The organism is Pontivivens nitratireducens (assembly GCF_014235845.1).
GTDB lineage: Bacteria > Pseudomonadota > Alphaproteobacteria > Rhodobacterales > Rhodobacteraceae > Pontivivens > Pontivivens nitratireducens.
Genome location: NZ_JACJUQ010000016.1, coordinates 1 through 49,190, shown reverse-complemented (window position 1 = coordinate 49,190; position 49,190 = coordinate 1). Strand labels below are relative to the sequence as shown.

41 protein-coding genes and 1 tRNA gene are annotated in these 49,190 nt (G+C 63.1%); 20 read left to right on the top strand and 22 right to left on the bottom strand.

Annotated elements, in window-relative coordinates; translation table 11 throughout:
* Nucleotides 1–71: 71 nt before the first annotated feature.
* The 4 genes from H1S03_RS14735 to H1S03_RS14720 all read right to left on the bottom strand — a co-directional run bounded on the left by H1S03_RS14735 (nt 72) and on the right by H1S03_RS14720 (nt 7,589).
* Nucleotides 72–1,163 (bottom strand): sensor histidine kinase, encoded by a 1,092-nt coding sequence (locus tag H1S03_RS14735; protein ID WP_185805074.1) that lies wholly within the window; start codon nt 1,161–1,163, stop codon nt 72–74.
* Nucleotides 1,164–1,394: 231 nt separating this feature from the next.
* A complete protein-coding gene (locus tag H1S03_RS14730; RefSeq protein WP_185805073.1) occupies nt 1,395–5,024 on the bottom strand; it encodes a vitamin B12-dependent ribonucleotide reductase in 3,630 nt (1,209 codons plus the stop codon).
* A 532-nt stretch (nt 5,025–5,556) separates the two neighbouring features.
* Entirely contained in the window at nt 5,557–6,546 is a 990-nt protein-coding gene (locus H1S03_RS14725) for an aldose epimerase family protein (protein WP_185805072.1), read from the bottom strand.
* A 32-nt stretch (nt 6,547–6,578) separates the two neighbouring features.
* The gene (locus tag H1S03_RS14720) at nt 6,579–7,589 is read right to left on the bottom strand and encodes an Ldh family oxidoreductase (RefSeq protein ID WP_185805071.1); all 1,011 of its coding nucleotides are present in this window, start codon (nt 7,587–7,589) and stop codon (nt 6,579–6,581) included.
* 186 nt (nt 7,590–7,775) lie between these two features.
* On the opposite strand from H1S03_RS14720, the gene H1S03_RS14715 reads away from it, so the two are divergent.
* The 3 genes from H1S03_RS14715 to H1S03_RS14705 all read left to right on the top strand — a co-directional run bounded on the left by H1S03_RS14715 (nt 7,776) and on the right by H1S03_RS14705 (nt 11,815).
* Nucleotides 7,776–8,927, top strand: a complete 1,152-nt coding sequence (locus H1S03_RS14715; protein ID WP_185805070.1) for a trans-sulfuration enzyme family protein — start codon at nt 7,776–7,778, stop codon at nt 8,925–8,927.
* Nucleotides 8,924–10,102 (top strand): cytochrome P450, encoded by a 1,179-nt coding sequence (locus tag H1S03_RS14710; protein ID WP_347339236.1) that lies wholly within the window; start codon nt 8,924–8,926, stop codon nt 10,100–10,102. The genes H1S03_RS14715 and H1S03_RS14710 overlap by 4 nt, the downstream gene beginning before the upstream one ends.
* Before the next feature lie 69 nt (nt 10,103–10,171).
* Nucleotides 10,172–11,815: an ABC transporter substrate-binding protein gene (locus H1S03_RS14705; RefSeq protein WP_185805069.1), complete on the top strand. Its 1,644-nt coding sequence runs from the start codon at nt 10,172–10,174 to the stop codon at nt 11,813–11,815.
* Nucleotides 11,816–11,822: 7 nt separating this feature from the next.
* On the opposite strand, the gene H1S03_RS14700 is transcribed toward H1S03_RS14705, so the two are convergent.
* Nucleotides 11,823–12,551 carry an RlmE family RNA methyltransferase gene (locus H1S03_RS14700; RefSeq protein WP_185805068.1) on the bottom strand — a complete coding sequence of 243 codons (729 nt, stop codon included), beginning with the start codon at nt 12,549–12,551 and terminating at the stop codon, nt 11,823–11,825.
* Complete coding sequence (locus tag H1S03_RS14695; RefSeq protein WP_185805067.1) at nt 12,551–13,687, bottom strand: Ppx/GppA phosphatase family protein; 1,137 nt, start codon at nt 13,685–13,687, stop codon at nt 12,551–12,553. The genes H1S03_RS14700 and H1S03_RS14695 overlap by 1 nt, the downstream gene beginning before the upstream one ends.
* Before the next feature lie 131 nt (nt 13,688–13,818).
* On the opposite strand from H1S03_RS14695, the gene H1S03_RS14690 reads away from it, so the two are divergent.
* On the top strand, nt 13,819–15,495 hold the full coding sequence (locus H1S03_RS14690; protein ID WP_185805066.1) for a mechanosensitive ion channel family protein: 1,677 nt from the start codon (nt 13,819–13,821) through the stop codon (nt 15,493–15,495).
* 70 nt (nt 15,496–15,565) lie between these two features.
* Here H1S03_RS14690 and metF read toward each other — a convergent pair whose 3' ends face one another.
* Nucleotides 15,566–16,441 (bottom strand): methylenetetrahydrofolate reductase [NAD(P)H], encoded by an 876-nt coding sequence (metF, locus tag H1S03_RS14685; protein ID WP_185805076.1) that lies wholly within the window; start codon nt 16,439–16,441, stop codon nt 15,566–15,568.
* 203 nt (nt 16,442–16,644) lie between these two features.
* On the opposite strand from metF, the gene H1S03_RS14680 reads away from it, so the two are divergent.
* The 3 genes from H1S03_RS14680 to H1S03_RS14670 are packed head-to-tail and all read left to right on the top strand — an operon-like array spanning nt 16,645 to nt 18,862.
* On the top strand, nt 16,645–16,941 hold the full coding sequence (locus tag H1S03_RS14680) for a virulence factor (RefSeq protein WP_166194138.1): 297 nt from the start codon (nt 16,645–16,647) through the stop codon (nt 16,939–16,941).
* A 24-nt stretch (nt 16,942–16,965) separates the two neighbouring features.
* On the top strand, nt 16,966–17,886 hold the full coding sequence (locus H1S03_RS14675) for a methylenetetrahydrofolate reductase (RefSeq protein ID WP_185805065.1): 921 nt from the start codon (nt 16,966–16,968) through the stop codon (nt 17,884–17,886).
* 19 nt (nt 17,887–17,905) lie between these two features.
* Nucleotides 17,906–18,862 (top strand): methyltetrahydrofolate cobalamin methyltransferase, encoded by a 957-nt coding sequence (locus tag H1S03_RS14670; RefSeq protein WP_185805064.1) that lies wholly within the window; start codon nt 17,906–17,908, stop codon nt 18,860–18,862.
* 3 nt (nt 18,863–18,865) lie between these two features.
* On the opposite strand, the gene H1S03_RS14665 is transcribed toward H1S03_RS14670, so the two are convergent.
* Both H1S03_RS14665 and H1S03_RS14660 read right to left on the bottom strand, forming a co-directional pair.
* Nucleotides 18,866–19,759, bottom strand: a complete 894-nt coding sequence (locus H1S03_RS14665; RefSeq protein WP_185805063.1) for a transglutaminase-like domain-containing protein — start codon at nt 19,757–19,759, stop codon at nt 18,866–18,868.
* A gap of 151 nt (nt 19,760–19,910) precedes the next feature.
* Nucleotides 19,911–21,284, bottom strand: coding sequence for an NAD-dependent succinate-semialdehyde dehydrogenase (locus tag H1S03_RS14660; RefSeq protein WP_185805062.1), 1,374 nt, complete (start codon nt 21,282–21,284; stop codon nt 19,911–19,913).
* Nucleotides 21,285–21,493: 209 nt separating this feature from the next.
* On the opposite strand from H1S03_RS14660, the gene H1S03_RS14655 reads away from it, so the two are divergent.
* On the top strand, nt 21,494–23,521 hold the full coding sequence (locus H1S03_RS14655; protein ID WP_185805061.1) for an ASKHA domain-containing protein: 2,028 nt from the start codon (nt 21,494–21,496) through the stop codon (nt 23,519–23,521).
* Between the two features lie 83 nt (nt 23,522–23,604).
* On the opposite strand, the gene H1S03_RS14650 is transcribed toward H1S03_RS14655, so the two are convergent.
* The 8 genes from H1S03_RS14650 to H1S03_RS14615 form a co-directional block, all read right to left on the bottom strand.
* Nucleotides 23,605–24,252, bottom strand: coding sequence for a thermonuclease family protein (locus H1S03_RS14650; RefSeq protein ID WP_185805075.1), 648 nt, complete (start codon nt 24,250–24,252; stop codon nt 23,605–23,607).
* A 224-nt stretch (nt 24,253–24,476) separates the two neighbouring features.
* On the bottom strand, nt 24,477–25,637 hold the full coding sequence (locus H1S03_RS14645) for an ABC transporter substrate-binding protein (RefSeq protein WP_185805060.1): 1,161 nt from the start codon (nt 25,635–25,637) through the stop codon (nt 24,477–24,479).
* Nucleotides 25,638–25,684: 47 nt separating this feature from the next.
* Complete coding sequence (locus tag H1S03_RS14640) at nt 25,685–27,487, bottom strand: AMP-binding protein (protein WP_185805059.1); 1,803 nt, start codon at nt 27,485–27,487, stop codon at nt 25,685–25,687.
* The gene (locus H1S03_RS14635) at nt 27,484–27,654 is read right to left on the bottom strand and encodes a hypothetical protein (RefSeq protein ID WP_166191705.1); all 171 of its coding nucleotides are present in this window, start codon (nt 27,652–27,654) and stop codon (nt 27,484–27,486) included. Before H1S03_RS14635 ends, H1S03_RS14640 begins: the two co-directional genes overlap by 4 nt.
* Nucleotides 27,645–28,430, bottom strand: coding sequence for an ABC transporter ATP-binding protein (locus H1S03_RS14630; protein ID WP_185805058.1), 786 nt, complete (start codon nt 28,428–28,430; stop codon nt 27,645–27,647). Before H1S03_RS14630 ends, H1S03_RS14635 begins: the two co-directional genes overlap by 10 nt.
* Nucleotides 28,427–29,191 carry an ABC transporter ATP-binding protein gene (locus tag H1S03_RS14625; protein ID WP_166191710.1) on the bottom strand — a complete coding sequence of 255 codons (765 nt, stop codon included), beginning with the start codon at nt 29,189–29,191 and terminating at the stop codon, nt 28,427–28,429. The genes H1S03_RS14630 and H1S03_RS14625 overlap by 4 nt, the downstream gene beginning before the upstream one ends.
* Nucleotides 29,188–30,285: a branched-chain amino acid ABC transporter permease gene (locus tag H1S03_RS14620; RefSeq protein WP_185805057.1), complete on the bottom strand. Its 1,098-nt coding sequence runs from the start codon at nt 30,283–30,285 to the stop codon at nt 29,188–29,190. The genes H1S03_RS14625 and H1S03_RS14620 overlap by 4 nt, the downstream gene beginning before the upstream one ends.
* A 3-nt stretch (nt 30,286–30,288) precedes the next feature.
* Complete coding sequence (locus H1S03_RS14615; protein ID WP_166191716.1) at nt 30,289–31,167, bottom strand: branched-chain amino acid ABC transporter permease; 879 nt, start codon at nt 31,165–31,167, stop codon at nt 30,289–30,291.
* Nucleotides 31,168–31,500: 333 nt separating this feature from the next.
* Here H1S03_RS14615 and edd point away from each other — a divergent pair, with 333 nt between their 5' ends.
* From edd to H1S03_RS14600, 3 genes are all read left to right on the top strand, one after another.
* The gene (gene edd / locus H1S03_RS14610; protein ID WP_185805056.1) at nt 31,501–33,324 is read left to right on the top strand and encodes a phosphogluconate dehydratase; all 1,824 of its coding nucleotides are present in this window, start codon (nt 31,501–31,503) and stop codon (nt 33,322–33,324) included.
* A gap of 64 nt (nt 33,325–33,388) precedes the next feature.
* Nucleotides 33,389–34,024 carry a bifunctional 4-hydroxy-2-oxoglutarate aldolase/2-dehydro-3-deoxy-phosphogluconate aldolase gene (gene eda, locus H1S03_RS14605; RefSeq protein ID WP_185805055.1) on the top strand — a complete coding sequence of 212 codons (636 nt, stop codon included), beginning with the start codon at nt 33,389–33,391 and terminating at the stop codon, nt 34,022–34,024.
* Between the two features lie 88 nt (nt 34,025–34,112).
* Entirely contained in the window at nt 34,113–34,586 is a 474-nt protein-coding gene (locus tag H1S03_RS14600) for a hypothetical protein (protein ID WP_185805054.1), read from the top strand.
* A gap of 151 nt (nt 34,587–34,737) precedes the next feature.
* Here the strand turns inward: H1S03_RS14600 and H1S03_RS14595 are convergent.
* Nucleotides 34,738–34,814: transfer RNA gene (locus H1S03_RS14595), tRNA-Ile, on the bottom strand.
* 107 nt (nt 34,815–34,921) lie between these two features.
* Here H1S03_RS14595 and H1S03_RS14590 point away from each other — a divergent pair.
* The 5 genes from H1S03_RS14590 (at nt 34,922) to H1S03_RS14570 (ending at nt 39,217) form a co-directional block, all read left to right on the top strand.
* Entirely contained in the window at nt 34,922–35,347 is a 426-nt protein-coding gene (locus tag H1S03_RS14590; protein WP_185805053.1) for an ABZJ_00895 family protein, read from the top strand.
* Between the two features lie 57 nt (nt 35,348–35,404).
* Nucleotides 35,405–36,433, top strand: a complete 1,029-nt coding sequence (purM, locus tag H1S03_RS14585) for a phosphoribosylformylglycinamidine cyclo-ligase (protein WP_185805052.1) — start codon at nt 35,405–35,407, stop codon at nt 36,431–36,433.
* A complete protein-coding gene (gene purN / locus H1S03_RS14580; protein WP_185805051.1) occupies nt 36,430–37,026 on the top strand; it encodes a phosphoribosylglycinamide formyltransferase in 597 nt (198 codons plus the stop codon). Before purM ends, purN begins: the two co-directional genes overlap by 4 nt.
* Before the next feature lie 103 nt (nt 37,027–37,129).
* The gene (gene gap, locus H1S03_RS14575) at nt 37,130–38,125 is read left to right on the top strand and encodes a type I glyceraldehyde-3-phosphate dehydrogenase (protein ID WP_166191738.1); all 996 of its coding nucleotides are present in this window, start codon (nt 37,130–37,132) and stop codon (nt 38,123–38,125) included.
* Nucleotides 38,126–38,482: 357 nt separating this feature from the next.
* On the top strand, nt 38,483–39,217 hold the full coding sequence (locus tag H1S03_RS14570; RefSeq protein ID WP_185805050.1) for a helix-turn-helix transcriptional regulator: 735 nt from the start codon (nt 38,483–38,485) through the stop codon (nt 39,215–39,217).
* A gap of 196 nt (nt 39,218–39,413) precedes the next feature.
* Here the strand turns inward: H1S03_RS14570 and H1S03_RS14565 are convergent, their stop codons facing one another.
* The gene (locus H1S03_RS14565) at nt 39,414–40,517 is read right to left on the bottom strand and encodes an NAD(P)/FAD-dependent oxidoreductase (RefSeq protein WP_185805049.1); all 1,104 of its coding nucleotides are present in this window, start codon (nt 40,515–40,517) and stop codon (nt 39,414–39,416) included.
* A gap of 45 nt (nt 40,518–40,562) precedes the next feature.
* Here H1S03_RS14565 and mnmC2 point away from each other — a divergent pair, with 45 nt between their 5' ends.
* Entirely contained in the window at nt 40,563–41,255 is a 693-nt protein-coding gene (mnmC2, locus tag H1S03_RS14560; RefSeq protein WP_185805048.1) for a tRNA (5-methylaminomethyl-2-thiouridine)(34)-methyltransferase MnmC2, read from the top strand.
* Nucleotides 41,256–41,296: 41 nt separating this feature from the next.
* On the top strand, nt 41,297–41,761 hold the full coding sequence (locus H1S03_RS14555) for a hypothetical protein (protein ID WP_185805047.1): 465 nt from the start codon (nt 41,297–41,299) through the stop codon (nt 41,759–41,761).
* 26 nt (nt 41,762–41,787) lie between these two features.
* Here the strand turns inward: H1S03_RS14555 and fdhF are convergent, their stop codons facing one another.
* From fdhF to H1S03_RS14540, 3 genes are all read right to left on the bottom strand, one after another.
* Nucleotides 41,788–44,547: a formate dehydrogenase subunit alpha gene (gene fdhF, locus H1S03_RS14550; RefSeq protein ID WP_185805046.1), complete on the bottom strand. Its 2,760-nt coding sequence runs from the start codon at nt 44,545–44,547 to the stop codon at nt 41,788–41,790.
* Nucleotides 44,548–44,724: 177 nt separating this feature from the next.
* On the bottom strand, nt 44,725–45,333 hold the full coding sequence (locus H1S03_RS14545; RefSeq protein ID WP_185805045.1) for a glutathione S-transferase: 609 nt from the start codon (nt 45,331–45,333) through the stop codon (nt 44,725–44,727).
* Nucleotides 45,334–45,449: 116 nt separating this feature from the next.
* Nucleotides 45,450–46,118, bottom strand: coding sequence for a TetR/AcrR family transcriptional regulator (locus H1S03_RS14540; protein ID WP_185805044.1), 669 nt, complete (start codon nt 46,116–46,118; stop codon nt 45,450–45,452).
* Between the two features lie 124 nt (nt 46,119–46,242).
* Here H1S03_RS14540 and H1S03_RS14535 point away from each other — a divergent pair, with 124 nt between their 5' ends.
* Both H1S03_RS14535 and H1S03_RS14530 read left to right on the top strand, forming a co-directional pair.
* Nucleotides 46,243–46,692, top strand: coding sequence for a (2Fe-2S)-binding protein (locus H1S03_RS14535; RefSeq protein WP_185805043.1), 450 nt, complete (start codon nt 46,243–46,245; stop codon nt 46,690–46,692).
* Nucleotides 46,693–46,694: 2 nt separating this feature from the next.
* Nucleotides 46,695–48,986, top strand: a complete 2,292-nt coding sequence (locus H1S03_RS14530; protein WP_185805042.1) for a xanthine dehydrogenase family protein molybdopterin-binding subunit — start codon at nt 46,695–46,697, stop codon at nt 48,984–48,986.
* Nucleotides 48,987–49,190 lie beyond the last annotated feature (204 nt).

Genomic DNA, 49,190 nt, shown 5'->3' with positions numbered 1-49,190 from the left:
ACAACCTCCTCTGTCGGAGATACTGAATCACGCGACGAACGAATGGGGAAGCCTGATTATGGGGACAGGCCCTAGGCGGTGACTCTTGCCGCGATCGCATCCTGAGATTTCAGCGAATGCACCGGGATCGTGAGGATCAATTGCAATCCGTCCGGGTGGAACAGACGCGTCAGTTCCGCGTCCAGCGTTTGGGCGGCCTGTGCCAGCAGGATCGTGCCATAGCCATCCAGACCGGATTTCGTATGCAGACGCGGTGCGCGCGATGGCATGGTTTCGCACCAGGTCAGAACCGCGTCGCCATTCGCCTGGCATTGCAACGATACGCTCAACCTTGCGCCCTCATCGCTCAACCCGCCGTACTTCGTGGCGTTTGTTGTCAGCTCGTATAGCAGCATCGCCAGGCTCGCCCCCGCCTGGGCGGAGACCGTGACCCGCGACTGCAACGAAAGCTCGGGGTGCAGCGACTCCCATGGGGCCAGGGCGGTCCGGATCAGATCCGCGATGACAACATCGCCGCGATCCGCTGCCCCGGTGCCTGATACACCCAGCGAATGAGCCTTACCGAGCGCCCGGATCTGTCCGCGCAGCGTTTCCTTCATTTCCTCAGGGGTTTCGCAACGCCGGGCCGCCATGCCGGTCAGTGCGGACACCATCGCGAAGGCGTTCTTGACCCGATGTTCCATCTCCATCGCGAGGGCCTTCAGCGCCTGCTCTTGTTCTTTGCGTTCGGTCACATCCCAGTTCACGCCCAACATGCGCAGTGCGCCCCCCGTTGGATCCCGCTCTACGATCCGGCCGCGCCCGCCGACCCAGCGGATCTCTCCCCCATTTTTGATGACGCGCCATTCCATGTGATAATCCACACGCTCCTCGATGGCGCGATCGACCTCAATTTCGATGGCAGGCACGTCGTCGGGATGGATGCAAGCGAAGAAATCCTCGACGCTGTAGCTCTTGTGCCCGGGGGGGAGGCCGAAATCATCTGCAAGACGCGCGTCGCAATAAACCAGACCTGCCGGAATATCCCATTCGAAGCTTCCCATGTCGCCGCCGATCAGGGCCAGTTGCGCCCTGATCGCGTCCGATGCAGGACCGCTATACGTGGCGACGTCATGCTGACCGCTTTCCGCCGGGCTGTTCGCATGTCGCCACTCATTGGTCATCGTATCCTCCACTCGGTATTCATACGTACCGGGTGGGGATGATTTCTTTCAACCCATTGAATATACGGCATTTTAGAGATTCGGGAAGTAATCTGTCGTTAACCAGAAAAATGGGGCGCCCAAGGGCACCCCAGTCTCGCTGTTCAGGCTCTTTGCGGTTATTGACTGCCCGGTTTCTCACCCGCGGCCTGACGCGCGGAGGGCGGGACCATGGCCCCGCCCCCTGTTCGATCAGCTACAGCCGGACGTGCCGCCGCAGGTGTTGCACTTCATGCAGGTGCCGTTGCGCACCAGGGTGAAGTTGCCGCACTCGCCGCACGGATCGCCCTCGTAGCCCTGCATCTTCGCCTTGGTCCGCGCATCCATCGCCATTCCGGCCGTGGTGGAGGCCTGCGCCTGCTGAACCGGGGTCACGGCCAGATCGGTCAGACCGCCCGACAGCACGGTCAGGTCATGCGGCAGACGTTTGCGCAGATAGCCGGTCGAGGAGATCTGGCGGATCATGTCCATGGAATGCTGGGTTGCTTCCTCATCGGGGGTGCGGACGTTGCTCGCCCCTTCCTCGACCCCGCGGCCCAGATCGGACATCACCTCGCCCTCGGGCTTGACATGCGCCAGATCGGTCCGGTCCAGATAGGAGACGGCCAGTTCGCGGAAGATGTAATCCAGGATCGAGGTCGCATTCTTGATGCTGTCATTGCCCTGAACCATGCCCGCAGGTTCGAACCGGGTGAAGGTGAACGCCTCGACGTATTCCTCCAGCGGCACACCGTATTGCAGGCCGACGCTGATTGCGATGGCGAAGTTGTTCATCATCGCGCGGAAGGCGGCGCCCTCCTTGTGCATGTCGATGAAGATCTCGCCCAGCTTGCCGTCCTGGTATTCGCCGGTGCGCAAGTAGACCTTGTGACCGCCGACGATGGCCTTCTGGGTGTAGCCCTTGCGCCGTTCGGGCAGCTTGCTGCGGCCCTTCGCGACTTCGCGGTAGATGACCTTCTCGACCAGTTTTTCGGCCAGGATGGTCGCCTTCTCGCCCGCCGGGGCCTCGATCAAGGCCTCCTCCAGTTCGTCGTCATCCTCGTCGATCAATGCGGCGGACAGCGGCTGCGACAGTTTCGAGCCGTCACGGTAGAGCGCGTTCGCCTTGACGCCCAGCGAGTGGGACAGATCGTAAGCGGCCAAGCAGTCCTCGATGGTTGCATCGTTGGGCATGTTGATCGTCTTGGAGATCGCGCCCGAGATGAAGCTCTGCGCCGCCGCCATCATGTGGATGTGGCTGTCCACGCTCAGATAGCGCTTGCCGATCTTGCCGCAGGGGTTGGCGCAGTCGAAGATCGCGTAGTGCTCCTCACGCAGATGCGGCGCGCCCTCCAGCGTCATGGTGCCGCAAACGTGGTTGTTCGCCGCCTCGATCTGACCCTTGCTGAAGCCCAGATGCCGCAGCAGGTCGAAGGTGGGGTCGTTCAGCTTCGCCTCGGGGATGCCCAGCGTACCGGTGCAGAAATCCACGCCCAGCGTCCACTGGTTGAACACGAACCGGATGTCGAAGGCGGTGGCCAGCGCGGCCTCGACCTTGGCGATTTCCGCCTCACCGAAACCGTGCCCGATCAGCGCCGTGTGGTTGATCGCCGGCGCATTGCCGATGGAGCCGTGGCCCACCGCGTAGCTGACGATCTCCTCGATCTGGGCGGAGCCGTAGCCCTGCTTGGCCAATGCCGCCGGAACCGACTGGTTGATGATCTTGAAGTAGCCGCCACCGGCCAGCTTCTTGAACTTCACCAGCGCGAAGTCAGGCTCGATGCCCGTGGTATCGCAATCCATGACCAGACCGATGGTGCCGGTCGGCGCGATCACGCTGACCTGCGCATTGCGGTAGCCGGATTTCTCACCCTCGGCCAGCGCCTCGTCCCAGGCGGCGTGCGCCATGTTGATCAGGCGGCCATCGGGGCAGTTTGCGTGGTCCAGGGGCACGGGTGCGACGGCCAGACCCTCGTAGCCCGTGCTCTCGCCATAGGCGGCGCGGCGGTGGTTGCGGATAACGCGCAGCATGTGGTCGGCATTCTTGGCATAGCCGGGGAACGGCCCCTGCTCGCCCGCCATCTCGGCCGAGGTGGCATAGCTGACCCCCGTCATAATTGCGGTCAGTGCGCCACACAGGGCGCGGCCCTCGTCGCTGTCATAGGAATGACCCATGTTCATCAGCAGGCCGCCGATATTGGCATAGCCCAGACCCAGTGTGCGGAACTCATAGGACCGCTTCGCGATCGCCTCGGACGGGAACTGCGCCATCAGGACGGAGATTTCCAGCGTCACCGTCCACAGGCGTGTGGCATGGACATAGCCGTCCACGTCGAACTCACCATCGTGCAGGAACGTCAGCAGGTTCATGGACGCGAGGTTGCATGCCGTATCGTTGAGGAACATGTATTCCGAGCATGGGTTGGAGCCGCGGATCTCACCGTCCGCCGGGCAGGTGTGCCAGGCGTTGACCGTATCGTGGAACTGGATGCCCGGATCGGCGCAGGCCCACGCGGCGTGGCCGATCTGGTCCCACAATTCGCGTGCGTTCACGGTTTTCGCGACCTTGCCGTCGGTGCGGCGCAACAGCTCCCACGGCTGATCCTTCTTGACCGCTTCGAGGAAGCTGTCCGTCACCCGCACCGAGTTGTTGGAGTTTTGGCCCGCAACGGTGTTGTACGCCTCGGAATCCCAATCGGTATCGTATGTGGGGAACTCGATCGCGGTATAGCCCTGCTTCGCGTAATCCAGCACCCTCTTGACGTAAGTCTCGGGGATGGCGGTCTTTTTCGCGCCCTTGATAGCAGCCTTCAGACCGGGGTTCGCCTTGGGATCGAAGGCGTCTGCCTCCTTGCCGTCCCACTGGCGGATCGCCTCGAAGATGTCGTTCAGCTTCGCCTCATGCATCTTGGAGCCAGCAACGAGCGACGCGACCTTCTGCTCCTCCACGACCTTCCAGTTGATGAACGCCTCGATATCGGGGTGATCCATGTCGCAGATCACCATCTTCGCCGCGCGGCGTGTGGTGCCGCCAGACTTGATCGCACCCGCGGCCCGGTCCCCGATCTTGAGGAAGGACATCAGGCCGGACGACTTGCCGCCACCGCCCAGCGGCTCGTTGAAACCGCGCAAGCTGGAGAAGTTCGTGCCCGTGCCCGATCCGTACTTGAACAGCCGCGCCTCGCGTGTCCACAGGTCCATGATGCCGCCCTCATTGACCAGATCGTCAGTGACGGACTGGATGAAGCAGGCATGGGGCTGCGGGTGCTCATACGCGGTTTTGGACCGGACCAGCTTGCCGCTCTCGAAATCGACATAGAAGTGGCCCTGCGACGGCCCGTCGATGCCATAGGCCCAGTGCAGGCCGGTGTTGAACCATTGCGGGGAGTTCGGGGCCGACATCTGCGCCGCCAGCATGAAGCGCATTTCATCGAAATAGGATTTCGCGTCCGCCTCGGTCGAGAAGTAGCCGCCCTTCCAACCCCAATAGGCCCATGTGCCCGCCAGACGGTCAAATACCTGCTTGGCTGAGGTTTCACCGCCGAAGCGCTCGCCCTCCGGCATCTCGGCCAGGGCCTTTTCGTCCGGGATGCTGCGCCACAGAAATTCGGGAACGCCCTTTTCCTTCACCGGCTTCAGCGCGGCGGGCACGCCCGCCTTGCGGAAATATTTCTGCGCCAGAACGTCGGACGCGACCTGCGACCAGCCGTTGGGAACCTCGACACCTTCGAGCGCGAACACAACCGATCCGTCCGGGTTGCGGATTTCAGAGGTTGTCGTGCGGAACTCCAACGCTGCGTAGGCATCCTTGGAGGCTTTGGTAAAGCGGCGATCGATCTTCATGATACTATCCTCGTGGCGGCAGGATGGCGCACGGAAGCTTCCGCTGTCGCGGAAAGGGGCGGCGCCGGCCATCCCTGATCGGTGTCTGTGAACTGTATGACGGGTCGGTTGATGATGCCTGCGCCGCATCTTGTGTCCGCCCATCTTCGATACACAACATGAAGTCTGCGCACCCGCATCGTCAACGGATTTTTTGTCATATAAACTAGATATTGCGCTTGATATCGAGCGATCCGCTAGATGCCGCAGGCACGCTCCGAGTCGCACGGGTTTCATCCCCAAGGGCACCCGATCGCTGATTTGTCCTATATTGATTGCGCTTATGGCGCGTTGCTCGCAGACCGCTCACACCCTGTGGATAGAATCCGCTCAGATCACGGACCGGACGAAATTTTCCATGACCTCGCGGCACATTTGCCTGCGACATTTCGCTGACGGCGGCGTGGGGACGCGAAGGTTGAGGAACATCCTGACACCGCGTTCCTTACCAAATCCTTTCGCGTTCCCTTCTCAGCCGGGAAAAACCGTCCGCTCAGCCCTTGGCGATATCGACCTCCAGAACCTGTCTGTACGGGCGTTGCGGCGAATACAGGATCGAGGGCCATTGCGGATTGTTGAGGCTGTCTGGAAAATGCTGCGGCTCCACCGCGAATCCTTGATAGCCATCGGTCATCAGCCCATCATGATGGGGCGCATCGAATCGGAAATGCCACGTGTTGAAGATTTGCAGCCCCGGCTGGTCCGTCCACATCTGCATTGTCACGCCATTGTCGGGATTGCGCAGGACGCAGCACGGCACCGCGAAGGGGCGTCCTTCGCTCAACACCAGATTGGTATCGATGCCCTTCTCATCCGGGTCCGCCTGGCGTGAGCTTCTGGGGGTCCGAAAATCGTATTGCGTCCCCTCCACCGGATCGATCCGGCCATAGGGCAGCAAGGTTTCGTCCGTCGGAGTGTAGGCCTCCGCCGCCGCGTGGAACACCAGATCGCGCACGCCCTCCGCCCCGAGGGTGTAGTAATTGTGCTGGGCCAGGTTGATCGGCGTCTCCCGATCGGGAACACCCTCCATGACCATCCGCAGTTTCGTGCCGGTCAGGGTCATCTCGACGGTGAAATCCACCGCGCCCGGATAGCCCATATGCCCGTCGGGGGAATGATGCGACAGATGCAGAGCGGTCGGGCCGTTCGCCTCCATCCGCCACAGGCTCAGGCCCAGCCCCTCCGGCCCGCCATGCAGGTGATGCGGCGGCGTCTCGACGGTCAGGTGGTATTCCTCACCGTTCATGCTGAACCTGCCAAAGCCCGTCCGGTTGGCCACCCGCCCGACGATCGTTCCGTGGGCCCGCGCATGGGCAAGGTGATCCGCAAGCGTCGGAAATCCCAGCACCATGGCACGATCCACACCGGCGATGCGCCAATCGCGGATCGCCGCGCCCAGGCTCATGACGCTGATCTGCGCCGCGCCACTGTCGAGGACATACTCATATACGTCCTGCCCGTCCACCTGACCGATAACCTGCATGAGTGTCCCCTTTCCGTTTGCTTTCCGACAGATCACCCCTGCCCGGCGATTGCACGTATTTTCGACAGCAAGGTGCTGTCCACCTCGACCCCGTCGCGCGCTGCGGCCTCACGCGCGGCCAGCCTGCGCGATCCGGGCAAGCGCGCACCTTCCATCTGATCATACAGCATGGCTAGGGCCGCGATCCGGTCGTCGAACGCCCCGCCGGAGATCGGACCAGGGTCGAGCGCGATGACCACCTGTCCCAGATCGGGCGCGGCGCCCTCGGCATTCAGCAGCGAGGACGCCTCCGCCCCCAGTGCCGCGCCGACCAGGCAAGCGGACATGACCTCGACCATCAGGGCCAGCGCCGCGCCCTTCGCACCGCCCATCGGGGCGACGGTGCCGGCCAGTGCGGCCACGGGATCGGTTGTCGGCTGACCGTCGGGGTCCAACGCCCACCCCTGGGGGATGCTCTTCTGTCCGGCCTCCCGCGCGGCAAGGATCTTGCCCCGCGCCACCGTCGTCGTCGCCATGTCGATGACCAGCGGCGCCCCGGCCATCGGTGCGGCAAAGGCGATGGGATTCGTGCCCAGCATCGGTTTCGCCGCCCCCCACGGGGCCATCGACCGGGGCGCGTTGCCATAGACGAAGGCGATCAGCCCCTGCCGCGCCAGCGCCTCACAATGATGCCCCGCCACCCCGAAATGATGCGAGCGCCGTACCGCGACCACCGCGATTCCCTGCGCACGGGCGCGCAAGGTCAATTCAGGCAGAGCCAGATCGAAGGCGGGATAGGCGAAGCCGTGCCGGGCATCCACCCGGAACACGCCCGGTTTCACGTCCTCGATCACCGGGGTGACATGGCCGCGAACCTTGCCCACCGCCGCCTGCGCGGCATAGGTGGGAACCCGGCTCAACCCGTGCCCGCGCTGGCCGTCGGCCTCCGCCCGGATCAGGGCGCGCGCGGTGGACGCGGCATTTTCGGGCGATGTGTCCGAGGCGATCAGCGCGGCGGTCGCCAGCGCCTCGGCTTGCATCAAGGTCAGGGTCTCGGTGGTCATGTCAGGCTCCGGCAAGGTGGCTTGCACCCCGTGCGACGCAATCGTCGCGGGGGGTGCGAGCGTCCTCTCTACGCCGAACCGCGCCGCCGCGTCATCCCCAGGCCGCGAATCGAACTGCCGACAGGTGATCCATTGCACGTCGCCCCATGCCACGCGATAAAGTGGCACGACTTTCAGGAGCACACGATGAAACAGCCCACCCAGCTCAACCTTTCGCCAGCCACGCGGGCGGCGCAGGCCCTGCATTTCGTCAACCCCGTGCACGGGGCCGTGGTGCCGGGGATCGAGCCTGCCTCGACCTTCGCGCGCGATGGCGACTATCAGCCCATCGGAAACGCGATTTATGCCCGCGACGGCGGCCCGACCGTGGATCATGCAGAGGCGATTCTGGCCAATCTGGAGGGGGCCGCCACCTCGATGCTCTTCACCTCTGGCATGAGCGCGATCGTCGCCCTGTTCGAGACGTTGGAGGCAGGCGATCACGTGACCTGCCCCATCGTCGGCTATCACGGCACCATCAACTGGCTGCACCGTCTGGTGGAAAAGCGGGGGGTCAAGGCGACGTTCTATGATGCCACTCAGGACGGCGCGCTGGCCGAGGCAATCACCCCCGCCACGAAAATCGTCTGGGTCGAGACGCCGACAAATCCGAACTGGGACGTGACCGACATTGCCGCCGCGGTGGAGCTGGCCCATTCCGTCGGCGCGAAACTGGCGGTCGATTGCACCGTGACGCCGCCCTGCACCACGCAGGCGCTGTCCCTCGGTGCCGATATCGTCTTTCACTCCGCCACCAAGTACATGAACGGCCATTCCGACATTACCGGCGGCGTGCTGTCCTTTGCCCAAAACGGCCCCTTCGTGGATGAGGTTCGCAGCCTGCGCACGCTGCAAGGCACCGTCATGGCCGCGTTTGAGGCCTGGTTGCTGATCCGGGGCCTGCGCACGCTTTACCTGCGGTTCGAACGGGCGAGCGAGAGCGCGCTGACCATCGCACAGCATTTCGACGGGCATCCGAAGCTGGCCGCCGTGCTCTACCCCGGTTTGCCCTCGCATCCCGGCCACGCCATCGCGGCGCGCCAGATGACGAACGGGTTTGGCGGAATGATGTCGCTGATCGCCCGCAGTCGCGCCGCCGCGCAGCATGTTGCGACCCATACGCAGGCGTTCATTCCCGCGACCTCGCTGGGCGGTGTCGAAAGCCTGATCGAGCATCGCATCGCGGTCGAGGGGCCGCATTCCGTGGTGAAACCGGAGCTGCTGCGCCTGTCCATCGGGATCGAGAGCGTCTCCGACCTGATCGCGGATCTGGAACAGGCATTGGACTCCGCGCCATGAGCCACGATCTGCCGCGCCTGTCGCAATCGCCGCGTGATCCCGTCTTTGTCCAGAACCCCTACCCGTTCTACGACAGACTGCGCGCCGCCGGTCCGCTGGTCGTGTGGGACGAGTTGTCGATGCCCGTCGCCGCCGGTCATGCAGAGGTCAACGCCCTGCTGCGCGACCGCCGCTTTGGTCGTGAGAACCCCTTTCCGGTGGAGCCTGAACCGCATGTCGCCCCGTTCTATGAAATCGACCGTCTGTCCCTTCTGGACCGTGAGCCGCCCGAACACACCCGCCTGCGACGGCTGATAACCCGCGCCTTCACGCCGCGCACGGTTGAGGCTATGACACCAGATATACACAGCCTTTCCAATAGCTTGCTGGACGATCTTGAACCCGGTGACGACTTGCTGGCAAAGTTTTGTGAGCGGCTGCCCGTCATCGTGATCTGTCGCCTGCTGGGCGTGCCCGAGGATCGCGCCGATGACCTGCTGCGTTGGTCGCACGACATGGTGGCGATGTACCAGATTCGCCGCGACCGGATGATCGAGGATACCGCCGTCGCATCCACACAAGCCTTCCGCGCATTTCTGGAAACCTATCTGACCGAACGCCGCGCCGCCCCGCGCGACGACCTGATCAGCGCCCTGATCGCAGCGGAGGAAGATGGTGAGAAACTCTCCGCCGACGAACTGATCGCCACCTGTATCCTGCTGTTGAACGCGGGGCATGAGGCGACGGTGCACGCGCTGGGAAACGGCATCCGCACGCTGGTTCAGACAGGTCAGTGGCACGCACATGACCCGGCCAAACTGACCGAGGAAATCCTGCGCCACGATCCGCCGCTGCACCTGTTCTCACGCTATGCGATGCAGGATGTCGAAATCTTCGGACATTCCTTCGCCAAGGGGGAACAGGTCGGGCTGCTGCTGGCGGCGGCAAATCGCGATCCTGCTGTCTGGACCGATCCCGCCCGCTTCGATCCGACGCGCGAACCGGGGCCGCAACTGGCGCTTGGCGCGGGGCTGCATTTCTGCATCGGCGGACCGCTGGCGCGGCTGGAAATCTCCATTGCGCTGCCGATCCTGATCGACCGCATGCCGGAACTGGAACTTGCCGAAACGGCGTTCTTTGCGGACCGTTGGCACTTTCACGGCCTTGAACGTCTGCCAGTGACCTTCCGCACGTAGCGCCTTGCCCGTTTGAGGCCTATATGGGCCATGCTAGGATTTCGCAGAACCGGCCGAAAGGGAATCGCGATGCACGTCCGACCACAGGCTGCCCTGCACCCCCGCGCGGTAGAACTTGCCATGCAGACCCGAGCCGGAACCCTGTCCCGGCGGGAGTTTCTGGCCACGGCAACCGCGTTGGGCGTATCGGGAACGGCGGCCTATGGCCTGATCGGCGCGACCCCTGCGGCCGCGCAGGAGCGACCGGGCCGCATGGGCGGCATCCTGCGCGTGTCGATGAACGTCATGCCGCTGGACGATCCCCGGCTGTTCGACTGGCCGGACAAGGGCAATCTGACCCGTCAGATGCTCGAAACACTGGTCCGCTACGACCGTGACCTGACCTTCCGCCCGATGCTGTTGCAGCGGTGGGAGGCAAACGCAGATGCCACCGTCTATATGCTACACCTGCGCCGCGACGTGCGCTGGTCGGACGGCTCCCCCTTTGACACGCGCGACGTCGCTCACAACATTCGCCGCTGGTGCGAACGGCGGGTGCCCGGCAATTCGATGGCGGCGCGCATGGGTACGCTGATCGACCCCACGACAGACACGCTGGCCGACGGCGTGATGCAGATCGTGGATGATCACACGATCCGGCTGAACCTGCCGCGCCCCGACATCACGCTGATCCCGGGCATGTCGGATTATCCCGCGATGATTGTGCACCGTTCATTCGACGGCTCCACCCCGCTGAGTGAGGCGACCATCGGCACCGGCCCCTATCTGATGACCGACCTGCGCCCCGGCCGCGCGGCGGTGTTTCAGAAGCGGCCCGCTGGCGACTACTGGGGACCGGAGGTCTATATCGACCGGATCGAAGTCACGGATTTCGGCACCGACAAGACTCAAGAGGTCGCGGCCTTTGTCGCGGGCGATCTGGACCTCAACGACCAGACGCAATCCGAATTCGTGCAGCAAATGGATGAGGCCGGGTTCGTCCGCTCGCGCGTCGACACTGCCGCCACCATCGTGGCGCGGATGAACGTCAATCATCCGCCCTATGACAACCGGACCGTGCGCAACGCGCTGCAACTGGCGGTGAACAACGCTGTCGTGCTGGAACTGGGGCATCATGGTTACGGCATGGTCGCGGAAAACCACCATGTCGGGCCGATGCACCCCGAATATGCGCAGCTGACGCCGATCACCTCGAACCCGGCGCGCGCCCGCGCGATGCTGGTGCAGGCCGGTCATCTGGACACGACGTTCGAGCTGATCTCAACCGATGGCGACTGGCGTACGATGACCTCAGACGCGATTGCCGCGCAGTTGCTGGATGCGGGGATCAAGGTCAAACGCACGATCATCTCGAACTCGGCCTTTGCCCGGAACTGGACGAAATATCCGTTTTCCACGACGGATTGGATACATCGCCCGCTGGGGGTGCAGAACCTGGCGCTCGGCTATCGCACGGGTGAGGCGTGGAACGAGACGGGTTATTCCGATCCCGCATTCGACGAACTGTTGAACGCCGCCCTTGCGGTACCGCAAGCGGACCGCCGCCGTCTGCTGATGGCCGAGATCGAGCGGACATTGCAGGCCTCCGGCGTTATCATCCAGCCCTACTGGCGCTCAATCTTCACCCACAGCACGTCGCGCGTGCGCAATTACGGCGCCCACCCGTTGATGGAGATGTACCTCAACGAAACATGGTTGGACGAAGGGCCATGATCCCGGCTCAATCCTCGGCGCGGCCCTTGAACCCGGTGGCGATGACGAACTTTTCCGAACTGTCGGATCGTGACGACGGCGGTTTGACGTGCATCGTCTTGGTGAAGTTCTTTTTCAGCATGTTGAGCAGGTCGTTTTCCGCCCCGCCCTGCAAGACCTTGGCGACGAAGGTTCCGCCCTCGTCCAGAACGTCGATGGCGAAATAGGCTGCGGCCTCACACAACCCGATGATGCGCAGGTGGTCGGTCTGCTTGTGACCTGAGGAACTGGCCGCCATGTCCGACATCACGACATCGGCCTGACCGCCCAGCCAGCCCTTGACCTTCGCGTCCGCGTCCTCCTCCAGGAAATCGAGGACGTGAATTTCCGCGCCCGGGATCGGATCGACCACTTGCAGGTCGATGCCCAGCACCGTGCCCTGCAATTTCGACTTGCGATCGGCCAGCGCGTTCACCCGCCGCACCGCGACCTGGGTCCAGCCGCCCGGCGCACAGCCCAGATCGACGACCCGCGCCCCCGGCACCAGGAAACGAAACTTGTCGTCCAGTTCCAGGATCTTGTAGGCCGCGCGCCCGCGATAGCCGTCGCGGCGCGCCGCGATGACATAGGGATCGTTCAACTGTCGCTCCAGCCAGAGCTTCGAACTGATCTTGCGGCCCTTGGCGGTTTTTACCTTGACGTGCAGGTCGCGTGTTCCACGCCCCGACGTGTTGCCACCCGGCTTTTTCGTGGGCATCAGCCCTCCTCCTGCGTCAGAACGCCGTCGGCGCTCATCATCGCGTATAGCATTCCCTCGCGCAGACCCCTGTCCGCCACGCTCAATCGATCGGTGGGCCAGATGCGCAGCAGCGTCTGAAGGATGGCGGAACCGGAAATCACCAGATCCGCCCGGTCCAGACCGATGCCCAGCTTGCCGATGCGATTCTGGAACCCCTGCCCCAGAAATCCGTCGATCACGGTGTTTATCTCGTCACCTGTCAGGCTCATCCCATCCACGACGGTTCTGTCATATCGGGTCAGGCCCAGATGCGCCGCGCCCACTGTCGTCACCGTGCCCGAAGTACCTATCATCTGAAAACCCAGCAGGTAGTCGGGAAGTTCCGCATCTATGTAGGGCGTGAACTCGGCCATCTGCTCCTCGAAATACCAGCTCATCAATGCGAAGCGGGATCGGCGATCCTCGACATCGGAAAACCGCTCATGCAGCGTTGCCACACCCAGCGGCACGGAAATCCAGTCCACCACGCGCAGGCCGCCGATGGCCGATGCCACGTCGTTGCCGCGTTTGCGCGCCAGTTTCAGTTTCATGATCGCGGCGCGCCGCTCCCCCGGCGGAACGTCGCCGATATCCAGCCAGACCAGTTCGGTGGACCCGCCACCGATATCTATGACCAGAACCTGCGATGCGGCAGGATCGACCAGAGGGGCGCAGGAAACGACGGCGAGGCGTGCTTCCTCCGCCGGATCAATCAGTTCCAGCTTCAGCCCGGTCTGCCGCGTCACCTGCTTCAGGAAATCGTCACCGTTGCTGGCGCGGCGGCAAGCCTCCGTCGCGACCAGCCGGAACCGCTTCACGCCGTGGCGGCGCAATTTCGTGGCACAGACCTGCAACGCACCCAGGGTTCGCCCGATGGCGGCCTGTGACAAGGCACCTGTCCGCTCCAGCTCCTTGCCCAGCTTCACCGACTTCGAAAACGCATCCACGATTCGAAAGCTGCTATCCTGCGGGGCGGCGATCAGCATCCGGCACGAATTTGTGCCCAGATCGAGCGCCGCATATAGCGGACGATCCTGCACGGTCGTGCGCCCCGGTCGATCCAAGCCTCTGCCGCGCGCGCTCTTGCGGTTATGGGATTGGCCTTGCGCGCGCATGTGGGGAGGTGCTCCTTTACTGGTGCCTCACACAATACGCCGGACACTTTCTTGATTTATCGTTTCACTGCTGCACCTGCAAGGCAAGCCCGCCCTGCTGTCACGCTTCCTTCACCGATCCGGGATCAAATATGCATCTTGCACGTTTCCTCTCCGCCCTTTTCCTGCTTCTGGCCCTCGCCGTTCCCGCACTGCCCCAGTCGGAGGATGTCAGCGACCGGTGGTATGTCGTCGAGGACGTAAATGCCGGACTGGACGCACCCGACGCGCTGGACCGGTCCACGCCGCGCGACATGCTCGCCGCTTTCGTCGATCTGACCGAGGCGGGGCGCGCTGATCTGGCCATGCATATGCTCGACCTGTCGCGCCTGCCGGAGGAGAATCGCGCGGCCTTGGGCGAAATCCGTGCAAGGCAATTGTCGGAGGTGCTGTTCCGTGAGGTATGGCTGCGCTGGTCGTCGATCTCCTCGCGCCCCGATGCGATGATCGAGGATGGCGCGAATTCCAATCCGATGGTGGGCAAGCCGCGCCGGAACATCTCTCTGGAAATCCTCGAAGTCGGTGACAGGACCGTCGATATCCGCATCTATCGGGTCAAGACCGAGGAGGGCGATCCCGTCTGGCTGTTCACGCCCCAGACGGTCGAGGCAATTCCCCGCCTTTATGAGGCATACGGCCCCCGCTGGTTCGAGGAATACCTGCCCCAATCGCTGCGCCAACGGCTTGGCGGATTGCGGATATGGGAATGGCTCGGGTTCCCGCTGATTGCCGGCATGGCGGTGCTGGGCGGATATATCGTCTACCGGATCGTCGGTCATGTCTCCACGATGTTCGGATGGACCCCGGCGAAATGGTTGCTGTCGCGGGCTGCGATGCCGCTGGGCATCGTCGCGGGGGCGGGACTGGCGCAGACGCTTCTGGCCACGACGATCTCATTCTCCGGCCCGATCTCCTCACTCGTGTCACCGGCGCTGATTATCGCGATGGTCGTCGGCGTCGCCATGGCGGCCCTGCGCGCCATCGACGCCGTGCTGGATAAGGTGACGGAGCGTTATGTCGGCGATATCGATGATGCGCAGAGCAAGGATGAGCGGCAGCTCTACACCTCGATCTACGCGGTGCGCCGCATCGTGTTGCTGATCACGGTGGCCATCGGCATCGGGCTGGTGCTGTCGGAGTTGAACCTGTTCGCCTCGCTGGGGCTGTCGCTTCTGGCCTCCGCCGGGGTGTTGACGGTGATCCTGGGCATCGCCGGTCAGACGGTGCTGGGCAACATCCTCGCCTCGCTGCAAATCGCGCTCGCCAAGCCGGTGCGCATCGGTGACGCCGTGCTTTACGAGGGCAACTGGGCCTATGTCGAGGCGATCTTCTACACCTATCTGCGTCTGCGCACCTGGGATGAGCGGCGACTGATCGTTCCGGTGAAATACTTCATCTCGCATCCGTTCGAGAACTGGTCGATGCAGGACGCGCGCATGGTGCGGACCTTTACCTTGCGCCTGGATCATGTGGCCGATGTCGATATGCTGCGCGACAAGTTCGATGAGATTGCCCGCGCGGACGAGGACGTGACCGAACCGGGACAGATCAAGACCCTTGTCCTGGGTCATGGTGAAAACGGGATGGAGGTCACGTTCTACGCCATGGCGCCCAACCCCTCCGCCGCGTGGGGAATGCACGCCCGTCTGAGGGAGGCAATGCTGGCCTACATTCGCGACGAACATCCCGAGTGGTGGCCACGTGAGCGTGTCCGCGATGTCAGCGAGAATTCCAGTAAGAACGGCGCATCGACGCAGGCCTTCGACTGAACTGCGGGCACAAATGTCCCTGCAATGCAATGCGGGGATCAAGCTGCGCTATCGCCTGACGAGAACCGGCCTAAGCCGTGCCGCCGACGACGCCTTGCATTGCCACCGGCTCAATCCCCAGCGCGGTACAGATATCGAAGGTCAGGTCGGGATTGTTCAGCGTGTAGAAATGCAGGTGCTCGACACCGTTCGCCATCATCTCGGAACATTGCTCCGCCGCGATGGACACGCTGAGAAGATAGCTTTCCTCCTCGGTCTGCACATTGCCGAAGGCCGCATCCATCCATGCGGGAACGGTCGCGGCGCAACGGCCCGCGAAATTCTTCATCTTGGCAAAGTTTTCGACTGGCAGGATGCCCGGAACGATGGGCGCGGTAATCCCGGCCTTCGCCGCCGCATCGCGAAAGCGGAAGAACGTCTCCGTATCAAAACAGAACTGCGTGATCGCATCGGTGGCGCCCGCGTCCAGCTTGCGCTTCAGGTTCTCGATATCGGCATCGGGGGTTTGCGCCTCGGGGTGCTTTTCGGGATAGGCCGCGACGGAAATCTCGTCGAACCCTTCGTCACGCAGGGCGCTGACCAGTTCGGCGGCGGAAACGAAGCCGTCGGGATGGGGCTCGAACTTCTCCGCCCCCTTGGGCGCGTCCCCGCGCAGCGCGACGATCCGGCGCACGCCCTGTTTGGCGAAATCGCGCGCCACGTCCAGCGTTTCGGCACGGCTGGCCCCGACGCAAGTCAGGTGGCCCGCCACATCCAGCCGGGCGCGTTCACGGATCGTAGCGATAGCCGCACGGGTGCGCGCGCGTGTGGTCCCACCCGCACCATAGGTCACGGAAACGAATTTCGGCCCCAACGGCGCCAGACGCTCGACACTCGTCCACAACCTCAGATTTGCCGCAGGCGACATCGGGGGAAAGAACTCGAATGACAGGGTCGGACGCATGATAATTATTCCCGTGAACACGTGTTGCCCTCTGACCTAGGGCACTATATGCGACGCAACAAGACGAAAATGCGACCCACGCCGGAGCCTTGGCCCGTTTCGACCGCCATCATGTCGGAAAAGGCGCATTCAACGTCGCGCCGATGCGCACCGTCGCCCCGCCGACCGCTATCACGGTTGAACAGATCAGAGATGAGGACGCCCCCATGCCCGATGTGACCATAGTTTACTGGCGTGACATTCCCGCGCAAGTCATCGTGGGCAAGGGTCGTCGCGCCGCGAAAGTGCAACTGCCCGAACGGTTCGAGCAGGCCATTGACCGCGCCGCGATGAAGGACGGTGCCGCAGGCAGTGACGATTACCTCGCTGGCTTTCGCAAGGCCGACCCATACCCGCTCGATGGCGATCAGGCCGATATCGCGGCGGCCGAGGCATCGCGCCTCGACGCCGAATATGACAAGGCCCGCCTCATCACTCTGATCGAAAACGGTGGCAAGGCCTGAGCGCCTTTTTCGGCGGAGACGACTATGAGCAATATCCTGTCCTTCATGCGGCGCAAGCCCGAGACGCCTGTCAATCCTTCGGTGGCGGCGCTGCTCGACGGGTTCTCGATCGAGGTGATGCCCCGCACGGCGCAGAAGATCGACGATTTCCGCGCCATCCTGCCCCCCGCCACCCGCGTCTATGTCGCCCATATCGACGGCACCCCGATCGAGGATATGGTCGCCACCGCCGCACGTCTGGTGGATGAGGGTTTCACCGCTATGCCGCACTTCCCCGCGCGGATCATCGCGGATCGGGCCATGCTGTCCGACTGGATCACGCGCTACGCCGATACCGGCGTGCACCAGGCGCTGCTGCTGGCCGGTGGTGTCGAGGCCCCGCTCGGTGATTTCCACTGCTCGATGGACCTGATGGAAACCGGGCTGTTCGACGCGGCGGGATTCGACCGCCTGCATGTGGGCGGCCATCCCGAGGGCAACAAGGACATCGACCCCGACGGCTCCGACGCCAATGTCATGGACGCGCTGCGCTGGAAGCAGGCGTTTTCCGAGCGGACGGATGCGCGCATGGCCATCGCCACGCAGTTCTGTTTCGAGGCGCAACCGGTCATCGACTGGGCCGACCGCTTGCAGGGTGAGGGGATCGACCTGCCGATCCATATCGGCGTCGCGGGCCCGGCCAAGCTGCAAACCCTCATCAAATTCTCCCTCGCTTGCGGCGTCGGTCCGTCCCTGCGGGTGCTGCAACGCCGCGCCGCCGACCTGACCAAGCTGGTCCTGCCCTTCACCCCGGATGAGATCCTCACCGATCTGGCCGTCCACAAGGCCGCAAATCCCGGTTTCGGGATCGAAAGCGTGCATCTTTTCCCGCTCGGTGGCATTACAAGGACTGCCGAGTACACACAGATGCACGGCCAACCGACCGCGCATACCGCAACTGCCTGACTTCAAGGAACGTTTTCAAATGACCAGAACCATTGTCGAATCGAAGACCAAGACCGCGATCATCGGCTTCGATCAGCCGTTCTGCGTCATCGGGGAACGGATCAACCCCACAGGCCGCAAGAAGCTGGCGGCGGAGCTGGAAATGGACGATTTCTCCACCGTTGAACGCGATGCGTTGGAGCAGGTCGCCTGCGGTGCCACCATGCTCGACATCAATTCGGGTGCCGTATTCACCAACAAGATGGCCTCCGATCCCCGCTATGCCGACAACAATTTCGTCGAGCCGCTGCTGATGCCCGAACTGATCCGTCGTGTTCAGACGCTGGTGGATGTGCCGCTGTGCATCGACAGCTCCGTCCCCGGCGCGCTTGAGGCCGGGTTGGAGGCATGCGAGGGCCGCCCCCTTCTCAACTCCGTCACCGGGGAGGAGGAGCGGCTGGAACTGGTTCTGCCGCTGGTCAAGAAATACAACGTGCCCGTCGTCGCCATCTCGAACGACGATACCGGCATTTCCGAGGATCCCGACATCCGCTTCGCTGTGGCGAAAAAGATCGTCGAGCGTGCCGCCGATTTCGGCATTCCCGCCCACGACATCGTTGTCGATCCGCTGGTGATGCCCATCGGCGCGATGGCCACGGCAGGGCTTCAGGTCTTCTCCCTCGTGCGGCGTCTGCGCGACGAGTTGGGCGTGAACACCACCTGCGGCGCGTCGAATGTCAGCTTCGGCCTGCCCAACCGGCACGGTCTGGGCGCGGCCTTCCTGCCGATGGCCATTGCGTCGGGCATGACCTCCGCCATCATGAACCCCGTCCGCCCGCAGGAGATGGAGGCGATCCGCGCCGCCAACTTCCTGATGAACAACGATCCCAACGGGGCCGAATGGATCCGCGCCAACAAGCCCAAGCTGGCCGAGGGTGAGGTTGAGGCCGGCGCACGGGGCCGGCGCACGGGTGGGCGGCGACGGCGGCCCGCCTAACGCTCAGGCAACACGGCCCGAGGATGGATAGACCAGCGGCGCGCCTTGCGGGCGCGTCTGCAACATCGCCAGCACGTCCGCATCACTCGGCGCGCCCTGAACCTCATCGGTCCAGACCCGGAAATAGGTCAGCTTATGCTCCCCGAACGAGGTGATCATCGCCACGTCGGCAGCATCGCAACCGCGTACCATCGGCACCCGCCCGATGCGCGGCGTGTTATAGCGCGCGTCCAGCGTCAGCCAGCGCCCGCCCAGATAGACCTCGAACCAGGCGCAGAAATCGCCCGCGCCCTGATAGGGCACGCCGATATCGCCCAGATAGCCACTGACATAGCGCGCGGGAATGTTCATCGCACGGCAGAGCGCAATCGCCAGATGCGCGAAATCGCGGCAGACCCCCGTACGCTCCCGGTACACGTCCGAGGCTGTCTTGTTCGTCCGCCCGAACTGATAGCCGAACGCGATGTGGTTGTGCACGAAATCGGTGATCGCCTGCACCCGCGCCCATCCCTGCAGGTAGCCGGAGAAATTCTCCCACGCGGCGGCGGTCAGGTTGTCGCTGTCGCAATAGCGGCTGGGCACCAGATAACTCAGCACCTCATGCGGCAGGTTCTGCACGTCGATCTGCCAGGCGGTGGGATCGACCTCGTCAGGTGCGCCTGAAACCTCGATCACGGAATCGGACCACAAGCGGGTCGTGCCACCTTGGGCCACGATGCGGGTGATCCGGTTGTTGAAGCGGTCGTAATAGACCTCCGACGGGGTGAACGGCTCCACCCGCACGGTATCGTGGCCGATCACCCGGTTCGTCAATTCACCGTGAGTGGACAGCGCCAGCAGCATCGGCACCTGAGGGGCGCTTTCCACATCGATTTCGAATCCTACACGGATCAGCATGGCGACAACCTTTCATCGGATGTATGATAAGTTAATGATTCATATGGGGCGGCTTGCCCCGAAGGGGAGGCCCACACCAAACATGGCTCAAACATGCGAAGAGGCGCGCCCGGACGGGAGCGCGCCTCTCCTTCGTCGCGGCCCGGCTACCTCACATAAGCGAGATACCCTTGGCGTTGACGAACTCCTTCATGCCAAAGCCGCCATGTTCGCGGCCATAGCCTGAATCCTTCACGCCGCCGAACGGCATGTCCGGTTGAGCCAGGCCGAAGCCATTGATGAACACCATCCCGGTGTCGAACTTCCTGGCCAATTCGATCGCCCGGTCCTGATCGCCCGAGAAGATCGCACCCCCCAGACCGAACCGGCTGTCATTGGCGATGCGCATCGCGTCATCCTCGTCCTTCGCATGGATCAAGGCGGCAACGGGTCCGAACAACTCATCATCATAGGCGGGCTGCCCGGGGCGGACATCCTCCAGCACCGTTGCGGGATAGAAATAGCCCGGACCGTCGGGAACCTGACCACCACAGGCGATACTGGCACCGCCCGCGACGGAGCGTTCCACCTGCTCGTGCAGATCGTCGCGCAAATCCTTGCGCGCCATCGGGCCGATGCGGGCCTCATCACTCATCGGATCGCCGTATTCGACGGCTTGCATCGCCTCAACGAAAGCCTCGCGGAACCGGTCATAGATCGCATCGACCACGATAAACCGTTTTGCCGCGACGCAAGTCTCACCGTTGTTATAAACCCGGCCCAGAACGCATTGCGTCACCGCCTTCGAAATATCGGCATCCTCCAGCACGACATAGGCGTCGTTGGAGCCAAGCTCCAACACTGTCTTCTTCAAGGCCCGGCCAGCGCGTTCCGCGATGGTGCGGCCGGCGGTGGGGCTGCCGGTCAGGGTGACACCACGCACCAGATCATGCTCGATCACATCGTTGGACTGATCGTGGCTGATCCTGAGCACGGTAAACAGATCATCGGGCAAACCGCCCGCGCGATAGATCTCGGCGATCATCTCACCCGATCCGGTGACGTTCGCGGCATGTTTCAGCAGCACAGAGTTGCCCGCCATCAGATTGGCGATGGAATAGCGCACCACCTGATAGCACGGGAAATTCCACGGCTGGATGCCGTAGATCACGCCGATCGGGGCGTATTGCACGATCCCCTTGCCGCCCGATACCAGATCGCGGTGTTCGTCGGCCAGCGCATCGGGCCCCTGCTCCGCCGTCCAGTCGCAGATACCGGCACACAACTCGATTTCATCGCGGCATTGAGATACCAGCTTGCCCATTTCCGCCGTCATCAACTCCGCCAGTTCATCCTTGCGCGCGCGCAGGGCACCGCCAATGGCGCGGATCACTTCGGCCCGTTCGGCCACCGGGCGATCCCTCCACGCCTCGAACGCGGTGTGACAGGCGGCGATGGCGGCGTTGACCTCATCCCCGGTCATCATGTCGTAATGGGACAGTTCCGCGCCGGTCGCAGGATTGATCGTCGTAATCGTCTGGGTCATGAAATGTCCTTTTCCTTAATAGCTGCTGAACGAACGCCCCGGCCCGCGCGGCGTTCCAAAACCCAGCGATCACATCGCTGTGGCCCGCAGCGAAGGACGCATTCTGTCGTGGAGCGAATGTCGCGTTTCCCCAACTGTGCGACGGCTTGCGCCTTTCCCCTGAACCGCGCCTGTCATAACAAGGCAGCAACACAGTAAAGGCGTGCGATATGTCCAGAACCGACCCTCTCGTGATTTTCACCCCCTCCGGCAAGCGGGGCACCTTTCCCACCGGCACCCGCGTGCTGGACGCGGCCCGCCAGCTGGGCGTCGATCTGGACAGCGTTTGCGGCGGGCGTGGCATTTGCTCCAAATGTCAGGTGGCCCCGTCCTTCGGTGATTTCTCGAAACACGGGATCACGTCCAGCCCGGGCGCGCTCAGCGAATGGAACTCGGTCGAGGAACGCTACAAGTCGATCCGCGGCATGATCGACGGACGGCGGCTTGGCTGTCAGGCGCTGATCGAGGGGGACGTGGTGATCGACGTTCCGCCCGAGAGCCAGGTCCACAAACAGGTCGTGCGCAAATCCGCCGATACCCGCGACATCGTGCTCGACCCCGCCACCCGGCTTTACTACGTCGAGGTGGACGCGCCGGACATGCACGAACCCTCCGGCGATCTGGAGCGTCTGTCCAAGGCGTTGGCCGAGCAGTGGGATCTGCCGGGCACCACCTGCGACCTGCGGATCATGCAGCAGCTGCAACCGGCCCTGCGCAAGGGCGATTGGAAGGTCACGGTCGCCGTCTATCAGGGCAATGGTCCGGATGAGGCGCGCATCGTCCATGTCTGGCCCGGCTATTATGAGGGGACGCTATACGGCGTTGCCATCGACCTCGGCTCGACCACCATCGCGGCGCATCTGTGCGACCTGCGCACGGGCAAGGTGCTCGCCTCCTCGGGCATCATGAACCCGCAGATCCGCTTTGGTGAGGATCTGATGAGCCGCGTCAGCTACTCCATGATGAATCCCGGCGGCGCGGTCGAGATGACCAAGGCCGTGCGCACCGCGCTGCAAGCTCTCATCAACACCGTAGCGGAGGAGGCGGCGATAGACCCTGCCCTGATCTTCGAGGCGGTCTTCGTGGCCAATCCGGTCATGCACCATCTGCTGCTGGGCATCGACCCGGTGGAACTGGGCCAGGCCCCCTTCGCGCTGGCCACGTCGGACAGCATGAGCCTGTTGGCCACCGAACTGGACCTCGACGTGCACCCCTCTGCACGCGTCTATATCCTGCCCTGCATCGCGGGCCATGTCGGGGCCGACGCCGCCGCCGTCGCATTGTCCGAGGCACCGCACCGATCCGAAGATCTGGTCCTGATCGTGGATGTCGGCACGAATGCCGAGATCTTGCTGGGCAACACGCAAAAGGTCCTCGCCTGCTCCTCCCCCACCGGCCCCGCTTTCGAGGGGGCGCAGATCTCGTCCGGCCAGCGCGCCGCCCCCGGCGCCATCGAACGGGTAGAGATCGACAAGGTGACCAAGGAGCCGCGCTTTCGCGTCATCGGGTCGGACAAATGGTCCGACGAGGATGGCTTCATGGCCGAGGCGGGCACCATCACCGGCATCTGCGGCTCCGGCATTATCGAGGCGATCGCAGAGATGCGCATGGCGGGCCTCGTCGATCCCGGCGGCCTGATCGGATCCGCCGCGCAAACGGGAACGGAACGCTGCGTGGCCAACGGCCGCACCCACGAATACGTGCTGTTCGAGGGCGACGGCACCTCCCCCCGCATCACTGTCACCAATGGCGACATCCGCGCGATCCAGTTGGCCAAGGCCGCGCTCTACGCCGGGGCCCGCCTGCTGATGGATCAGATGGGCGTTGACGAGGTGGACCGCGTCGTCCTGGCGGGCGCATTCGGGGCCCACATCTCCCCCATGCACGCGATGGTGCTGGGCATGATCCCCGATTGCGACGTTGAAAAAGTCACGAGCGCCGGCAACGCCGCCGGTACCGGCGCGCGCATCGCCCTGCTCAACGTCTCCGCCCGGCGTGAGGTCGAAGCCAACGTCCGCAAGATCGTGAAGGTCGAAACTGCCGTCGAACCAAGGTTCCAGGAACACTTCGTCGCCGCCAGCAACATCCCCCACGCGACGGAGCCCTATACGAAACTGCGCAAGATAGCCCCACTACCCGACGTAAGTTTCAACACAAACGGCGAAGATGGGGGGAGAAGACGACGGCGGCGGGGGTGAGTCTTAAGAGGGGCGCGTTAGCCTTATTCAATTGAGCGATGCTATGGATACACTGGTCAGTATCGGTTGACGACAAACCTCTTCTACCGATTGCCTGCCTTTGCAGCCTGCGCTGCCTCGAACCTTTTCCAGACGTGCATATGCCCCTTTTGACGTGCATCGGCGAGCCACAGTTTCTTGCGCACTCCGGCAACCTCCATCGATCGGTATTTCCCGTCCGAGAATTTTGGCCAGTCTATCGCGAGACCCTGCTTCACCATTTCCGCCGAAAGATCGCGGCCATCTGGCAAGGTGCATTGAGCAACGACCCGTCCATGCGCGTCTTCAGCAGATACCACTGCCTCGACAGTCTGACCTTTGCACATCGAAACCAGCGCCCATTTTGCCTTCTTGCCAAAAGGATGGTTCATCTCCGGCGCATCGATGCCGAACAGGCGGATCTGCGTTTTCTGAATGACAATGGTGTCTCCATCCACGACGTAAGCTGCACCTCTCAGGGTCGGCTTGGATGGTTCGGGAACGACCTCTGCGGCATCGAACGATTCTGAATATGCCTCAGGTCCTGAACGAGGTTCGCTGGGGACCTTATCCACACGATCCGGTTGGGTACTGCTCGTGGTCTTTCGATGATTGGTATTGAGCTGTGCTGCATAGGCGAGAATACCAATCAGCAATCCGACAATCAGCAAAACTTCCACGTTCACCTGTCCTTTGATCTTGGTAGCTGTCATACTTAAAACATGAAAAGATGACGGATACCATCTTCCAAATACGGGAAGAACAATCAATGCCACCGGACGACCTTTGTCTTTTCAGTATTGTCGCTTAGTTCGGCAGCTTTCGATCAACCCTTAACTCTGCCAGCTGCAGCGCAGCCCCCCTCTTTCTAAAAAGTTAACGCCCGAAACGCCAACGGCCGGCAGATAGGCGGGCCGTTGCAGTCGTTTGAAATGGATCAGTCAGATTCGACGGAATCCACCGTGACCCAGGCACCGTTCTGGATTTGCGAGATGTAGATCTCCTCCGACCCCGCGTGGTCGCCCGGACCCATCTGCATGCGGTTGCCCGCGATCGCATCGTCGTAGTCCAGAGATTCCATCCCGGCGGTGAAGCTTTCCAGCGTCAGGTCAGGCCCCGCAGCCTTCAGTGCGTTTACCAGGCCGAGCGCGGCGGACTGGCCCAGCAAGGCACCGGTTCCGGGGAACTCGCCCGTCCGCTCGGTCATCACCTCGGCCCATTCCGCGACCTCGGGATTGTCGATCCGCGATTCCAGATCCTGCCAGCCCGCGCCCGCGTACAGACCATCCGTCACGCCGCCCGGAACCTTCGCAATGGCCGTGTGGAACCCGGCGGAGGAAGTCAGGAACCGCACGTCGTCCCAGCCCATCTGCTTCGCAGTCGCCACCACGGTGATTGTTGGCCGGATTGTCAGCGCCAGGGTGATCAGTTCGCATCCTGCCTCACGCAAGCGCGCGAGCGCCCCGGTAAAGTCGCTTTCGTCGGGGCGGTGGGTGGTCTCAGCGGTGTATTCGACACCCCGCGCCTCAGCCTCATCCACCGTAGCTTCATGAATTTCCTCACCGAAATCCGAGGGGATATACATCGAGCACAGCTTCTCAAGCCCCTGATCCTCGACAAGGAACCCCGTCGCGGCCCGCACGCCATCGTAGTAGGAGGCCGTCGCGACATAGCGCAGCTCCTCCGGCCCCTCGATCATCTGCCGTGCTGCGGTCAGCGGAAATACCGATGGCACGCCCGCCGGATCCATCACGCGAAACGCGGCGAGGTTGTGCGGTGTGCCGAGGCTGAGCAGGATGGCAAAGACGTTATCGCGGTTCACCAGCTTGTTCGCGGCCTGCGCGGCGCGTGGCACCTGATAGCCGTGATCCTCGACCACATAGCGTATCTGACGTCCGTGGATGCCGCCCGCCTCGTTGACCTCCTCAAACACCTGATGCGCCGCCTCGACCGCCGGAACGGAGAAGGCCGCAAAACCGCCGGACAGATCCTGAAACGCCCCGATGACGATTTCGTCGTCGGTTACGCCACGGGTCTGCGCATTGCCCCCAGTTGCGATCATCGTGGTGGCCGCAAGGGCCGCTAATACCTTGTTCATTCTGGTTTCCTCCCATGGAAATGCGGGTTTCCCGTCATTTTTCTAAGTTAATACATCTGGTCGATCAGCGCCGCGTGTTTCTTCTCAACAAAGCCGCGTTTGAGCTTCATCGTCGGCGTCAACTCGTCATCCTCCGCCGTCAGCAGGATGTCGATCAGGCGGAAATACTTGATCTGCTCGACCTGCGCGAAGTGCGTGTTCACCTCTCGCACCACACCGTCGATCAGATCCACGACCTGCGGTGCCCGCGTCAGGGATGCGAAATCCGAGAACGGGATCTGATGGTCCTGCGCGTATTTCTCGACGTTTTCCTGGTCGATCATGATCAGCACCGTCAGGTATTTGCGCCGATCCCCGATCACCACCGCGTCTGAGATGTAGGGGCTGAACTTCAATCGACTTTCGATCTCCGCCGGGGTGATGTTCTTGCCACCGGCGGTGATGATGATGTCCTTGACCCGGCCGGTGATGGTGATGGCACCGTCATTGCCGATACGCCCCACATCGCCGGTATAGAGCCAGCCGTCGCGGATATCCTCCGCCGTTTTCTCGGGCTTTCTCCAGTATCCCTTGAAGACATTCGGCCCCTTCAGGCAGATTTCGCCATTCTCCGCGATGCGCAACTCGGTGGCGGGCAAGGCGCATCCGATGGTGCCGATGCGGTTGTCACCGATCACGTTGACCGAGGCGACACCCGAGGTTTCGGTCATGCCGTACCCCTCCAGCAAGGTCACGCCGAGCGCGCCGTACCAGCGGATCAGATCGGGGGAGATGGGCGCCGCCCCCGTGTTGGAGCGTCGATTGCGATCAAATCCGATCATCTGTCGAATATTGCGCAGCACCAGAAAATCCCAGACCGCGTGCATCGCGCCGCCCTTGCCCTCCAGCTTCGCGGCACCGCTGGCCATCGCGCGATCAAAGGCCCAGCGACCGAAAGGTGTCGCCTCGGACCGCATGATCAGCACACGGGAATAGATCTTCTCCCACAACCGCGGAACGGCGGTGAAAACATGTGGGGAGACCTCACGCAAATTGTCAAAGACGGTATCGGGGCTTTCGGCGAAATTCACGGTGGACCCCACGGCGATGGGAAACTCGACCGAGACGATCCGCTCCAACACATGGCACAGCGGCAGGAAGCAAAGTTGCTCATCCTTGGGATCCACCCTCAGCACCTGCTGGCCGGCCCACATCTGATACAACATGTTGGAGTGGGAGATCATCGCCCCCTTGGGCGGGCCCGTCGTACCCGATGTGTAGATCAGCATCCGGGTGTCTTCGGGCTGCGACGCGTTGATTTCGATCCGAAAACGTTCCGCGGCGTCAGGTGCCTTCTCACCAATGTCGTACAGGTCTGACAGGAACATCACCTTTGGGTGAGAAAAGTCGCGCAACCCCTTGGGGTCGAACACGATAACCTTGACGATGGTTGGAACGCGGTCCTGCACTTCGAGGTATTTGTCCAGCTGCTCATCATTCTCGACGAACAGGAATGCGGAACCGGAATCGTTGATGAGGTATTCCAGCTGGCCCGCGCTGTCGGTGGTGTAGACACCGCTGGGAATGCCGCCGGCGGCGCTGATTGCCAGATCGCAATACAGCCACTCCTTGTTGTCCTCGCTGAGGATGGACACAGGCGTGCCGCGCGTCAGGCCAAGCTCGATCAGGCCCATGCCGATCGCCTGCGACCGGTCGTACCAGTCTGACCAGCTATAGGCCTGCCAGATGCCGAAATCCTTCTCGCGATGGGCCGTCGTGTCGCCGCGTTCCGCACATTTCGCGGCCCAGAGTTTGACGACAGTATCCGCGCCATCAATGAGAATGGGTTTGGGGAGCGAAAGCTGATTCACTTCTCGTCCTCTTCTTCGTTGCGATGCACCAGGTACAGGATTACGGCCAGCACGAATGTCACGATGGATGCGGCGATCTGCACGGCCTGCGTCTCACCCGCGACGGAGGCATAGAAGGACAGGACAATCAGCCCGATCAGCGCCCTTTGACGCCAGCTTACCGCCATGTCTTTTTCCTCTTCCACCGTTTCTGATCGCGCTGCTTCGTGCCGTGCCCGCCGCCGAGGTAGAATTCCTGGATATCCTCGGATGCCAGCAGCACGCTCGCGTCGTTGGCCATGACGATCCGACCGATTTCGAGCACATAGCCATAATCAGCGGTGTTCAGCGCGATCTGGGCGTTCTGCTCGACCAGCAGCATGGTGACGCCCTGCTCCTCGTTCAACCGCCGGATGATGCCGAAGATTTCCTGCACCAGCAGCGGCGACAGACCCAGCGAGGGTTCATCCAGCAGCATCAGCTTCGGGCGCGCCATCAGGCCCCGCCCGATGGCCAGCATCTGCTGCTGCCCGCCCGATAGCGTACCGGCCTGTTGCGCCCGGCGTTCCTTGAGGATCGGGAAGTACTGATAGCACATCTCGATATCGGCCCCGATCTCACGGTCGCGGCGGGTATAGGCGCCCAGTTTCAGGTTTTCCTCGACGCTCAGGAACGGGAACACCTCGCGCCCCTCGGGGACATGGGCCAGACCGCGCCGCACCATCTGGTCCGGCTCCTGCCCGTCCACCCGCTCCCCCAGAAACGAGACGGTGCCCTTCTCCGGGTCCAGCGCGCCCGAGACGGTTTTCATCAACGTTGTCTTGCCCGCGCCGTTCGCGCCAAGAATGGTGACGATCTTGCCCTTCGGCACGTCGATGGACACGCCGCGCAGGGCCATGATCGGGCCGTAGAACGTCTCCACATTGCGGACTTCCATGACATTTTCAGGTGTTTGCACGTTCATGCCGCCGTTCCCAGATAGGCTTCGATCACGCGCGGATCGGATTGCACCTCGGCCGAGGTTCCCAGCGCCAGCGGCTTTCCCTCCACCACGGCCAGAACCCGGTCCGACACGGCGGAGACGAGGCTCATGTCATGTTCGACCATCAGGACCGTCAGGCCGAGGTCCTTTTTCATATCCTCGATCCAGAACGCCATGTCGTTCGTCTCCTCCACGCTGAGTCCGGAGGCCGGTTCGTCGAGCAGGATCAGGCGCGGCTCGCAGGCCAGCGCGCGGGCGATCTCCACCACCTTGCGCACACCGTAGGGCAGACCCGCGATCATCTTGTCGCGATAGGCAGCAAGGTCGAGGAAATCTATGATCTCCTCCACCGCGCGCCGGGCCTCACGCTCATTCGAGCGGGTGCGCGGCAGATGCAGCACGTCCTCCACCCATGTCGCCTTACGCTTGGTATGAGCGCCGACCAGCAGGTTTTGCAGCACCGTGGAATGATCGAACAACTCGATATTCTGAAAGGTCCGCGCGATGCCCAGTTCCGCAATATGGTGCGCAGGGGTGGCGGTGATATCCTCCCCATCGAAGACGATCTTGCCATGGGTTGGCTGATAGAACCGGCTGATAAGGTTGAAGATGGTGGATTTCCCGGCACCGTTCGGCCCGACGATGGTGAACACCTCACCCGCCTGCACATCGAAGGACACGCCGTCCACGGCCTTTACCCCACCGAAGTGGATGGCCAGATCGGTTACACTCAAAAGGCTCATCGCAACCGCTCCGTCTTGAGATAGGATTTCGAGCGGCGGAACATGTCGCGCCGGGCCAGCGGGAACAGCTGCCACTGCGTCTTGACCTTCATGTAAAAGCCGTACAACCCCAGCGGCTCGTAGATCACCATGCCGATGATGATGACCGCGAACACCATGGTGTCGAGACCCGGATAGGCCGAGATATCCAGCCCCACCGTCCCTTGCAGGAAGTCGCGCAGGATCGACAGACCCTGCGGCAGCAGCCCCACGACAATGGCCCCGAAGAACGCGCCGTGGATCGACCCCAGCCCGCCGATCACCACCAGAAGCAGCAGGTTGATCGACAGCAGGACCAGAAAACTCTCATAGTTCACGACCTGAACGAAATGCGCGTAGAGCGCACCCGCAATCCCGGTGACACCGCAGGACAGGCCGAACGCCAGCGCCTTGGTCCGCGTCACGTTCACCCCCAGCGCGCGGGCAGATACCTCACTGTCGCGCACCGCCAGAAACGATCGCCCGGTCGCGGAGCGCAGCAGGTTGGCGTAGCCCAGCGTGACCAGCACCACCAGAGCAAGGCACATCCAGTAGAACAGGTTCGGCGTGCCGTAGCGGTCCACCATGGTCCCGAAGAACTCGATCGGCGGTGCGAACACGCCCACGACGCCGCCGGTATAAGGCTCGGCTATGATCGCGATATCCTCGACGATAATGCTGAGCGCGAGGGTCGCAATGGCCAGATAGATGCCCGACAGGCGCAGGATCGGCAGCGCCACGATGGCGCCGACCACACCGGTAAAGATTGCTGACAGCGGCAGCGCGATCAGGAACGGCATTCCCTGATCCATGAACCACAGATTGCTGAATGCGCCGATGGCCATGAACGCCGCGTGACCCAGGCTGATCTGCCCGGTATGACCCGCCAGAACCATCAGGCCCATACCCGCGATGCAATAGATCAGGACCAGCGTGACCTCACCCAGGAAATAGCCGGAGACCAGCGCAGGCAGCGCGATCATGATCGCCAGCAACACCGCGTATTTCGCCATGCGCCGCCAATCCTCGAACAGGCGGATATCCTCATCGTAGGAGCGTTTGAAATGAACCCGCATGACTTACACCTTTTTCTGCGCGATTTGCGCGAACAGACCACCGGGGCGCAGGATCAGCACGAGCAGCATCAGCGCATAGGGCGCGATCTGGGAATAGCCCGATGGGGCGTAGCGCGCCGCGAACTGCTCGATCACGCCGATCAGCAGGCCGCCCAGCAAGGCCCCGGGCAAGCTGCCGAACCCGCCGATCACAGCCGCCGCGAACGCCTTGATCCCGAACAGCAGCCCCACCGAAGGCTCCACCGCGCCCTTGGCCGCGAACAACACGCCCGCGATGGCGGATACGACGCCGGACAGGCCCCAGACGATGGAGTTCACGCGCTTCACCGGGATGCCCATATAGTAAGCCGCCATCTGGTTTTGCGATGACGCCTGCATCGCCACGCCCAGACGTGTGCGGCCAAAGAACAGCCACAGCACGAAGGTCAGCCCACAGGTCGCCAGAATGATCAGCAGGTCCGCGACCGCCAGCGTCAGACCGCCCAGCGACAGGATTTCCCCCGCGAAGGGCGTCTCCAGCGACACCGGATCATAGCCCCAGATCGTTCCCGCAACGAAGCGCAGCACGAAGCCGAGGGCGATGGTCAGGACCACCATGGCGAATTGCGGTTGGCCGAAAATGGCGCGCAGCACGAACCGGTCCAGCGCATAGGCGATCAGGCCCAGACACAGCGACGCGGCCACCAGCCCCAGCAGGAACGGCAGGTCGCCCCGGTCCTCGTTGATGAACGCGATGCCCAGAAACGCGCCGAACATCAGCATATCGCCCTGCGCGAAGTTCACGGCCTCGGACGCCTTGTAGATCAATACGAAACCGAGCGCGACCAGACCGTAGATACAGCCGTTCGCAACACCGCCGATAAGCAGTTGCAGCGCATCCATCCTGCGCGATCCTCCCTGTTGGGGCCCGGTCGTTAATCGCCATGGCCTCCGTGACCTGAGCATGACAAAGAGGCTTTCGTTTGCAAGAGGGTATCGCGCACTTTTGTTTCGTGACGTTAGGGAAACCCTGTCTGAGCTACAGCTCCCCAACAGGTGCAAGTCCTCCGAAACGCACACTGTTCTCAGCCATCCACATCCGTAGCAATGCGGGCGCGGAGCATTCGCCCAATCTCAGGGCATTCGCCCTAACGCTTGTGGGTTTGCCATGTGCGCACTATGCTTACCCCAAGTCACTTCGGCAAAGTGCCGAGTGTCAGAGCACAGGAGATCCACATGTCGGTTCGTGCAGAAATTCAAGCAGTAACAGACCGGATCGTCGAACGGTCCACGCCCCTTCGCGAACCCTATCTGGACCGAATGCGGCGGGCCGTCGATCAGGGGCCGAATCGAACCGCGCTGTCCTGCGGAAACATGGCGCACGTAACCGCCGGATGCGGACCGCAGGACAAGGAATCCCTCAGCTTCACGCCCGTGGCGAATATCGGCATCATCACCGCCTATAACGACATGCTGTCGGCGCATAAGCCCTATGAAACCTATCCCGAGCTGATCCGGCAGACTGCCCGTGCGGCGGGCGGTGCGGCGCAGGTCGCGGGCGGGGTGCCTGCGATGTGCGACGGCGTCACGCAGGGGCAACCGGGCATGGAGTTGTCGCTGTTCTCACGAGATGTGATCGCGCTGGCCGCCGGGGTCGGGCTCAGCCACAATGCGTTCGACGCTGCGATGTTTCTAGGCATCTGCGACAAGATCGTGCCCGGTCTGGTGATCGCCGCCGCGACGTTCGGGCATATCCCGTCGGTCTTCGTGCCCGCAGGGCCGATGCCGTCGGGCCTTCCCAATGATGAGAAGGCCGCCGTGCGCCAGCAATTCGCCAAGGGCGAGGTTGGCCGGGATGAGTTGATGAAGGCGGAGATGGCCTCCTACCACTCGCCAGGCACCTGCACCTTCTACGGCACGGCAAACACCAACCAGATGCTGATGGAGTTCATGGGCCTGCACCTGCCCGGCGCCTCCTTCGTCAATCCCGACACCGACCTGCGCGAGGCCCTGACCACCGCCGCCACCAAGCGGGCGTTGCAGATCACCGCAGGCGGCAACGCGTTCACGCCGGTGGGTGAGGTTCTGAACGAAAAGGCATTCGTCAACGGCATGGTCGGGCTGAACGCCACCGGCGGCTCGACCAATCTGATTCTGCACATGGTTGCCATGGCGCGCGCGGCGGGCATCGCCATCACGTGGGAGGACATGAGCGACATCTCCTCCGTCACGCCCTCGATGGCAAAGGTCTATCCCAACGGTCTGGCCGATGTGAACCAGTTCCACGCGGCGGGCGGCCTGCAATACATGATCCGTGAGCTGCTGTCCGAGGGGCTGGTCCACGACGACGTGCTGACCATCGTCGGGCGCGGCCTGCACCATTACACCAAGGAACCCACCATCCAGAGCGGTGAGATCGAGTGGGTGGAGGCACCGGAGAAATCCGGCAATGACATGATCCTGCGCCCCGTTTCCGCCCCGTTCCAGAAAACCGGCGGTCTGACCCTGCTGCGCGGCAATCTCGGCACCGCCGTCATCAAGACCTCCGCCGTGAAGCCGGAGCGCCGGGTGGTTGAGGCCCCTGCCCGCATTTTCCACTCGCAGGAGGACGTGAAAACCGCCTTTCAGGCCGGGGAATTGAACCGGGACGTGATCGTCGTCGTGCGCTTTCAGGGCCCGAAGGCGAACGGAATGCCCGAACTGCACTCCCTCACCCCGCCGCTGGGCGTCTTGCAGGACAAGGGGTTCAAGGTCGCCCTCGTCACCGATGGCCGCATGTCCGGCGCATCGGGCAAGGTGCCCGCCGCCATTCACCTCAGCCCCGAGGCCGCCGATGGCGGGGCCATCGCCCGGCTGCGCGACGGTGACATCCTGCGCGTCGATGGTGAGGCCGGTACGCTGGAGGTGATCGGCGTCGATCTGGAAGCGCGTGAGGTCGTGACCGCCGATCTGACCGGCAATTCCTTCGGCATCGGGCGGGAGTTGTTCGAGACGTTTCGCCAGAATGTCGGCCGTGCCGCTGGCGGCGCCAGCGTCCTGCACCCCGAACCCGTCGCATGATGTCGTTCCCGCCGGTGCCCCCGGCGGGAAAATCGCAAGACTTCCGAAAGCGCAAGGAAACACAATGACCCTGTCCACCTACGATCTCGCCCGTTCCGCCCCGATGATCCCGGTCATCGTCATCGAGGATATCGCCCATGCCGTTCCACTGGCGCAGGCGCTGGTGGCTGGCGGCATCAAGGTGCTGGAGGTGACGCTGCGCACCCCCGTGGCACTGGACGCGATCCGCGAGATCATCGCCAATGTTCCAGGCGCCATCGTCGGCGCTGGCACGCTGCGAACCCCGGCGGATGTCGATGCCTGTCTGAAGGCCGGCTGCGCCTTCGGCGTGTCCCCCGGCGCGCCCGATGCGCTGATGCAGGCCGTCGCCACGAACAAGTTCCCGTTCCTTCCCGGCTGCGCCACCCCGACCGAGGCGATGAGGCTCGCCGATCAGGGGCATGAGGTGCTCAAGTTCTTCCCGGCTTCGGCGGCCGGCGGCGCGCCGATGCTCAAGGCGCTGTCGAGCCCGCTGCCCGACGTGAAGTTCTGCCCAACCGGCGGTGTCAGCCTCGACAATGCGAAGGATTATCTGGACCTGCCCAATGTCATCACCGTGGGCGGCAGCTGGGTCGCCCCCGTGCATCACATGATCGCCGGGGATTGGGACGCGATCGAGCAGATTGCGCGCAATACGGCGGCGACACTGGGCAATCGCTGACACCAGATGCCAGCCCCCGCACCTGGGGGCTTGGCGCATCGGGGGCGGGGCGATAGGGTCACGTTCGATGCAACAGCCGGGATTGCCCATGCGGATCGCTTTCTTCCTTCCCCTGACCTTGATGATCGCATGTACGCCCCCCGGTCAGGACCGGCCGGATCCGCGCAGCCTCTCCGCTCATGTCAGCCCGCGTGCGGGATGTGGTGTCCCCACATTGGCGGGTGGTGAGGCCGGTATCGGCTATGCCGGAATTCCCGCCACCCAATCGGCGCTGCTGGGACGCTGGGTCGATGGCGTGTGGGGCGATACCGGGGCCTGCCACGCCCTGACCGTCGAACAGATCGCCACCGATGGCAGCGTCACCGCGACATTCGCCACCGGGGCCAGCGCAGTGGCCCCGCCGACCGCGCGGCGTGTGACGGGGCATGTGGATGCGGAGGGTGTGCTGGAACTGGAACTGCCCGATGGCAGTCGTGCGATCTACGCGCTGGACGGCGCGATTCTGCGCGGTGCTCATTTCAGGAACGAAGTGATGCGCCCCGTTGCCCTGACCCGGGGATAAACGCGACAACGACCGGTTAGCGCAGAACGCGAGCACGACGCTTCGGCGTTAGCCACCCGAAATCGGAACACGACGCGGTTCGGCCCAAACTGTCCCACGTGCCAAACACGTGGACCAAAAAACCTCAACATTTCAATGGCGAAAGGCTGCATGGTAGGCCCGGCAGGACTTGAACCCGCAACCAAAGCGTTATGAGCGCTCTGCTCTAACCAGTTGAGCTACAGGCCCCCGCAGCGGTCCGACGGATACCAGACCGGGCACGGGCGTCAAGCATGATCGCGTCGTTGAGCCTGCCCACCAGCCGGGCTAAGGTCCCACGAACCGAAGGAGAGCCGATGTCCACCACCCCCCGCACCCCCTATCTGGGGACCTATATGATCTGGCTGCTGGTCGGCGTGATCGGCTGTATCGTTGTGCTGAACGCGCTGAGCCTGATCTTCGGCGTGGCGGTGGGCGGAGGTGCGATGGCCGCGATACCGCCAATGCTTGCAGCTATGAAGGTGGGTGAGAAGTGGGCGAGGGAACGCGGCGTCGTTCCCCCATCGGATCAGGCATGGCGCTGGTCGATCGTTGCCGCCATCGCCGCCCTGGCGTTCGAGATATTGGCCACTTTGCTGTATCTGGCCAGCATGGGCGGGCCCGTCACGTGGAGCCTTGCGGCGATTCTGGCCATGGGGCTGGCCCTGTTCACCGTCGTGGTCATTTTCATCAATCGCTACTTCCTGGTCCTGTACGCAAAGCGGGTATTGAAGGTGAAGTGATGGACAGCCCCCGCCGCCGCCGCTAAACGGTCGCCAAGCAATCTGAGCGAGGGCGCCATGAGCAAACTGACCTATGCCGCAGCCGGTGTGGATATCGATGCGGGCAATGCGCTCGTCGACCGGATCAAGCCTGCGGCGAAGTCCACGGACCGCGCGGGCGTAATGGCCGGTCTGGGCGGTTTCGGCGGTCTGTTCGATCTGAAGGCGGCGGGTTATTCCGACCCGGTTCTGGTCGCCGCGACCGACGGGGTCGGCACCAAGCTGCGCATCGCCATCGACACCGGCCATGTGGCGGGCGTGGGCATTGACCTGGTGGCGATGTGCGTCAACGATCTGATCTGTCAGGGAGCGGAGCCGCTGTTCTTCCTCGATTATTTCGCCACCGGCAAGCTGAACGTCGAGGAAGCCGCGCAAGTGGTTCAGGGCATCGCAGAGGGCTGCCGCCTGTCGGGTTGTGCACTGATCGGCGGTGAGACGGCGGAAATGCCGGGCATGTATCATGACGGCGATTTCGACCTTGCGGGTTTCAGCGTCGGCGCGATGGAGCGTGGCACCGCCCTGCCCGCCGGTGTCGGTGTCGGTAACGTGCTGCTGGGTCTGGAATCGTCAGGCGTGCATTCCAACGGCTACAGTCTGGTGCGCCGGATTGTGGCGGATGCGGGCCTGGGCTGGGACGCACCGTTCGGTGACGGAACGCTGGGTGAGGCCTTGCTGACGCCCACGCGCCTTTACGTAAAGCAGGCTCTGTCCGCGATCCGCGAGGGCGGCGTTCACGCGCTGGCTCACATTACCGGCGGCGGTCTGACGGAAAACCTGCCGCGCGCCCTGCCAAAGGATTGCGGCGTGCGGGTGAACCTCGACGCAATCACCCTGCCCCCGATTCTGGATTGGCTGATATCCAAGGCCGATCTGGATCAGGCAGAGGCGCTGAAAACCTTTAACTGCGGTGTCGGCATGGTCCTGATTGTGGCGGAGGGCGCGGTAGAGAATGTCACCGCCGCGCTGGAGGATCACGGCGAAAACGTCCTGCATCTGGGGGAGGTCGTCACGGGTGAGGGTGTCTCCTATACCGGATCGCTGCGGTGAAACGTGTCGCGATCCTGATCAGCGGCGGCGGCTCGAACATGCTGCGCCTTCTGGACGGAATGCGTGACGGGGCGATCGACGCGCAACCGGTCCTCGTCCTGTCCAACAAGGTTGACGCCGGCGGCATCGCCAAGGCCGCCGCGCGCGATGTTCCCACGAAGGTCCTTCCGCATGTCGATTACGCCAAGCGCGAGGATTTCGACGCCGCGCTGCATGATGCCCTGATCGACGCGCGGCCCGACATCATCTGCCTTGCCGGTTTCATGCGCATTCTGACGCCGGGCTTCACGGCAAAGTGGGAAGGTCGGATGATCAACATCCACCCATCGCTCCTGCCGCTGTTCCGGGGGCTTCACACCCATCGCCGCGCCATCGAAGCGGGCGTAGCCGTGCATGGCTGCACCGTTCACGGCGTCACGGCGGAGCTGGACGACGGCCCGATCTACGGTCAGGCAACCGTACCCGTCACGCCGGCCGACACCCCCGAGACACTGGCCGCGAAGGTTCTGGTGCAGGAACACCGACTGTACCCCGCCGTCCTGTCCGAACTGTGCGCCGATCACGTTCCCCGCCTGTCGCTGGGCGCGGTTTGAGCGCCTCGGACTGGACACGGGGCGCGCGACTGGTATCTATCCCCCCAACACCCGCCCCCAATACCCGCGACGTGGCGTCACGGGACAACATGAGGAGAGTTTCATGGTCAAGGTAGCCATCAACGGCTTCGGTCGCATCGGACGCAACGTATTGCGCGGTATCATCGAGAGCGGACGCACCGATATCGAAGTCGTGGCGATCAACGATCTGGGTCCGGTCGAGACGAACGCCCACCTGTTGCGCTATGACAGCGTGCACGGTCGGTTTCCCGCCACCGTGACCGTGGACGGCGACACCATCGACGTGGGCCGCGGCCCGATCCGGGTAACCGCCATTCGCAACCCCGAGGAACTGCCCTGGTCCGACGTGGATGTGGCGCTGGAATGCACCGGCATCTTCACCGCACGTGACAAGGCGGCGATCCACCTCAAGAACGGCTCGAAGAAGGTTTTGATTTCCGCCCCCGGCGCGAATGCGGACAAGACCATCGTCTACGGTGTGAATCATGAGACGCTGACGGCGGACGATCTGGTCGTCTCGAACGCATCGTGCACCACGAACTGCCTCAGCCCCGTCGCGGACGTGCTGAATCAGGCGGTGGGCATCACCAAGGGCTTCATGACCACGATCCACTCCTATACCGGCGATCAGCCGACGCTGGACACGATGCACAAGGATTTGTATCGCGCCCGCGCCGCCGCCCTCAGCATGATCCCAACCTCAACCGGCGCGGCGAAGGCCGTGGGTCTGGTTCTGCCGGAACTGGCGGGCAAGCTGGACGGCGTCGCGATCCGTGTGCCGACGCCCAACGTCTCCGTCGTCGATCTGACCTTCGAGGCGAGCCGCGCCACCACCATCGAGGAAGTTAACGCCGCCATCCGTGAGGCCGCCGATGGCCGTCTCAAGGGGGTCCTGGGCTACACTGACGAAAGCCTGGTGTCCGTGGACTTCAACCACGATCCGCATTCCTCGATCTTCCACATGGATCAAACCAAGGTGCTGGAGGGGACCATGGTCCGCATCCTGACGTGGTATGACAACGAATGGGGTTTCTCGAACCGCATGGCCGACACGGCGGTCAAGATGGCGTCGCTGTAAGGGCACCCCATCCAAAAGTTCTCAGGGCGCACCCGACCGGTGCGCCCTTTTTCATGCCCGGCTCTTTTTCGCAACCGGCTCACAGATACCTGATTTGCAGCCTTAGGGCTTCACCCTCGTGATCCTCAGGCAGAATTTGGCGGCACTGAAATCATCTTTACCCGGATCACCGGGCCGCAGCGCCGCCTTCGAGCCGATGCGTCATTGCGTCACACAAACCACGGAAAAAAATAAGTTTTTCCACGTCCCGCGAATGCGTTACCAATACTACGCCGCAAATTCTGGGCAGAAAATGGAACGAAAGGTGTAAATCAGGGATTGTTCCGTCATGCGACGATACGCATGGAGGAGCGAGAAATGAAACAGGTTACACTTGCTGCGGTTGAAGACTACATGCAGAAGTTGGCGGCCTGCGACACTTCGGATGATGTCTGGCAGGCCTGTATCGCCTTCTTTGACAGACATAACTTCGACAAGGCCAGCTATCATGTCATGCCATTTGCCTGGGTAACGTCGGATGATGCCCTGACGATCAGGACGAATGGCTACCCGGACTCCTGGGTGAACCACTATATCGAGAACAAGTTGTGGCAAATCGACCCGATAGCGTCGACCGCGATGAACCGCTCATTGCCGTTCTGCTGGTCGTCCCTGCCGGACATGCGCAAGCTGACGGAGGTCGAGCAGAAATTCCTCGACGAGCTGGACAGCCAGGTCGAAGGCGACGGCTACGCGGTGCAGGTTTTCGGTCCGAACGGTCGCAACGGCTATTTCGGTCTGGGTCTGCACATTGACTGCGATGAAGGCAATCGGCGTGATCTGCGCGTGGTGCAGTGGGCGTGCCAGCTGACCCACCACCGTTATTGCGAGATGGAGGCCCAATCCGCCGCTCCCCTCTCCCGGCGTGAGCAGGAGGTTCTGTCATGGGTCGCGCGTGGCAAGAGCAACAGCTCCATCGCGGATATCCTGTCGATCTCCAGCTATACGGTGGATGCGTATATGCGCCGGATCTATCAAAAGCTGGGCGTGAATGACCGGGTCAGCGCGGCGATTCAGGGTTTGGGTTCAGGACTTATCAAGTCGGCCGCCTGAGGTCGCCCGCCTCGGGTACGGGACGGGCGCTGGCTGATGCTCCAGCGGCTTATGCCGTCGCCTTTGCGAAAATCGCACCGTCGCGGATACGTTCATCCGCCGGATTTATACGCTGAGTCTATCTGCTTCAGGCGAACGGTTCCCGCGCGATCCCGAGCGGGCGTTCCCCTTCGATCTGAGGTACCGAAAATATGTGTCACCGCCTCAGATGCGCGGCAACGCGAAAACTGTCTGGCATCTCGATCCGACCTTCCATGATTTCATCCACCAGAACCTGCCCGACCTTCTGTCCGATACCGAACCCGATCTTGAATGCGCCCAGTGCGGCATAAATTCCCGTGGTCCCCGGCACCCCGCCGAGCATGGGGTCGCGACCATTGGCGCGCGGGCGCAGTCCTGCCCACCGGCGCACGACCCGCGCTTGCGCAAGATGCGGACTGATGGCGCAGGCCCGTGCGATCACATCGTCCAGCAGAGCGTCAGGACCGACACCTTCAAAATGCCGCTCACTGGTTGCCCCGATGGCGACGCCACCGCCCGCATGTCCGATCAGGTACAATCCATCCGCATAGATCAGCGGCACGTCCTTCATATCCATGTCGAGCAGAGCGGCCTGACCTTTCTCCGCCCGGCCCGGAACCTCCCCAACCAAAGGTGACAGCAGATCGAAGCCCGCCACACCTGCGGCCAGAACGATTGCCTGCGCCTGACGCGTCCCTTGATCCGTCTGTACGCTGCCTGAATGTACGGCGGTTACGGTGCACCCGGTCTCAATCACTCCGCCGCCGCGACGGATCGCTTCCGCCAGTGCGAGGCACGTCAGATGGGGGTGCAACCGTCCCGTCAGGTCGTCATGCACGATGCCCGCAGGGGCTGCCTGGGGATGCAGCCAGTCGGGAAAGGCATCTGGTGGCAAGATCTGCATACGCGCCGCCGTGCCCCAGTTTTCCTTCGCATCCGCGATCCGCGAAAGCGCCCGCTCCCGTCCGATATCGTCCATCAGAGGCACCAGCCGACCAACGCGGCCATAGCCGGTGGGCAGGCCGCTCTCACGTTCGACGGTTTTCAGGGCGTCGTCCAAACCGGTCAGAGCTTCGAACTGAAACTGTTTCTTGTCCCCCCAGCGTTCGGGCATATGCGGTGCCAGGGCCCCCACGATGCCGCCGCTGGCCCCGTGGCCGACCTGAGGTCCGGCCTCCAACACCAACACACTCAATCCCCGCGCCAACGCCGCATATGCGGTCCACAAACCGAAGATTCCCGCCCCCACCACGATAATATCGGCCTTGTCGCGCGCCATTTCACATGCCACCTGTCTGAAAGTTTCCGCAAACTAGGCCGCAAGATGACCGAAAGCGACCCCCTTCGCCCCAGCCTGACCTGGCGGCAGGACGTACCCGTTTCCGAGCGGTTCGACGATCCGTATTTTTCGCGAGAGAACGGGTTGGAGGAGACGCGCCACACCTTCCTGCGCGGCAACGATCTGCCCGAACGGCTGCGTCCGGGATTTCACGTCGCCGAACTTGGCTTTGGCACCGGATTGAACCTGATGGCGCTGGCAGCCATTGCGCCCTGCCCGATCCGAATGACCTCGTTCGAGGCGTTTGCGATGGCGCCCGAGGATCTGGCCCGCGCCACGGCCCGCTGGCAGGATGATCTGGGACCGGTCCGTGCGGCGCTGCTGACGGCTTACGATCCGCGCGGCGGCACGTTCCAGATCGGCCCCGTCACATTGACCCTGCTGATCGGTGAGGCGGCGACGACCCTGCCCGACTGGACCGGCACCGCCGACGCATGGTTCCTCGACGGGTTCGCGCCTGCCCGCAATCCTGATCTCTGGTCCGATGATCTGATGCAACAAGTGGCACGCCACACCAGCTCGGGCGGCACATTCGCGACCTATACCAGCGCGGGGGCCGTGCGCCGCGCCTTGGGTGCCGCTGGCTTTACCGTTCGCAAGGTTCCGGGATTCGGTCGCAAGCGCGATATGAGCGTCGGTCGTCTGGACGCCTCGCCAAGCTCAAAAACCGAACGATAGAGCGTCTGATGCGTTGCACTGCGAAACATAAGGGAACGTCCATGATCCGCACGATTACCAAAGCAATTGCCGCCACCGCCCTGCTCAGCGCCTGCACAACACCGGTGGCGGAGGTTGAAAGCGGGCCGCGCGTGTCCGGTACGCTGGGCTTCGTTTCGCAATGTACCGTACTGGAATCGCAGGCGGTCAAGGTCAGTGTTCCGGTAGATGGCAATGGCAAGGTGCTCGGCTCGCTGGGCGGCGGTCTGGCCGGAACCATTCTGGGACCGGTCGGCACCGCCGGTGGTGCCGCTGCCGGTGCGGCGGCCGGAACGGTCGCGGATCGCTATTTCGCCCGTGTCGATGGCGTGGAATATATCGTGCGGCGCGACGACGCGGCCGAATTGTCCGTGACGCAGGACCTCGGCCCGGGGGAGAGTATCCTGCCCGCCGGGGCCGAGTGTCGGATCCGCACGGATCAGACCAGCGGAACGGCCCGCATCCTGCCGCCCCAGTCCCAGCCATGATCCCGGCCCCGTCCGGCGGAACGTCGCTACTGCACCGCCTCGACCTCTACCGCTTCGACCTTGCAGGCTGAAAATTTGAACTCGGGGATCTTGCCGTAGGGGTCCAGCGCCGGGTTGGTCAGCACATTCGCTGCGGCCTCGACAAAGGCGAAGGGCAGGAACATCATGTCCGGCGCCACCGCGCGGTCCGCCCGCGCCATCAACTCGACCGACCCGCGCCGCGTCGTCAGCCGCACCATGCCCCCCGGCTCGGTTCCCAGCTTGCGCAAGGTGGACGGATGCAGCGAGCAATTTGCCTCCGGCTCCACCCCGTCCAACACGGTTGAGCGGCGGGTCATGGAACCTGTGTGCCAATGCTCCAACTGCCGCCCGGTGGTCAGGATCATCGGATAATCCGCATCCGGCACCTCATCAGGTGCGATGACACTGGCCGGGGTGAATTTCGCGCGGCCCTCGGCCCGGGGAAAGGCATCGCCGAAGACCACCGCCTCACCGGGCTGGTCGGGTCCGTGGACCGGATAGGTTACGGCATTCTCACGCTCCAACCGCTCCCACGTGATGTTGTCCAAACTGCGCATGTTCCGCTTCATCTCACTGAAAATCTCGGAGGGATGGGTGTAGGGCCAATCCAGACCCAGGCGTCGCGCCAGTTCGGTGGTGATCCACCAATCCTCACGCGCGTCACCGGGCATCGGCACGGCAGGGCGGCCCATCTGCACCTGCCGGTTCGTGTTGGTGACGGTGCCGGTCTTTTCCGCCCAGGCGCTTGCAGGCAGGATCACATCCGCGAAGTTCGCGGTTTCCGTCAGGAAGATATCCTGCACCACCAGATGATCCAGCTTGGCCAGCGCATCGCGGGCATGTTCGACATCGGGGTCTGACATCGCGGGATTCTCGCCCAGAATATACATGCCGCGAATGTCGCCCGCATGAACCGCGTCCAGAATCTCGGTCACGGTCAGTCCGTCTTCGCCACTGAAATCGCCGGAATTCCACACCTGGGTAAAGGCGGAGCGGACGCCGTCATCACCCACGGTCTGATAGTCGGGCAGAAACATCGGCACCAGCCCGGCATCCGAGGTGCCCTGCACGTTGTTCTGCCCGCGCAGCGGATGCAGGCCGGTCCCCGGTCGCCCGATATGACCGCACATCAATGCGAGTGAGATCAGGCACCGCGAATTGTCCGTGCCATGGATGTGCTGGCTGATCCCCATGCCCCAGAAGATCATGCCCGCCTTGCCGCCCGCGAAATCCCGCGCGACGGCGCGCAGGGTTTGCGCGTCAATACCGCACAGCGCGCTCATCTTCTCGGGCGTGAAGCCCTTCAGATGCGCGACCATCGCGTCGTAATCTTCGGTCATGGCCTCGATATATTTCCGGTCGGTCAGCCCTTCCTCGACGATCACGTGCATGATCGCGTTGAGCATCGAGACATCGGCACCGGGGCGGAATTGCAGCATGTGGGTCGCGTGGCGTTTCAGCGCCTGCCCGCGCGGATCCATCACGATCAGCTTGCCGCCACGCTTCGCGAACTGCTTGAAGTATGTGGCCGCAACCGGATGGTTTTCCACGGGATTCGCGCCGATCACGATGGCAACATCCGCGTTCTCGATCTCATTGAACGTGGCTGTCACGGCCCCCGATCCGACATTCTCGATCAACGCCGTGACGGATGAGGCATGACACAGCCGCGTACAGTGATCGACATTGTTGTGACCAAAGCCCTGCCGGATCAATTTCTGAAACAGATAGGCCTCCTCGTTCGAGCACTTGGCCGAACCGAAGCCAGCGATCTGCCGTCCGCGCCCCTTCATGCCATCGGCGGCGAAGGCCAGCGCCTCCTCCCACGTCGCCTCACGGAAGGTGTCCAGCGGCCGCGCCGGATCGACGTTCAGCCCCTTGGGCATCCCCTCGCGCCGGATCAGGGGTTTGGTCAGGCGGTGATCGTGACTGATATAGTCGAAACCGAACCGCCCCTTGACGCAGAGGCGGTTTTCGTTCGCCGGGCCGCCCGCACCATCGACATAGACGATGCGCTCCTCCTTGATCTTGAACGAAATCTGGCAGCCGACGCCGCAATAGGGGCAGACGGATTGCACCTCGCGGTCGTAATCGGCGCTGTCGCCCACCTGACCGGCATCGACGATTTTGGCGGGCATAAGCGCCCCGGTCGGGCACGCCTGCACGCATTCGCCGCAGGCCACGCAAGTGCTGTCCCCCATCGGGTCATCGAAATCGAAGACGACCTGCGCGTCATGCCCCCGCCCCGCCATGCCGATCACGTCATTGACCTGAACCTCGCGGCATGCGCGGACACACAGGTTGCAATGGATGCAGGCATCCAGATTGACGCGCATCGCCACGTGACTGTCATCGAGCAGCGGGATCCGGTCCACCTCGATGGTGGGATAGCGGCTGTGCGCAACGCCCTGCGCGTCCGCCATGTCCCAGAACTGGCTGGAGCGATCATGCGCAGCAGCCCGGTCCGGCTGATCGGCCATCAGCAACTCGATCACACCCTTACGCGCCGCGATGGCACGGTCAGAGGCGGTTCGGACCTCCATCCCTTCCTCAGGCTCGCGTATGCATGCGGCCGCCAGAACCCGTTCGCCCGCGATCTCAACCATGCAGGCACGACAGTTCCCGTCAGGGCGATAGCCGGGTTCGGGGCGGTGGCACAGGTGCGGGATCCGCAGGCCGCGACCGTTCGCGACCTCCCATATCGTGTCCCCGGCGGCGGCGGTCACGGTCTGCCCGTCCAGCGTGAAGGTGATGCGATCGGTCATGGGGCGCCTCCGGTAAATCAGTGGGCTGATTAAAGCACCGACGCCCCCCGGGGGGAATGCGCATCACGACCCCAACGCGGCCATTTACGCCAGCCGGCCAATCCGTTCAGGCAGGCCATAACCTTTCAGACTGGTTCGTTTTGTCTGCGGCAGCGCACGCGGTGAACCGCCCCGGGATTACTCCACCGGCACCGTCGCCAGCATCGAGGGACGCTGCGAAAACGTCTCGTACCACGCGGCGAGCGCGGGCCGCCCCTCACGCCACGCACCGACGGGTTGGCGAAAATCGAGGTAGCCCAAGGCGACGCCAATCGCGATCTGCCCCATATCGAGCGGACCATGCAGGTGAGCCAGCCAGCGGGCTTCCAGTGCATCCAGAGCGCGCACCACCTTCGCCGCCTGCCCATCGCGCCAGCCGTGATTCCACTGCGCCTCATCGCGCAGGCGCACCTCATAGACCCACAGCAGCGCCGCATCCAGCATTCCGTCCGCCGTCGCCTCCAACGTCAATGTCTCCCACCGGCGGGTGCCCGTGGGGTAGAGGTTCGTGCCCCACAGATCGTCGAGATAGGCGCAGATGACCCGGCTGTCATACAGCGCGGGGCCATCGGGCCGAACCAGACACGGGATTTTTCCCAGCGGATTGACGGAAACCGGCAGCGTGCCGGGGCTCACAGCGGTTCCCGCCACGTAGTCGAGCGTCAGGGCATCGACCTGTCCGGCCTCATGCGCCAGAACCATTACCTTGCGGCAATAGGGGGATGTCTTGCTGTCGTAGAGTTTCATCGAATCGTCTCTCCGCTGGTTCGGGGGCTGCGATCATCGGTCAGGAACTGCGATCGTCGGGTTACTGTGCAGCGTCCTGATGCCTTCGGCGAGGATATTTGGAGAAAGTGAACTGGTCAGGTGCCATTCTGCCGTTGCAGCGCCATCGACTCGATGCCCCGGAACATCGCCCGCGCCGCGACCCGGACGGATGGCACGAATTCGGGCACGACATGTTGGAATTCCGGTTCGTTCATCACGGATTTCACGTGGGCCGGTGGGTGCGTCATCGGGTAGAGGCCCGCGACCAGCACGAAGATCATGCGCATACCGCGCCGGCTTTCCTCGGGCGTCCAGTGGGGGATCGCGCGTCGAATGGCCTGCGAGACTTCCTCGCTACAGGCGTTCAGGCGGCGCTTGACCGCGCGGATGGTATCACCCGTGATATTGTGTTCGAGCGTCGAGGCCATCCGGCTGGTCAGCAGGCACAAACGCGGGCGATCGGTGAACCCTTCCGAGATCAGATCCGAAACCCGATCCACATCCATCGGCCCCGTCACCACATCCGTCAGTGCCGCGCACATGACCTGCACGTCCGAGATCATCAACTCCAGCAGGATTTCCTCACGGCTTTCGAAATAGCGGTAGAGACCGGATTTGACGACGCCTGCCTCCTGCGCGATGGCGTTGAGCGACGTGTCGTTGAACCCCTCACGATCCAGCACATTCGCCGCCGCATCGAGGATCATTCGACGGCGAAGCTCCTTGTGTTCGGGTGAACGGGCGCGTTGAAAGGACTGGCTCATGTTTTCATACGTAATATGCCGCTCGTCGGTCGGCAAGGGAATTAAGGAACTGCGGTTCTCTTATTGACATTCTGCACGCAGATGGCGTCTATCACCACATGACAGGTGATTGGAGGGTCAGGCAATGCGTTTGAACGTAAACGGACAGAATTACGAGATCGACGCGGATCCGCAAATGCCTCTGCTCTGGGTCTTGCGGGATCTGATGAACATCAAGGGCCCCAAATTCGGGTGCGGCGTCGCCGCCTGTGGCGCGTGCACCGTGTTGATGGACGGACTGCCTATCCGCTCCTGCTCGTACCCGGTGGAACAGGCCTCGGGCCGTATCACCACAATCGAGGGGATTTCCAACGGCGCGACCCTGCACCGTGTGCAGGAAGCATGGATCGAACATAACGTGCCGCAATGCGGGTATTGCCAATCCGGACAGATCCTCGCCGCGGTGGCCCTGCTCGATGAAGTCCCACAGCCCACGGATGCGGATATCGACACCGCGATGACCAACCTTTGCCGCTGCGGCACCTATCCGCGCATCAAGGCCGCGATCAAGGCCGCAGCCGGAATGGAGTCCTGAAGATGGCACGAAATCGCAGATCGACAGCAGGCAAGATCGTTCGCCGCACCTTCCTCGGCCTGGGGGCGGCGGCCATAGGCGGGGTTGCCCTTGGCGTCTGGGCCGTCCGGCGCGAGGTGGACAATCCATTGAGCGCGGATGCGGGTGAGGCGGTCTTCAACCCCTATCTCAAGATCGCGGAGGATGGCACCATCACGGTCATTACCCCCCGTGCCGAAATGGGTCAGGGTGTGCACACGACCCTTGCCGCCATGGTGGCGGAGGAGCTGGACGTGGCGACGACGGACCTGACGCTGGAAACGGGGCCGCCCTCGGCTGCCTATTACAACTCCGCCATGATGGCGGAGAGCGCATTCCCACCGCATTTCGAACGTGGACTGGCGGCTGGGGCGCAGCGCACGATGATGGAAAGCATGGGCAAGGTGCTGGGGCTGCAGGTCACCGGCGGCTCCTCCTCGATCATCGACGGCTATGACAAGATGCGGGAGGCCGGCGCCACCGCCCGCGCCGCGCTGGTTTCCGCCGCCGCTGCCAGATGGGGCGTGGGCGCCGACACCTTGCAAACGGCGCAGGGCCGCGTTGTCCACCCGGCGTCCGACCGGTCGTTCAGCTATGGCGAGCTGGCCCTGGACGCCGCGACGGTCGAGGTGGACACGCCCCGTTTGCGCGCACGATCCGACTGGAAGGTTCTGGGCAAATCCCAGCCCCGCGCCGAAATTGAGCGCAAGGTCACCGGTGCCCCGATCTTCGGCATCGACGTGGACCTGCCCTCGATGCTGTACGGCACCGTTGCGATCAGCCCCCGGTTCGGCGCGAAGGCGATCAGCGTGAACATGGACGCGGCGCGTGCCGTGCGCGGCGTGCAGGATGTGGTGGAAATCGACACCCAGACCGGCAGCGGGTTCGGCATCATTGCCGACAACACCTGGGCCGCATTCGAGGGTGCGCGCGCGCTGGAGGTGGAGTGGGGACCGGCCACATATCCCGCCGACGACGCCGCGATAGACGCAGCCCTGATCCGCGCCATAGAGGCAGAGCCGAGCCATGCGCTGATGGACAAGGGCGACGTCGATACCGCATTCACCGATCCGCAGGGCACAGTGGTCGAGGCGGAATACGCCGTCCCCTATCTGGCCCATGCCACGATGGAGCCTATGAACGCTACGGCGCAATTCGCCGATAACACCCTGACGATCTGGACCGGAACGCAGGCGCCCGGCATCGTCCAGTCGCGCTGCGCGCTTTTGGCGGGGATCGACAAGGAAAACGTCGTCGTCAATCAACTGTTTCTGGGCGGTGGTTTCGGCCGGCGGGGTGAGGTTGATTATTCCCTCTACGCCACGGCGCTGGCGATGCATGTGCAGGGCCGCCCGATCAAGGTGACCTGGACGCGTGAGGAAGACATGCGTCACGACACCTATCGCCCAGCCGCGCTCGGCCGGTTCCGTGCCGTGGTCCCGGCGAACGGCGCGGCCACCGCCGTGGAAATGAAGATCGCCGCCCCCTCGATCATTGCCAGCGTTGTGGGCCGGACCTATCCCGACTTGCCGATGGGGGGACCGGACAAGACAATTACCGATGGCGCCTACAATCAGCCGGTGATGATCGACAACCACCGCGTATCCGGACACGTTGCCGATATCGCCATTCCGACGGGTTTCTGGCGATCCGTGGGCAACAGCTACAACGGATTCTTCCATGAGGGGTTCATGGATGAAATGGCCGAGGCATCGGGGCTGGACCCCCTCGCCTTCCGCTTGGCCATGATGGGCGATGATGCGCGCCTCGCCCCCGCACGGCTGTGTCTGGAGAAGGTCGCGCAGATGTCTGGTTTCGCGCAGCCCCGCGCCGCGGGCAAGGGGATCGGCATCGCGCATGTCCTCAGCTTCGGAAGCTGGGTCGCCATGGCGGTGCAGGTCGATACAACCGACGATATCCGGATCGAGAACGTCTGGATCGCCGCCGATCCGGGCACGGTGCTGGACCCGCGCAACTTCCGCGATCAGATGATCTCGGGCGCGATCTTCGGATTCGGGCAGGCTCTTGGGCAGGAAATCACCTTTGCCGACGGGCGGGTGGAACAGGAGAATTTCTGGGACTATCCCATGCTGTCCATGGGTCAGACCCCGAAGTTCGAGGTCGAGATCCTGCAAAATGCCGACCATATCGGCGGCGCGGGTGAGATCGGCACGCCACCTGCGGCCCCGGCGCTGGCGGGTGCGATCCATGATGCAACGGGCCAGCGTTTGCGCCGGATGCCATTCACACGCGATGTGGCATTCCGACAGGTATGACGCGATATTCCGCACTCCGGTCCATCCGGGGGGCGGCCTGATTTTTCCAACCTGGCGCACGGGGTCGCATCCCCAGTACTCTGTCGCCAATATCGGACTGCGCGGACCCGGAAATGCCCGAAGCTCTACTAGGGCCTGTCCCCATAATCAGGCTTCCCCATTCGTTCGTCGCGTGATTCAGTATCTCCGACAGAGGAGGTTGTG

What these genes read in the sequence shown, in the direction of transcription:
- H1S03_RS14630 (WP_185805058.1), bottom strand. Translation starts at nt 28,430, where the DNA reads ATGAACGTGCAAACACCTGAAAATGTCATGGAAGTCCGCAATGTGGAG.
- H1S03_RS14570 (WP_185805050.1), top strand. Translation starts at nt 38,483, where the DNA reads ATGAAACAGGTTACACTTGCTGCGGTTGAAGACTACATGCAGAAGTTG.
- H1S03_RS14555 (WP_185805047.1), top strand. Translation starts at nt 41,297, where the DNA reads ATGATCCGCACGATTACCAAAGCAATTGCCGCCACCGCCCTGCTCAGC.
- H1S03_RS14530 (WP_185805042.1), top strand. Translation starts at nt 46,695, where the DNA reads ATGGCACGAAATCGCAGATCGACAGCAGGCAAGATCGTTCGCCGCACC.
- H1S03_RS14670 (WP_185805064.1), top strand. Translation starts at nt 17,906, where the DNA reads ATGACCAGAACCATTGTCGAATCGAAGACCAAGACCGCGATCATCGGC.
- H1S03_RS14540 (WP_185805044.1), bottom strand. Translation starts at nt 46,118, where the DNA reads ATGAGCCAGTCCTTTCAACGCGCCCGTTCACCCGAACACAAGGAGCTT.
- H1S03_RS14625 (WP_166191710.1), bottom strand. Translation starts at nt 29,191, where the DNA reads ATGAGCCTTTTGAGTGTAACCGATCTGGCCATCCACTTCGGTGGGGTA.
- fdhF (WP_185805046.1), bottom strand. Translation starts at nt 44,547, where the DNA reads ATGACCGATCGCATCACCTTCACGCTGGACGGGCAGACCGTGACCGCC.
- H1S03_RS14710 (WP_347339236.1), top strand. Translation starts at nt 8,924, where the DNA reads ATGAGCCACGATCTGCCGCGCCTGTCGCAATCGCCGCGTGATCCCGTC.
- gap (WP_166191738.1), top strand. Translation starts at nt 37,130, where the DNA reads ATGGTCAAGGTAGCCATCAACGGCTTCGGTCGCATCGGACGCAACGTA.
- H1S03_RS14545 (WP_185805045.1), bottom strand. Translation starts at nt 45,333, where the DNA reads ATGAAACTCTACGACAGCAAGACATCCCCCTATTGCCGCAAGGTAATG.
- H1S03_RS14695 (WP_185805067.1), bottom strand. Translation starts at nt 13,687, where the DNA reads ATGCGCGCGCAAGGCCAATCCCATAACCGCAAGAGCGCGCGCGGCAGA.
- H1S03_RS14680 (WP_166194138.1), top strand. Translation starts at nt 16,645, where the DNA reads ATGCCCGATGTGACCATAGTTTACTGGCGTGACATTCCCGCGCAAGTC.
- H1S03_RS14590 (WP_185805053.1), top strand. Translation starts at nt 34,922, where the DNA reads ATGTCCACCACCCCCCGCACCCCCTATCTGGGGACCTATATGATCTGG.
- H1S03_RS14615 (WP_166191716.1), bottom strand. Translation starts at nt 31,167, where the DNA reads ATGGATGCGCTGCAACTGCTTATCGGCGGTGTTGCGAACGGCTGTATC.
- H1S03_RS14665 (WP_185805063.1), bottom strand. Translation starts at nt 19,759, where the DNA reads ATGCTGATCCGTGTAGGATTCGAAATCGATGTGGAAAGCGCCCCTCAG.
- H1S03_RS14690 (WP_185805066.1), top strand. Translation starts at nt 13,819, where the DNA reads ATGCATCTTGCACGTTTCCTCTCCGCCCTTTTCCTGCTTCTGGCCCTC.
- H1S03_RS14725 (WP_185805072.1), bottom strand. Translation starts at nt 6,546, where the DNA reads ATGCAGGTTATCGGTCAGGTGGACGGGCAGGACGTATATGAGTATGTC.
- H1S03_RS14600 (WP_185805054.1), top strand. Translation starts at nt 34,113, where the DNA reads ATGCGGATCGCTTTCTTCCTTCCCCTGACCTTGATGATCGCATGTACG.
- H1S03_RS14650 (WP_185805075.1), bottom strand. Translation starts at nt 24,252, where the DNA reads ATGACAGCTACCAAGATCAAAGGACAGGTGAACGTGGAAGTTTTGCTG.
- eda (WP_185805055.1), top strand. Translation starts at nt 33,389, where the DNA reads ATGACCCTGTCCACCTACGATCTCGCCCGTTCCGCCCCGATGATCCCG.
- H1S03_RS14535 (WP_185805043.1), top strand. Translation starts at nt 46,243, where the DNA reads ATGCGTTTGAACGTAAACGGACAGAATTACGAGATCGACGCGGATCCG.
- H1S03_RS14660 (WP_185805062.1), bottom strand. Translation starts at nt 21,284, where the DNA reads ATGACCCAGACGATTACGACGATCAATCCTGCGACCGGCGCGGAACTG.
- H1S03_RS14730 (WP_185805073.1), bottom strand. Translation starts at nt 5,024, where the DNA reads ATGAAGATCGATCGCCGCTTTACCAAAGCCTCCAAGGATGCCTACGCA.
- H1S03_RS14655 (WP_185805061.1), top strand. Translation starts at nt 21,494, where the DNA reads ATGTCCAGAACCGACCCTCTCGTGATTTTCACCCCCTCCGGCAAGCGG.
- H1S03_RS14700 (WP_185805068.1), bottom strand. Translation starts at nt 12,551, where the DNA reads ATGCCCACGAAAAAGCCGGGTGGCAACACGTCGGGGCGTGGAACACGC.
- H1S03_RS14715 (WP_185805070.1), top strand. Translation starts at nt 7,776, where the DNA reads ATGAAACAGCCCACCCAGCTCAACCTTTCGCCAGCCACGCGGGCGGCG.
- H1S03_RS14565 (WP_185805049.1), bottom strand. Translation starts at nt 40,517, where the DNA reads ATGGCGCGCGACAAGGCCGATATTATCGTGGTGGGGGCGGGAATCTTC.
- H1S03_RS14720 (WP_185805071.1), bottom strand. Translation starts at nt 7,589, where the DNA reads ATGACCACCGAGACCCTGACCTTGATGCAAGCCGAGGCGCTGGCGACC.
- H1S03_RS14620 (WP_185805057.1), bottom strand. Translation starts at nt 30,285, where the DNA reads ATGCGGGTTCATTTCAAACGCTCCTACGATGAGGATATCCGCCTGTTC.
- edd (WP_185805056.1), top strand. Translation starts at nt 31,501, where the DNA reads ATGTCGGTTCGTGCAGAAATTCAAGCAGTAACAGACCGGATCGTCGAA.
- H1S03_RS14635 (WP_166191705.1), bottom strand. Translation starts at nt 27,654, where the DNA reads ATGGCGGTAAGCTGGCGTCAAAGGGCGCTGATCGGGCTGATTGTCCTG.
- H1S03_RS14675 (WP_185805065.1), top strand. Translation starts at nt 16,966, where the DNA reads ATGAGCAATATCCTGTCCTTCATGCGGCGCAAGCCCGAGACGCCTGTC.
- purM (WP_185805052.1), top strand. Translation starts at nt 35,405, where the DNA reads ATGAGCAAACTGACCTATGCCGCAGCCGGTGTGGATATCGATGCGGGC.
- H1S03_RS14705 (WP_185805069.1), top strand. Translation starts at nt 10,172, where the DNA reads ATGCACGTCCGACCACAGGCTGCCCTGCACCCCCGCGCGGTAGAACTT.
- H1S03_RS14735 (WP_185805074.1), bottom strand. Translation starts at nt 1,163, where the DNA reads ATGACCAATGAGTGGCGACATGCGAACAGCCCGGCGGAAAGCGGTCAG.
- H1S03_RS14645 (WP_185805060.1), bottom strand. Translation starts at nt 25,637, where the DNA reads ATGAACAAGGTATTAGCGGCCCTTGCGGCCACCACGATGATCGCAACT.
- mnmC2 (WP_185805048.1), top strand. Translation starts at nt 40,563, where the DNA reads ATGACCGAAAGCGACCCCCTTCGCCCCAGCCTGACCTGGCGGCAGGAC.